The sequence below is a fragment of the Aeromicrobium halocynthiae genome, from assembly GCF_039531385.1.
Classification (GTDB): Bacteria; Actinomycetota; Actinomycetes; order Propionibacteriales; family Nocardioidaceae; genus Aeromicrobium; species Aeromicrobium halocynthiae.
Genome location: NZ_BAAAPY010000002.1, coordinates 154,344 through 210,608, shown reverse-complemented (window position 1 = coordinate 210,608; position 56,265 = coordinate 154,344). Strand labels below are relative to the sequence as shown.

Genomic DNA, 56,265 nt, shown 5'->3' with positions numbered 1-56,265 from the left:
TCGCCGTGAACACCTACGACGGAGCGCGCCCCGACTGGCTCGAGGAGGCCCTCGCAGCAGCCGACGTCGGCTCCTACCCCGACCCCACTCCCGGCGAGCACGCCCTCGCCCGTCGCCACGGACGACGACCCGCCGAGGTCCTCGCCACCGCCGGCGCCGCCGAGGCGTTCGCGCTCGTCGCCGGACTGCGACCGTGGCGCTGCCCCGTCGTCGTCCACCCGCAGTTCACCGAGCCCGACGTCGCGCTCGCCCGCGAGGGCCACCAGGTGCGCCACGTGGTGAGCAGCCCCGGCAGCGGCTTCCGCCTCGAGCCCGACCGGGTCCCCGAGGAGGCCGACCTCGTCGTCCTCGGCAACCCCACGAACCCCACCGGCGTCCTGCACCCCGCCCGCACCATCGACGAGCTCCGCCGACCCGGGCGGCTCGTCGTCGTCGACGAGGCCTTCATGGACGGCCTCGCCGGCGAGCCCCAGTCGCTCGCCGACGCCCCCCGTCCCGGCGTGCTCGTGGTGCGCAGCCTGACCAAGCTGTGGTCCATCCCCGGCGTCCGCGCCGGGTACGTGCTCGGCGACGCCGACACGGTCGCGGCCCTGCGTGCCCGCCAGACACCGTGGTCGGTGAGCGCCGCCGCCGTGGCCGCCATGATCGCGTGCTCGAGCGAACGGGCGCTGGCCGAGACCGCCGTCCGTGCCACCGCCCTCGCCCGGAACCGCGCCGTCCTGACCGACGGCCTCACCGAGCTCGGCGTCCCGCACGTCGACGGGCCCGCCCCGTTCGTCCTCGCTCGTCCCGGGCCCGGCATGCACACCCGGTTGCGGACGGCCGGCTTCGCCACGCGCCGCGCCGACACCTTCCCCGGCCTCGACGACAGCTGGCTTCGCCTGTCGGTCCGACGACCCGACGTCGCCCGCAAGCTGCTGGCGACCCTGCGGATGGAGCTCACGTGATCGGCTACGACCTGACCGGACGCACCGCCCTCGTCCTCGGCGCCGACGCGCACGCCGCCGCCGAGGTGGGTGCGCTCGTCGACGCCGGGGCGACCGTGACCGTCGCCGCGGTCCGCCGCCAGGGCCTCGGGGAGCAGCAGGACACCTGCGCCATCGTCGACGACCTCGCCGCACGAGGGCTCGTCCGCGTCGTCGACGTCTCCGACGCCGACCCCTCGGCGTTCGACGTCGTCGTGCGTCCCCGTGGTCGCCGCGACGCACCCCTGCGCAGCGGCCCCGGTCGCGTCACGCTCGTCGGCGGCGGTCCGGGCGACCCCGGCCTGCTGACGCTCGCCGGTCGCGCCGCGATCGAGACCGCGGACGTCGTCGTCGCCGACCGACTGGCCCCCCTCGCCGCGCTCCGCTGGGCTCCGGAGCACGCCGAGGTCATCGACGTCGGCAAGATCCCCGGCGGACGCAGCACCGGACAGGACGAGATCAACCGCCTGCTCGTCGACCACGCCAAGGCCGGCAAGCACGTCGTCCGCTTCAAGGGCGGCGACTCCTTCGTCTTCGGCCGCGGCGGCGAGGAGGCCATCGCGTGCGCCGGCGCCGGCGTGGAGGTGACGGTCGTGCCGGGCGTCTCGTCCTCGATCGCCGGACCCGCCCTCGCCGGCGTCCCCGTCACCCACCGTGGGCTCGTGCAGGGGTTCACCGTCGTGTCCGGGCACGTGCCGCCGGGCCACGAGTCCTCGACGCTCGACTACGCCGCCCTCGCCCGCCTCGGCACCACGATCGTCGTGCTCATGGGCGTGCGGACGCTGCCGGCCATCTGCGCCGAGCTCGTGCGTCACGGCCTCACCCCCACCACCCCCGTCACCGTGGTGGCCGACGCGAGCCTGCCCAGCCAGGTGCGGGTCCGCGGCACCCTCGAGACGATCGACGAGCGCCTCCGCACCGCCCAGGTCGGGCCCCCGGCCATCGCCGTGATCGGCGCCGTCGCCGACCTCGGCGGCCTGCCGTGATCGTCCTGATGCGGCACGGCGAGTCCACCTGGAACGCCGCCGGACGGATGCAGTACCAGAACCCACAGCCGCCGCTGACCCCGCGCGGACGCGACCAGGTCACCGCGGCGGCCGCCGTCCTGGCCGGTCTGGTCGGCTCCGTGATCACGTCGCCTGCGACCCGCGCGCGGCAGAGCGCGCAGATCATCGCCGACGTCCTCGCCCTGCCGCTCGTCGAGGACCCCCGTCTCGTCGAGCTCGGCCGCGGTGAGAGCCTCGACACGCTCTCCCGGAGGGTCCTCGCGGTCGTCGACGACGTCCGCGCCACCGGCCCGGAGCGCCCCGTCCTGCTCGTCACGCACGGCGACGTCATCGCCCACGCGGCACGACTGCTGGCCGACGTCCCACTCCCCCTGCCGACCAACGCGTCGGCCGTTCGGCTCGTTCCTCGAGAAGGCACTCCTGCGTGGGCCCTCGATGCCCTATGCTGACACTCGTCCGCGCAGGAGGAAGCCGGTGAGAGTCCGGCACAGTCGCGCTACTGTGACACCCGCTCGTCGGGTGGAGTCAGACCCTCTCGTGGACAGCCCATCCATCTCAGGGACGCAGGAATCCCGCAGGAGGCACCCATGAGCCAGCTCAACCCCGTCGCGTCACCCGGCATCGACGCCGACCTCGACGCGATCACCGTCCCCATCGCAGAGCTCGCCCCGTGGGCGATCTTCGCGGTGCTCCTCGCCACCGTGGCGTTGTACTTCATCGGCACCGAGCAGGGCGCACTGACGCTGCTGTCCGGCGACGTCGTGCACGAGTGGGTCCACGACGGACGCCACCTGCTCGGCTTCCCCTGCCACTGACGCTCGCTCTGGCGTCCGCGGTCTCGCGGTTCGGGCGAGCAGCGGGAGCTAGGCAGTGGTCTCGGTGCGCCGTCGAGTGGCCCGGTCCACACCGGCCGAGCAGCCCGGACCTACGACCACCACCCCACCCCACGCCGGTCGGGTAGGCCGGACCGCGACGCAGGAGCCGGTCCGGACGTATCGAGACCACCACGCAAGGAACTCCACATGACCGCACGCACCTACCTCGTCAACGGCCTGGTGGCCGGCCTCGTGGCCGGGCTGCTGGCCTTCGCCGTCGCCTTCGCCGTCGGTGAGCCGCCCATCGACGAGGCCATCGCCGTCGAGGAGGCCGCCTCCGCCGGCGTCGTCGAGGACGAGCCCGCCACCGAGGAGGGGCACAACACCGAGGTCACCCGCGGCCAGCAGGCCGGACCGGGGCTCGCCACCGCGCTGGTCATCTTCGGTGTCGTGCTCGGCGGCATCACTGGGATCGGTGCCGCCTTCGCGGCCGGGCGGCTCGGGCGACTGCGGCCGGTGGGGGCCGTGGCCCTCGTCGCCGGCGCCGGGTTCGTCTCCTACACGCTGGTGCCGTGGGTGAAGTACCCGCCGAACCCGCCCGCCGTCGGCAGCGAGGAGACCCTCGGTGAGCGGACGGCCCTCTTCTTCTCCTTCGTCAGCCTGTCGGTGCTGGTGGCGTTGTTCGTCGTCATGCTCGCCGCGCGGCTCATCGCGCGGATCGGGGCGACGAACGCCGTCGCGGTCACCGTGCTGGTCTACGTCGCGGTGATGGTCGTCGGTGGGGTGGCCCTGCCGCCGATCGAGGAGGTGCCGGCCGACTTCCCGGCGACGACGCTCTACGACTTCCGCGTGAGCGCGCTGCTCACCCAGGGCACGCTGTGGCTCGGCATCGGCCTGCTGCTGTCGGTGCTGACCGCGCGCTCGGAGGAGCGGACGCTCGCCGAGGCGCGTCGCCGTGCGGAGGTGGCGGCGCTGTGAAGGTCACCGTGAGCGCCCCCGACGCCGCTGCCCGCGCTGCTGCCGAGGAGCGCCTGGCCGCGCTCGCGACGCCGGCCGGTGCGCTCGGACGCCTCGGCGATCTAGGGGTCTGGCTGGCGGCGGTGCAGGGTGTCGTGCCGCCACGGCCTCCCGCCGCCGTCCGCGCGGTGGTCTTCGCCGGCGACCACGGCGTCGCCGCGCACGGGGTCTCCGCCTACCCTGCCGCCGTCACGCCGGCGATGGTCCGCTCCTTCGCCGCCGGCACGGCAGGGGTGTGCGCTCTGGCACGTCAGCACGACGTCCACCTGCGCGTGCTCGACCTCGGCGTCGACGACGACCTCGACGGCATCGACCCGGCGGTCAGGGCCCACAAGGTGCGCCGGGGCAGCGGCGCGATCCACGTCGAGGACGCGCTCGAACGAGCCGAGACCGAGCAGGCGCTGGCGACGGGCGCCGCGGTCGCGGACGAGGAGATCGCCGCCGGCGCCGACCTGCTGATCGGCGGCGACATGGGCATCGGCAACACCACGCCGACAGCCGCCCTCGTGGCGGCGGCACTGGGGCTGCCTGCCGAGGACGTCGTGGGACGCGGCACGGGCGTCGACGACGAGGGGCTCGACCGCAAGACCGACGTCGTCCGAGCGGCGCTGCAGCGCGCCGGCGACCGCGTGGACGACCCGGTGGAGCGGCTCACCGCCCTGGGCTCGGCCGACCTCGCCGCCACCGTCGGCTTCCTCGCTCGCGCCGCGGAGCGCGGGGTGCCGGTGGTGCTGGACGGGCTGATCTCCGTCGCCTGCGCGCTCACGGCCGAGGACCTCGCCCCCGGAGCCACGCAATGGTTCGTCGCGGGCCACCGCTCCACGGAGCCGGCGCAGTCGCTGGCCCTCGAGAAGCTCGGCCTCGAGCCGCTCGTCGATGCACGCATGCGCCTCGGCGAGGGGTCCGGCGCCGTCGCCGCCGTCCCGCTGCTGCGCTCGGCCGCCCTGCTCCTCGCCGAGACCGCCCTGCTGTCCGACCTGCTGTGACCCGCCCCGCCGAGGGCGACCCCGCCACCGGGACCCCTGATCGGTCTCCAGTGCCCGGACGACGCGGAGCAGCCCGCGCGGCGGGACTCGTCGTCGGCTTCGTCCTCGACCGCCGGCTCGGCGACCCCGCACGCTTCCACCCGGTCGCGGGGTTCGGCCGGCTGGCCGGCGCCCTCGAGAAGCTCACCTACGCCGACCGACGGGCGAACGGCGTCATCCACGTCGCCGTCCTCGTCGGCGGCTCGGCCCTGCTCGGCCTGGCAGCCGATCGCGCGGCCCGCCGACTCGGCCCCCTCGGTGAGTCCGCCGCCGTCGCCGCCGTGACGTGGACCGTGCTGGGTGGCCGGTCGCTGGAGCGTGAGGCCCTCGCCGTCGCGGCCCTGCTCGAGGCGGGCGACCTGCCGGCGGCTCGGCAGCGCGTCACCCACCTCGTGGGCCGCGACCCCGACCGCCTCGACGAGTCCGCCGTCGTCCGGGCCACCGTCGAGTCCGTCGCGGAGAACACCTCCGACGCCGTCGTCGCCCCCCTGCTGGCCGGTGGACTCGCCGGTGTGCCCGGGTTGCTCGCCTACCGCGCCGCGAACACCCTCGACGCGATGGTCGGGCACCGCACGCCGCGGCTGCGGAGCTTCGGCTGGGCGGCCGCCCGGTTCGACGACGTCCTCAACCTCGTGCCCGCGCGGGTGGCGGCGGCCTCGGCGGCCGCGTGCGCGCCGCTCGTCGGCGGCTCCCCCGTCCGGTCGGTGCGCACCTGGCGTCGCGACGCGGCCGCCCACCCGAGCCCGAACGCCGGGCCGGTCGAGGCGGCGTTCGCCGGCGCCCTCGACGTGCGGCTCGGTGGCGTGAACGTCTACGAGGGACGCACCGAGGACCGCCACACCCTCGGCGACGGCCCCACCCCCGCCCTCGCCGACGTCGAGCGGTCGACCCGGCTGGCGCATGCCGTCGACCTCACCGCCCTCGGCGTCGCGGCGGCCGTCGCGACCGGCTGCGGCCGACGCCGGAGAACGCACGCCTCTCGACCGACGACCCGGTAGGACCGATCAGTCAGCCGTCGATCGACCGCACCCACGTCAGCGCGGCCTCGGCGTCCCCGACGGTCTCGACCCCGGCCGGACTCGCCGGCCGGCGCACGACCACGACCGGCAGTCCCAGTTCGGCGGCGACGTCGAGCTTGGCGACGGTGTGCGCGCCGCCGGAGTCCTTGGTGACGACGACGTCGACGCCGTGCTCCGCAACGAGGGCGCGCTCGGCGTCGTGGTCGTAGGGGCCGCGGCTCAGGCGCACGGTCCATGTCGCAGGCAGGTCCTGCTCCGGCGGGTCCACGACACGCACGAGCGCGGCACGGTCGGCGAGCGGCCCGGTGAAGCGGTGCAGGCTCTGCCGGCCGATGGTGAGGAACGGACGACGACCGAGGTCGGCGGTGGTCCGGGCGGCGGTGTCGTGGTCGTCGACCCAGTGCCACCGGTCCGCGTCCGGGTGGGTCGACCAGCCGGGACGCTCCAGGCGCAGGAGCGGGACCCCGGCCGCCGCACACGCCTGTGCGGCGTTCACCGAGATGGTGGCCGCGAAGGGGTGCGTCGCGTCGACGACGGCGACCGTCCCACTCGCCCGCAGGTGGTCGCGCAGTCCCTCGACGCCACCGAATCCGCCGACGCGCACCTCCCCGACCGGTAGGCGCGGCCGGGCCACCCGGCCGGCGAGCGACGTCGTGAAGGCGAGGCCGTCGGCGTCGAGCAGCCGCGCCAGGGCACGCGCCTCCCCGGTGCCGCCGAGGACGAGGATCATGCTCCTCCTCCGGCCGGGGGGAGCACCGGGAGACTGCCGGGGCCGTCGTGGGCCAGGGCCAGCAGGGCGTCGACGTCGAGGTGCTCCTCGACGAGGTCGCCCAGCCGCTCGAGCCTCGCCTCGCGCCGCTGGGCGAACGAGACGTCGGACTCGGGCAGCGTCACTCCCGACGCCTGCGCGACGCGCGCGAGCAGTGCTCGGCGGAACGCGTCGGACTCCAGCGACCCGTGCCACATCGTGCCGTGCACGAGGCCTCGGGCGGCACCGCCGAGGAACGGCTCGTCACCCCCGGTGGTGATGCGGCCGTGGTGGATCTCGTACCCGCCGACCGGGTGGCCCCACGCCTCGCCGGACGGCAGGCGCAGCACCTTGTCGGCGTCGAACCGGGTGACGACGTCGAGCAGCCCGAGCCCGTCCACCTCCGCCGGCTCTCCGCTCTCGACGCCGGCGGGATCGAGAACCTGCCGTCCGAGCATCTGGAACCCGCCACAGATGCCCAGGACGGCGCGGCCCGCCCGGGCGTGGGCGACGACCGCCGCGTCGAGCCCGCGCGAGCGCAACCACGCGAGGTCGTCGACGGTGGCGCGGGTGCCCGGCAGGACGACGAGGTCGGCGCCGGCGAGGTCGCGGGGCTCGGAGACGAACGTGACGTCGACGCCCGGCTCGAGCCCGAGGGCGTCGACGTCGGTGAAGTTGCTGATGCGCGGCAGCCGCACCACCGCGACCCGCAGCCCGGACCCGGCACTGCGGCGGCCCTCGAGGTCGAGCGCGTCCTCGGAGTCGAGCCACAGGGTCGGGTCCCACGGCAGCGTGCCGAACACGCGCCGTCCGGTGAGCCGCTCCAGCTGGCGAAGGCCGGGCGCCAGGAGGCTCGGGTCGCCGCGGAACTTGTTGACGACGAAGCCCGCGACGAGCGCCTGGTCGGCGACGTCGAGCAGCGCGACGGTCCCGAACATCGACGCGAACACCCCGCCGCGGTCGATGTCGCCGACCACCACGACCGGCATGCCGGCGTGCTGGGCCAGGCCCATGTTGACGTAGTCCGACGACCGCAGGTTGATCTCCGCGGGGCTCCCCGCGCCCTCGGCGACCACGACGTCGTACCGGCTCGACAGGTCGTCGAACGCCTCGTGCGCGGCGCGGGCCAGGTGACGGCGACCATCGACGAAGTCGCTCGCGGTGACCTCCCCTGCGGGTCGGCCCATCACCACGACGTGGCTGCGACGGTCCCCGCCGGGCTTGAGCAGCACCGGGTTCATGGCGACCTCGGGCGCTGCCCGTGCGGCGAGCGCCTGCACCCACTGGGCCCGTCCGATCTCGCCGGTGGCCGTGCCAGTACCGACCACCATGGAGTTGTTCGACATGTTCTGCGCCTTGTACGGCGCGACCGCCAGACCCCGTCGGGAGAGGGCACGGCACAGTCCCGTCGTGACGACGCTCTTGCCGGCGTCGGAGGTCGTGCCGGCCACGAGCAGGGAGCCGGGCATGGGCTCAAGACTAGGGCCAGGGGACCCGGGCGGATGGTGCCGGGACCGGTGGGGACGCCCCGGGTCCGAGCCCGGCCGAGCATCGGGCACGATGTCCTCGGCCACGTCCCCGACCCAGCCGGAAGGAGCCCCTCGTGCACGTCCTGATCGCCACCGACGGTTCACGCCAGTCCCTCGCCTCGGCGACCTACCTGCGCGCCATCGTCGATCCCTCCACCGTGACCTCGGTGGGTGTGGTCGCGGTCCTCAGCCCGCTCGCCGCGGTCCCGTTCGCCAAGGACGACGCGGAGCCCGCCCCCAAGGCGCAGCGGTCCTTCCGCCGGGCGGCGGAGGAGGCGACGGCGGAGGTCGCGGCCGGCCTCGAGGGATGGGGCCCGCCGGTGACGAGGCACGTCTACTCCGGCACGCCCGCGACGGAGATCCTCCAGGCGGCCGAGCGGTTCGGCTCCGGGCTCATCGTCATCGCCTCGCGCAGCTCACGACGTCAGGCCGTGCTCATGGGCTCGGTGACCCACAAGGTCATGAACCAGGCCACGTGCCCGGTGCTGGTGCACCGTGCCACCGGCCATCCGCGCCGCGCGAAGAAGCGCACCGCCAAGAAGACCGCGACCGACTGAGCCTCAGCGCCGGTCGACGGGCTGCTTGTTCAACCACGGCGCGAGCAGCTGGGTGATCCACGGCAGCAGCAGGTAGGTCATCGTCGGGGTCATCACCAGCACGGTCACCGTGACCCGCAACGGGAGCCACACGTCCGGCGCCCACTGGGACGCGGCCAGGTTGAGCACGAGGCTCAGCGGCCAGAAGACGATGAAGATGGCCACCATCTGCTTCCAGCGGGGCGGGGGCACCGGTGCCGGTCGCAGGTCCTCGACGTCGACGTCGCTCGGGTCGTCGAACCAGCCCTCGATGCCGGTGCGGCGCTCGACGCGCGTCTCGGCGACGAACCCCTGCGCCGACTCCAGCCACCAGCGGCGCTGCTCGGACTCGACCCATCCCGCGAGGCTGGCGTCGTCGGCGAAGCGGAAGAGCATGTGCCACTCCTGCGAGCCGGGCGCCGGTCGGACCCACCCGGCGCCGAGGAACCCGTCGAAGCGCTCCGAGAGCTGGGTCCCGGCCCGCAGCCAGGCCAGCATCTGGTCCTCGTGGTCGGGGTCGACGTGCCGCGTGATGGAGACGGTGACGGGTCCGGACATGCCCTCAGGGTAGGGAAGGCACGACGACCGGCGGCGACGGGTGGAGCGAGGCTCAGAGCGCGCGGGCGAGCACCGCGATGAACGACAGCATCGCGACGACGACCGAGACGGGGACGAGCCACAGCGCGGCGATCGTGACCGTGACGGTGGTGCCGATCTTGGGCGGCAGGAAGTAGCGCGCGCGGGGGAGGTCGCCGACGCCGTCGATCCACCGACCGGTCATCCTCACGCCGCTCCACATGCCCTTCATGCGGGAGAAGATTCGGGCTCCTCCGCCGCCGCCGATCGCGGTCAGCACGCCGCGGGTCTCGTCGACCCGTTCGCTCATGGAGACGGCGATGCCGAGCTCGGTGGCGAGCACGTCCGGCTCCTCGACGGCCTGGAGGATGCGGTGACGCCGCGCCCCGAACGCGAAGGAGACCAGCCCCATGAGCACGGCGATCACCAGCAGGACGACCCGGTCGACGCCGGAGGCCGCGAGGGCGAGACCGACGGTGGCGAGGATGAACGGGATCGGCAGCACGAGCAGCGCCAGTGTCGGGATCCGCAGCAACCGGACGGCCGGCACCAGCACGCGCGTCGCTCGCTCCGCGGCCACGACGGTCTGGCCGTCGACACGACCGGCGATGTTGCCGACCGTCTCGTTCGTCCGCTCGCTCCAGGACCGTCTCTTCTCCATGGATCCAGCCTAGTCAGCAGGTCCTCGCCGGGCGGGGGTCGTCGCGGCCCGCATCGCCAGTAGTCTGCGCCGGTGGCCATCGTCCTGTCGCTGATCTCCGCGCTGTCCTACGGCGTCTCGGACTTCCTCGGCGGCATCGTCAGCAAGCGCGCCGGACCGTGGCAGGTCGCCGTGGTGGGTCAGACCTCCTCGACCCTCTGCATCGCCGTCGCCGCCGTGATCATCGGCGGCACGCCTGACTCGTCCGACTGGTGGTGGGGAGCCGCCGCCGGAGCGGGCACAGGGGTGGGGGCCGCGTTCCTGTACCGCGGGCTCGCCGGGTCGCGGATGGGTGTCGTGGCACCGCTGTCGGCCGTCACGTGCGCCCTGCTCCCGGTCCTCGTCGGGCTCGGCCTCGGCGAACGTCCCGGGCTGTACGCCGGCCTCGGCATCGCGCTCGCGTTCCCCGCGATCGCGCTCGTCGCCCGCATGGTCGACGGCGACCTCACCCACCGCGGTGGTGTCATCGACGGGACCGTCGCCGGGCTCGGCTTCGGCGTCCTCTTCGTCGCGATCGGTCAGGTCGGCGACGACGCGGGCCTCTACCCCCTGATCCTGACGCAGGCCGCGTCGGTCGTGAGCGTCGTGCTGACGGCCGTCATCATGCGTCAGGTGTGGGTGCCGCGCGTGCCCGCGGCGTGGTGGGCCCTCGTCATGGGGCCGCTCGGTGCCCTCGCGACCGGTTCCTTCCTGCTCGCCACGAGCTTCGGGCTGCTGTCGGTCGTCGCGGTCATCTCCTCGCTCTACCCGGCCGCGACGGTCGTGCTGGCGGCCGTCGTGCTGCGCGAACGCATCCTCGGCCCGCAGGCGGTCGGGCTCCTGCTCGCAGCGCTCGCGGTCTCGCTCGTCGCGCTCGGGTAGCGCCCCTACTTGAGGAACTTGCTCGTGGAGCGGTCCTTGAGCCGCTGGCCACCGGTCTGGCACGTCGGGCAGTACTGCAGCGAGGAGTCGCTGAACGTCACCTCGGCGACCGTGTCACCGCAGACCGGGCACGTCTGCCCCGTGCGGCCGTGGACCCGCATGCGGGTGCGCTTGTCGTCCTTGAGGTCGGCGGCCGGTCGGCCCGTGGCCTCCTCGAGGGCCTCGGTCAGAACGCTGCGGACCGCCGCGTCGAGCCGCTCGACCGCGTCGTCGTCGAGGTCGGCAGCGATCGCGAAGGGCGACAGCCGGGCGGTGTGCAGGATCTCGTCGCTGTAGGCGTTGCCGATGCCGGACAGGATCGTCTGGTCGCGCAGGAACCGCTTGACCTGCATGCGACGTCCCGCGAGCAGGCTCGCCAGGTCGAGGTCGGGGTCGAGGGCGTCCGGCCCCAGCGCCGCGATGCCCGGCACGTCGCCCGGGTCGCGGACGACGTACATCGCCAGGCCCTTGCGTGTCCCGGCCTCGGTGAGGTCGAAGCCGACGCTCGGTCCGTCACCGGCGTCGAGGCGCACCCGTGCCGTCAGCGGGCCGTTGCCCATCTTCAGGCGCTTGTCGCCGAAGGAGTCCGACCACCGCAGCCACCCCGCCTTGGCGAGGTGGACCACGAGGTGCAGGCCGTCGACGTCGAGGTCGAGGAACTTGCCGTGGCGCGTGACGCCGGTGACCTGCAGACCCGCGAGGGCGGTCACCGGCGGGTCGAAGGTCTTCAGGACCGAGAACGACGCCAGCTCGACGTCGGCCATCGTCAGCCCCACGGCCCTGTCCCGCAGGAAGGCCGCGAGCGCGTCCACCTCGGGCAGCTCGGGCATGCGGCCAGCGTAGTCCGGTCTCGCAGACACGGCCCGGGATGCGGGCCGGGCCCTACGGGGATCGGGGCGGGCAGCCACGAACCGACGAGATCCGGTCCATCTCGGCGCACCCACCGAGTGCTCGAGCCCGGCTCACCCGTCGTGGCGCGAGTAGAAGCCCTCCATCGCCGGCCAGGCGGTGCGCCGGGCGCTGCGTCCGGTCAGCACGCCCAGGTGACCGCCGGGAGCGGGCGTCAGCTGGGTGTCGAGGGCGTTCGGCACCAGCTCCAGCAGGTGCTCGACCGCCGGCTGCGGAGCGAGGGTGTCCTCGGTGCCGGCGACGACGTGCACGGGCTGGTGGACGTCGGACAGGGACACCGTGCGGCCGCCCAGCTCCATCGTGCCTCCGGCGAACTCGTTGCTGCGCATGACGACGTGGTACAGCTGCCCGAACGTGCGGCCGGGGTAGGCGTACATGTTGTCCATGAACCGGTCGACGGCCTCCAGCTGGGCGAGGAAGTCGCGGTCGTCGGCGTTCGCGAGGATCGCCAGCGGCTTGGTGAGGTACTTGTCGAGGGCGGAGATCTGGAAGCCCAGACGGGTGAGCGTCGCCGGGACCCCGCCGATGCTGCGGTAGGCCACCCCGACGAACGGTCCCAGCACCGTGTTGACTGGTCGCGCGAGTGCGAGCAGCGGCACCTGTCGCAGGTCGAACGGGCTGCCCACGGCCGTCGCCGACGCGATGGGCAGGCTCGGGTCGGCCGCCGTCGTCAGGACCGTGAAGATGCCACCGAGGCTCCACCCGGTGAGGTGCACGGCGGGCGCATCGGCGTCGTCGACGACGTGGGCGATCGCGGTGGGGATGACGGTGTCGGTCCAGTGCTCGATGCCGAGGTGCTTGTGCTCGAAGCTCACCGGGCCGTAGTCGACGAGGTAGACCGGACGGCCCTGGCCGACGAAGTACTCCACGACGCTGTTGCCGCGGCGCAGGTCGAAGGCGATCGCGGGCGCCGCGAGCGGGGGCACGAACAGCACCGGCAGCCCCCGCTGCTCCACGCCGGGCACCGGGTCGTAGCGGAACAGCGACGCGTGCGGCGTGACCTTCACGAGGGTGCGCGGGGTGGCGCGCAGGTCGGCGAGCCGGCGACGCCGGACCTTGTCGTTCAGGTTGTCGACGGCAGCGCCGAGATCACGCGGCACGCGAGGGGCGAGGAGGGACACGAAGCCCGATTGTGGCACGTCCGGCGCCCTGAGCCCCAGGGAGCGCAGCTCCACGGCCGCGAGCGCGCGCACCGTCTCGGGGTCGCCGCGACGCCAGGCGTCGCCGACGCCGCGACCGACCTGGGCCAGCTCGGGCAGGCAGCGGCGGGCGACGGCGCGCGCCGCGAAGAGGTCGAGGTCCGTCGAGTCGGCGAGCAGACGACGAGCCGCGGTCGCCTCCCGCACGAAGCCCACCCGCCCGGGGAGCGGGCAGAGGAGTAGCGGTCCTGCGCCGTCGGTCGCACACTGGTCCTGCCGAGCTCCCGAGCAGAAGGGCCACGACGTGCCCACCCACGACCACGGCGACCTGAGCGCCGTCTACGTCAACTGCACGCTCAAGCCGTCGCCGCAGACGTCGAACACCGCAGGGCTGATGCAGGTCAGTGCCGACGTCCTTCGCGGCGAGGGGGTGAGCGTCGACGAGATCCGCCTCGTCGACCACCCGGTCGCCTTCGGCGTGCAGCCCGACATGCGCGAGCTCGGCTTCCCCGACGACGCCTGGCCCGACCTGTACCCGCGCATCCTGGCAGCCGACATCCTCGTCATCGGCACGCCGCTGTGGCTGGGCGAGAAGTCGAGCGTGTGCAGCCTGCTCGTCGAGCGCCTCTACGCGCTGTCCGGCGAGCTGAACGACAAGGGCCAGTCGATCTACTACGGCAAGGTCGGGGGGATCGTCGTCACCGGCAACGAGGACGGCATCAAGCACGCCGGCATGAACCTGACCTACTCGCTGCAGCACCTCGGCTACACGGTGGGACCGCAGGTCGACGCCGGCTGGATCGGCGAGGTGGGGCCGGGACCGTCCTACCTCGACGCGGGCTCGGGCGGTCCGGAGAACGACTTCACGCAGCGGAACACGCGCATCATGTCGTGGAACCTCATGCACGTGGCCAGGCTGTTGAAGGACGCAGGTGGTCTGCCCGCCCAGGGCAACACCCGCTGAACGTCAGGACGCTGTCGAGTCAGCGTGCGGCGACCTGGCCGCGGCCTCCGGAGCGGGACCGGTTGCGGCGCCGGCCGCCACTGGAGCGCTGTCCGCCACCCTGACCGTTCTGGCCACGCGGACCGCCGCCCTGGTTCTGCGGACGACCCTGGCCGCGCGAACCGCCGGAGCGGCTCTGGCCGCCACCGCCGCCGCGGCGAGGCTCGGGCATCGTGCCGCTGGTGGCCAGCGCCTCCAGCGTCAGGGGGTCGGGCATGGAGCCCTGACGGTGCTGACGCGCAGTGACGCCGGCCTTGGCCTGCAGCTGGACGACGTCGCGCAGGTCCTCGGGGGTCGTCATCGTGACGACGGTGCCGGACTCCCCGGCGCGGGCCGTGCGGCCCGAGCGGTGCGTGTACGCCTTGTGCTCCGCGGGGGCGTCGTAGTGCACGACCAGACCGACGTCGTCGACGTGGATGCCGCGCGCGGCGATGTCGGTGGCCACGATGACCGCGGCGTCGCCGGAGCTGAACCGAGCGAGGTTGCGCTCGCGCTTGCGCTGGTCGAGGTCACCGTGCAGGTCGACGGCGTCGATGCCTCCGGTCGTGAGCTGGCGCGCGAGCCGGCTCGCACCGCGACGGGTACGGGCGAAGACGATCGTGCGCGGGTTCTGCTCGAGCAGTCGCTTGGCGGTGGCGAGCTTCTCCGGACGGTCGCTGACGATGACGTGGTGCTCCATCGTGCCCTCGTCGGTGACGACCGGCGCGATCTCGTGGAGGTCGTGCTGCGGCAGGTGCCGGCGCACGAGCTTGTCGACCTCGCCGTCCAGTGTCGCCGAGAGCAGCAGACGCTGTCCGGTGGACGGCGTCTTGGCCAGCAGGGCGTCGACCGGCTTGTAGAAGCCGAGGTCGCACAGGTGGTCGGCCTCGTCGAGGACGGCGATCTCGACCTTGTCGAGCACGCAGGCGCGACGCTCCACGAGGTCGCCGAGGCGTCCGGGGGTGGCGATCAGCAGGTCGATGCCGGCCTTGAGCGCGTTGATCTGACGGTTGATGGGCATGCCGCCGAGCACGGTGCCGACCTTCAGGCCGAGGACCGCGGCGAGCGGCGCCAGGGCCCGCTCCACCTGGGTGGCGAGCTCGCGCGTGGGCACGAGGATGAGGCCGCGCGGCGACCGCGGCACGGCGCGGCCCCCGGCGAGCTGGTCGAGGACCGGGATGCCGAACGACAGCGTCTTGCCCGAGCCGGTCTTGGCCTTGCCGAGCACGTTGCGGCCGGCGAGCGCCGACGGCAGGACGGCCTGCTGGATGGGCGTGGGCTCGGTGATGCCCTCACGGGCGAGCGCCTTCACGAGCGGCTTCGGCAGGCCCAGGTCGGCGAAGCCGGAGACGGCCTGCTCGTCGCCCGCAGTGGGACGGGGACGGGACTGGTTCGGACGGGACTGGGCGGACGGCACACGGCCGTCGACGGGGTGATTCACGTGACTCTCAGACGATTGGGGGCACCGGGGCCGCTGCAGGCGCGAGACGCGCGACATCGCGAGCGGAAGTCCGGGCCGATGATCTGCACACGCGGCGCGGTGCAGCGTCGCCAGCGTACCAGTGACGGCCCCCGCGGCCCGCATCCTCGCGCGGTGCCGCGGGTCACAGGCCGCTCAGTCGGCCAGCAGGTCCGCGTACTCGGGATGCTTCTCGACGAACGACGCGACGTACGGACACTCGGCGACGATGCGGTGGCCGGCCTCTCGCTCGGCGTCGAGCGCGGCGCCGACGAGGGTCGCGGCGTAGCCCTTGCCCTCGTGTCCCGGATCGATCTTCGTGTGGGTGTAGCGGTGCACGCCGTCACCGTCGTCGACGTACTGCGCCGAGCCCACGACCTCGCCGTCGACGACGATGTCGTACTCCGGCTTGCTGGCGTCCTGCACGACCGTGACCACGGCCTCCGACTCGCTCATGTCTTCTCCTCGGGCGTTCATGTCCACCCCAACACTCGCGCACGCCCCCCGATTCCGCGAGTGGCGCACAGTGGGGATTCCGAGACGGCGTGTCGCGCCAGGTTGCGCCACTCGCGACGCGGAATCCGCCACTCGACGACTGCCTCACGCCACTCGACGGGCGGCGTCGGGCCTCCGTGAGCGCTCCGTCAGCGCTCGAGGGAGCGCCGGAACCGCTGCATGCCGGCCAGCCACCCGTCATGGTCAGCCGCCTTGCGGGCGTGCATCGTGGCGACCTCCGGGTGCGGCAGCGCGAGGAACCGCCCGGCGGAGACCGCCTCGAGGGCGACGTCGGCGACGTCGGACGGCGCGAGGGCGGCACCGGCCGTGGTGACGGCGCGCATGCCGAGCGTCGCCTCGGCGTCCTCACTCGTGCGACCGGTCTCGAGCATCTGCGTCTGCACGCCCATCGGACAGACGCAGCAGACCTGCACGCCACGGTCGCCGTACGTGGCCGCGAGCCACTCGGCGAACCCGACGGCCGCGTGCTTGGTGGCCGAGTACGTCGGCGAGCCGAGCTGGGTGAGCAGACCGGCGGCCGATGCGACGCTGACGAAGCAGCCGCCGGGCGCCTCGGGTCCGGCGGCCTCGAGCCAGCCGGGGACCAGTGCCCGGGCGGCGGCGACGTGGGCGAGGACGTTGACGTCCCACGACGTCGACCAGTCCTCGAGGGAGGCCTCCAGGCCGAAGCCCGCGAAGACCCCCGCGTTCGCGACGTAGAGGTCGACCGGGCGGGCAGCGGCGGTCAGCACGGCAGCGACGCCCTCGTCGGTGGTGACGTCGCCGGCGACGTGTCGCACCCGCTCGCCGAACTCCTGCTTCAGCGACCCCACTGTCTCGGCCAACCGGCCGGCGTCGAGGTCGGCCAGGACGACGTCGGCACCGCGCTCGAGCAGCCGGCGCGCGAAGGCTGCCCCGATCCCGCCGGCGGCCCCGGTGACGACCGCGCTCGCACCCTCGATCCTCATCGGCCCTCCTCAGCCGGCGAGAAATGCTTCTCCGACCGTGTCGTCGAGTGGCGCAGAGTGTGCGCCGAGTGGCGGATATCCGGTCGCGAGTGGCGCGAACCGGGGCGACACGCCGTCTCGAAATCCCCTGTTCGCGCCACTCGCGCAACCCCGGGGGCGGTCATCGGGCGGCGTGCTTCTTCAGCTCGGCGCGGGCCAGCGACGCCTTGTGGACCTCGTCGGGGCCGTCGGCGAAGCGCAGGGTGCGGATGCCGGCGAACATCTCCGCGAGCGGGAAGTCCTGGCTCAGGCCGCCGGCGCCGTGCACCTGGATGGCCTTGTCGAGGATCCACTCGACCGTCGCCGGGGTCGCGATCTTGATGGCCTGGATCTCCTTGTGCGCCCCGCGGTTGCCGACGGTGTCCATCAGCCAGGCGGTCTTGAGCGTCAGCAGGCGCAGCTGCTCGAGCTTGACGCGGGACTCGGCGATCCAGTCCTGCACGACGCCCTGCTGGGCGATGGGCTTGCCGAACGTCGTCCGTCCGAGGGCACGCTGGCACATCATCTCCACGGCTCGCTCGGCGATGCCGATGGAGCGCATGCAGTGGTGGATGCGGCCGGGCCCGAGCCGCGCCTGAGCGATCGCGAAGCCCTCCCCCTCGCCGCCGATCAGGTTCGATGCCGGCACGCGGACGTCGGTGAACCGCAGCTCGGCGTGGCCGCCGTGGTCACGGTCGTGGAAGCCGAGGACGTGCATGCCGCGCACGACCTCCAGGCCCGGGGTGTCGCGCGGCACGAGGATCATCGACTGCTGGCGGTGCCGCTCGGCCGACGGATCGGTCTTGCCCATGACGATGAAGACCCGGCAGTTCGGGTTCATCGCGCCGGTGATCCACCACTTGCGACCGTTGATGACGTACTCGTCGCCGTCGCGCACGATGGAGAGCTCGATGTTCGTGGCGTCCGACGACGCGACGTCCGGCTCCGTCATGGCGAACGCCGAGCGGATCTCGCCGTCGAGCAGCGGGCGCAGCCACTGCTCCTTCTGCTCGTCGGTGCCGAACATCGTCAGCACCTCCATGTTGCCGGTGTCCGGCGCGGCGCAGTTGATGGCCGACGGCGCGAGCTGGATGCTGCGACCGGTGATCTCCGCGAGCGGCGCGTACTGCAGGTTCGTCAGACCGCCCTCCTCCGGGTGACCGGCGAGGAAGAAGTTCCACAGTCCCCGCTCGCGGGCCTTCTCCTTGAGCGGTTCGAGCACGGCCGGCGGGTCCCAGCGGTCCTCGTCGTAGAGCGCCTGGATCTGCGCGTGCGCCTCTGCCTCGGCGGGGTAGACCTCGTCGTCCATGAAGGACTCGAGGCGGGCGATGAGATCGGTGGTGGTCTCGTCGAAGGCGAAGTGCATGTCAGGCACCGGCCATGACGTAGATGACCTCGGCGATGCAGACGGGCTTGTCGCCGCCCTCGCGCTCGACCACGACCTTGACGACGCCCTGCGTGCCGATCGGGATGTCGTGGGTCTCCACGAGCGTGGCCGTCGCCCGCAGCCGCGAGTCGACCGGGACCGGGCTCGGGAACCGCACCTTGTTGGCTCCGTAGTTCATGCCGAAGGCCAGTCCCTCGATCGTGTAGATCTGCTCGACGAAGACCGGCAGGAGCGACAACGTCAGGTACCCGTGCGCGATGGTGCCGCCGAAGGGGCCGTCCTTGGCGCGCTCGGGGTCGACGTGGATCCACTGGTGGTCACCGGTGGCATCGGCGAACGTGTCGATCTGCTGCTGCGTGACCGTCACCCAGTCGCTGGTGCCGAGCTCCTGCCCGGCGGCTGCCTTGAAGTCGTCGAGACTGTCGAACACACGGGCCATGGGAACCTCCGGAGGGGACTAAGCGCTTGCTTAGTTCGGAGCCTAGCCGCCACCGAGGTCATTGGCTAGGGTGAGCAGTCCAGACGTGCTCGGGGGCGCCGACCGTCCCCGCGGCACCGGAACGGATCGCACCAGGGGGACGTCCGTGGCCACCGGCACCATCGGCGACGCGCCGCCGTTCCCCCTGCCGCTCTACGCCGGGGACGCCGGCGAGGCCGACCGCTGTTCCACCGAGCTCAGGCGCCAGCACACCGCCCTCGACGCCGTGGGCGAGGGCGTCGACTCCCACGCCCGCGTCGCGGCGGGAAGCGTCGACGGCGTGCTCACGGCACCCACCGTTGAGGCCGGCAGGGTGCCTGGCCGGCGCGCAGCCCGCCTCGCCGGCGCGAGCCTGCTCGCCGCGGGAGTCACGACGGCCTTCGCCGATGCCATCCGCACCTACGACACCGAGGTCGAGCGGCTCAACCAGGTCTATCTCGAGGCCCGCGCCCGCCGTTTCGGGGTGTCGGTGCCGGCCGGCACCGCCTCGGCAGGGGCGCTCTCCGACCGTGAACGTGCCGACGAGCTCGCCGCCGCGGTCGACGCCGCCGACCGCGAGCTGCGCCGACAGCTCGGGGCCGAGGAGCGGCGGGCGCGACGACCTCGCCACGGCTGCGGACGTCGTGGCCGCGGTCGCCGCCGGGGACGTCCCGGCGGCTCGAGCGGTGCGGGAGGCCGGTCGTGCCATCGGTGGCGTGCTGGCGACGTGCGTCAACCTCTTCAACCCCTCGGTCGTCGTCCTGGGCGGCACCCTCTCCGGCGCCGGGGACCACCTCGTCGCCGGTGTCCGGGAGGTCGTCTACCAGCGCTCGCTGCCGCTGGCCACCAAGGAGCTGCGGATCGTCACGGCCGCCGGGGGCGACCGCGTCGGGCTGCTCGGTGCCGCGGCGCTCGTGCTCGACGCCGTCCTGGCGGCCGCGTCGGTCGACGCGCTCGTCGCGGCGTCATCGGTCGACGCCGCCGGCTGAGCGGCGCGGTCCGCGGACGGGACCTCAGCCCGGGAGCCGGTCGCGGAGTCGACGCGCCGCGGCCTGCGGATCGTCGGCCTCGGTGATCGCGCGCACGACGACGACCCGGCTCGCGCCCGCGTCGACGACCCGTCCCAACCGGTCGAGGTCGATGCCGCCGATCGCGAACCACGGTGTCGTCGGAGCCTGCCGCCGCACGTCGGCGACGGCCTCCAGCCCGACGGCCGCGCGGCCGGCCTTGGTCGGCGTCTCCCACACCGGTCCCACGCAGAAGTAGTCGACGTCCGGGTCGGAGTCGGCGTCGCGTGCCTGACGGCCACCCGGGCTCGATCGACCGATGACGACGTCCGGTCCCAGCAGCGCACGGCTGACGTGTGGCGGGAGGTCGTCCTGACCGGCGTGGAACACGTCGGCGGCGAGGGCCCGTGCGACGTCGGCCCGGTCGTTGACGGCGAACAGGGCTCCCTCGGTGCGGCACACGTCGCGCACCACCTCTCCGAGGCGCAGCTCCTCGAGCGTCGAGAGGCTCTTGTCGCGCAGCTGCACGACGTCGACCCCGCCGGCGATCGCCGCGCGCACGAGGTCGGCGAGGTCGCCACGACCGCGCCGGGCGTCGGTGCACAGGTACAGCCGCGCCGAGGCGAGGCGCTCGCGAGGGGTCACAGCGCGAGGTCCAGGTCGACGCGGCCGTCCGGGCTGGACGAGGCGAGGGCGTGGTCGCGGCGGGGGATGCGCCCGGCGCCCGCGGCAACGTGCCCGGCCTCGACCGCCAGCCGCATGGCGTGGGCCATCCGCTCGGGGTCGGCGGCCCGGGTCACGGCGGTGGCCAGCAGCACCGCGTCGCAGCCGAGCTCCATCGCCAGGGCGGCGTCGGAGGCGGTGCCGATGCCGGCGTCGAGCACCACCGGCACGCTCGCCCGGGCCGCGATGGCCTCGATGTTGCGCGGGTTCAGGACGCCGAGCCCCGATCCGATGGGCGCTCCCAGCGGCATCACTGCCGCACATCCCAGGTCCTCCAGCCGGCGCGCCAGGACGGGGTCGTCGTTGGTGTACGCGAGCACGACGAACCCGTCCGCGACCAGCTGCTCGGCGGCCGCGACCAGCTCGATCGGGTCGGGCAGCAGCGTCGTGTCGTCGGCGACGACCTCGAGCTTGACCCAGTCGGTGCCGCACGCCTCCCGGGCCAGCTGCGCGGTCAGCACCGCCTCGCGCGCGGTGAAGCAGCCGGCGGTGTTCGGCAGCGGGTGGATGCCGAGCCGCTCCAGCAGCGCCCACACGCCCTGTTCTCCGCCGGTCTGCACGCGCCGCATCGCGACGGTCGTGAGCTCGGTGCCGGAGGCGATGAGCGCACGCTCGAGTCCCAGCAGGCTCGGGGCACCACCGGTGCCCATGACGAGCCGCGAGCCCAGCTCGCGGTCGGCGATCCGCAGGGGTGCGGTCTCGGTCGTGGTCGTCATCGTCCTCCTCGTTCCCGTCTCGTCCTCAGGGCCTGTCCATCGGGCTCACCCACCGGGGGTCGCGCTGACGATCTCGACGACCGCTCCGTCGTCGAGGATCGTGCTGTCCCACTGCGGGCGGGGCACGACGTGCTCGTCCACCGCCACGGCCACGCCGCGCGGTCGCCCGGCGTCGTCGACCGCGGCCGGCAGCACGGCAGCGACGACGTCGGTGACCGTGGCGCCGGGCTCGAGGCTCCGGTCGACGCCGTTGACCTTGACGCCGATGGTGGTGCTGGTGCGGTGCGTGCTCATGCGCTCTCCTGGACGGTCGCAGGGCGGGTGGTCGTGAAGCGGGACGGATCCGCCGGGCGCCAGTGACCGGCCGGTTCGCGGCCGGCCCACAGGTCGTCGAACGCCTCGCTCGTGGCCGCGAGCTGGAGGATCCCGTGCCGGTGGTGACCGGCCGCGAGCACCAACCCGTCTCGCGCCGTGGGTCCGAGCAGGGGCAGGTGGTCGGGCGTCGCCGGTCGCAGGCGGGCGGTCTGCTCCACGAGTGGCGCCTCGTCGATGCCGGGGACCAGGGCCCTGGCGTCGCGCAGCAACGCGAAGACACCGCCGGCGGTGACGACGGCGTCGGAGCGTTCCTCGGTGGTGGCGCCGACGACCACCTCGCCGTCGGCACGCCCCACGACGTAGATGCGGCGGCCCTGCACGATCCCGCGGACGATCCGCTCGCCGGCCAGCCACGGCAGGTCGGTGGCGTCGAGTCGCAGGATCTGTCCCTTGACGGGACGGATCGGTGCGACGACGTCGGGGAGGTCGGTCAGCAGCGCGGGGGTGGCGGTGCCGGCTGCGACGACGACGGTCCCGGCACGGTGCTCGTGGCCGTCGTCGTCGAGCAGGCCGGCGACCCGACCCGCGGCTTCGACGGTCAGCCGCCGGAGGCCACGACGCAGCACCGTGACGCCCTCGGCGGCGAGCGCGGCCAGCAGGGCCTCGACGACGCGACGCGGGTCGACCTGGTGGTCCGACGGGCTGTGCGCGGCGGCGGCCACCCGCGGGCCGAGGAGAGGCTCGGCGCGTCGGGCTCCGGCGGCGTCGAGCATCGTGACGTCGAGGCCGTGCGAGCGCTGCAGCGCCACGACCCGGTCGAGCTCGCGGGCGTCGTCGGCGTCGAAGGCCACCTGCAGCGACCCGGTCCGGGCGAAGGCGACGTCGCGGTGGCTCGCCTGCTCGAGGTCGGCGGCGAACGTCGGCCATGCTCGCGCTGACGCGAGGTTGATCGCGAGGACGTCGTCCTCGCCGAACTCGGTCTCGCTGACCGGTGCCAGCATCCCGGCGGCGGCGTGGGTGGCGCCGGTGCCGGCGGCCGGGTCGAGCACGGTGACCGTCCGGCCGGAGCGCGCCGCCCGCCAGGCCGCGACGAGGCCGACGACCCCGAGCCCGACGACGACGACGTCGGAGCTGGTCCCCCCGGCTGCGGAGATGGCCACGATGGTGCTCCCTTCGCCGGCATGACCCGGAGCAGGTTCGACGGTCGGCGTGCTGCCCTCTCAGCCCGCGCTCGCCGCGGGCTCCCGTGCCCTCCCAGCCTACGGGGTGGGAGGCAGGTCCCGGCCCGTCGCGACCCAGTACCGGTCCTCGCCCTCGTCGTCGGTCGGCCGGCGGCGCAGGACGAGGCTGCCGAGGTAGAACTCATCGGCGACCCACCAGAAGACCTCCGACGGCACGCCCCAACGCTCGCGGATCCCTCGACGGACGGCGACGTAGGTGCCGAAGTCGCGGCTCGCCTCCGCCAGCCAGGAGGCGTCCGAGCCCCGCGCGCGCATGTCCGCCTGCTCGCCGACGAGGTAGGACGTGCGTACGTCGGTCGTGGGCGGGACGAGTCGGGGCGGTCCCGGCAGCTCGACCACCGTTCGACCGCACGCTGGCCGACTCGCCGGGTCAGCCCACGGCCCACATCACGACGGGCACGGCGGCCAGGGCCAGGCCCCCGGCGACGACGGCGACGTCGAGCCGGGTCCAGGGTGCCGGCTCGGCCCACGTTCGAGCGCGGTCGGCCACGGCGAAGCCCCGGGCGTCGAGGGCGACGGAGCGGCGGGACGCCGATCGCAGGGATGCGACCAGCAGCGCGAACGCCATCGAGGCGCCGTGCCGGATCCGCGGCAGGATGCCTCGGTCGGGGGCGACGCCGCGGGCCCGACGGGTGCGGCCGAGGTCGCGCCACGTGCCGAGCAGCTCGCTGACCTGCTGCAACGACGCCGTCACCGCCACCACCGGACGCGGCGGGAGGCGCAGGTTCTGCCCGAGGTGGTCGCCGAGTCGGGCGGGATCCATGAGCACGGCGACGAGCGAACCTGGCCAGGCGAGGACGACGATGCGCAGCCCCGCCGTCGCCGCGACCACTTCGTCTCGTCCACCCAGGCGCCACGTCGAGTACGCGACGGTGAGCCCGGCGAACAGCGCGAACCCGAGGCAGAGCAGGATGTAGCGCCAGGACGGCACCAGGGCGAGGGCGACGACCGCGTAGAGACCGACGGTGACCAGTGCGATCGTCAGGCTCCGCACCGCCAGCGACGCCGGCACCGAGGCCACGCCCACGACGAGCAGGGCGAGCGGGTTCGCCCGCGGCAGCCACCCCCTCATCGCCTCACCACCGCCGAGTGGCGCACACCCGACATCGAGTGGCGCACGGTCTCCCGCGAGTGGCGCAAACTGGGGCGACACGCCGTCTCACTTTCCCCACCGTGCGCCACTCGCGGGTCAGTGTGCGCCATTCGGGGGACCGAATCCGCCACTCGCGAGACTGTCATCACGGCCCCCCTTCTCTCGACACCGGGGCGAGGGGGAGGACGTCGTCGGCGAGGGCGACGAGGTCGGCGTCGTGGGTGGCGGTCGCGACGAGGGCGCCGGCTTCGGCCGCGGAGACCGCCCAGCCGGCGACCGCCGCCCACGTGGTGCGGTCCTGACCGACGGTCGGCTCGTCGAGCAGCACCGTGCCCGGCCGGTGCGCGAGCGCCGACGCGAGCGCGAGCCGGCGCTGCTCGCCGCCGGAGAGCCGGTACGGGTGGGAGCCGGCCAGCGCCGTCAGTCCGAGGTGGTCGAGCACCGCCTCGACGTCCACGGCACGCCCTGTCGCCGTAGCGGTCAGGGCCACCTCCTCGGCCACCGTCCGGGAGAGGATCCCGTGCTCGGGCTGCTGCGGAACCCACGCCGAGCACCTCGCGAGCGCCGCCGACGTCAGCTCGTGCCGACCTCCGGCCGTTCCCCGGGTCGGCTCCTGCAACCCCGCGAGCACGGAGACCAGTGTCGACTTGCCGGCACCGGAGGGTCCGGTGACGGCGTGCAACCGGCCCGGGGCAAGGTCGGCGTCGAGACCCTGGAGGGCCGTGGTGCGCACCGAGCCCTGCACCGAGCGCCGCACCAGGGTCACCGCGAGATCGCGCACGGCGATCGGCTCGGCCGGCTCGGCCGGGCGCACGAGGTCGTCCGGGAGGACCTGCGGCGCGGGGGCGGGCAGGCCCGGCATCCACACGCCCAGGTCGCCGAGGGCGTCGCGCCACTCCCGGACGAACGCCTGCGGGTCGGTGTCGGCGCGCACCGACCCGTCACGGCCCAGCACGACCACCCGGTCGACGACCTCGAGCCACGGCTCGATCCGGTGCTCGACCACCAGGAGGGTGGCTCCTGTGGCCTCGACGACGTCGGTCACGGCCGCGCGCACCGATGCGGCGTTGACGGCGTCGAGCATCGACGTCGGCTCGTCGAGCAGCAGGAGTCCGGGCCGCATCGCCAGGGCTCCGGCGAGCGCGAGGCGCTGCAGCTCACCGCCGGAGAGGGCGTCGGTCGGGTGCCGACGCCCCTGGGTCAGGCGGACGGCGGCGAGGCTGTCGTCGACACGCCGCCAGATCTCCTCGCGCGGCAGCCCGAGGTTCTCCGGGCCGAACGCGACGTCGCGACCCATCCGCCCGGCCACCACGGCGTCACCGGGGTTCTGGCCGACCAGACCCAGCACGCCGTCGGCGGACGCCCGACCGGTCACGTCACCGGCGAACGTCTCCCCCAGGGCGCCGACGAGCGCGTTGAGCAGCGTCGTCTTGCCGGCGCCGCTGGGCCCGGCGAGCAGCACGCGCTCGCCAGGCTCGATCGTCAGGTCGAGGTCGCGGACGACGGGCTCGCGGCGACCGATCGGGCGCCAGCCGAACCCCTCGAACCGCACCTCGACCGGTGCGACCTGCACGGCTCAGTTGCTGACGGCGTCGCGGTCGTGCGCCTCGCGTCCGGCCGGGAACGCGTCGAGCGCCCCCGTCGCGGCGAGGGACCGGACGAGCACCCAGCCGAGGGCACCGGCGACGAGTGCGCCGGAGATCGCGAACAGCACGCCGTAGACGACGCGGTACCCCACCGACCAGTCCGCGTAGTAGAAGAACGCCTCGTAGACGGCGCCGAAGACCCCCGACATCGCCCCCGCGAGGACGGCGACGGGCAGCGTCCACACCCGGTAGGCGAAGGCCAGCAGGATCAGCTCCGCGCCGAGACCCTGCACCACCCCCGAGAGCAGGACGGTGAAGCCCCACTCGGTGCCGCCGAGGACGAACATCGAAACGATGGCCGCCGTCAGCTCGGTGGCGAACGCGGCGCCGGCCTTGCGGACGACCAGTCCCCCGACGACGCCGGCGACGAGCCACGGCCCGGCGAGCAGGCCTGAGGCGGGCGGGTAGCCGACGACCGTCGCGAGGTCGATGATCCCGTAGAGCTTGCCCCACGCCCAGAACACGACGCCGAAGGCGACGCCGAGCGAGGCGATGGTGACGAGGTCGATGGTGCGGTAGGAGGTGACCGATCGTGTGCGGCCACCGGTAGGTGCAGAACTCATGATGACTCCCTTCGCCGGTGCTAACCGGAGCAGGTTCAAGGGTCTGCGGCTTCTCCGCACTCTCAGCGCCCTCTGCGGGTGGCGCTCCCCTGTCGTGTGGGGTCAGCGTAGCGAATGCGGACCGCGGTCACGTGACGCGGTTTTGAATCCGAGTTCATGTTTGGTTAGTTTGCGGGTTCACGCGGCGTGGACGACGCCGCAGACAGGAGGCGCCAGTCATGACGCGCACGTCCCAAGAGGTTCGACTCCTCAACCGCCCCATCGGGCGTCCCGACAGCTCGACGTGGGAGATCACCGAGAGCGCGATACCCCCGCTCGGTGACGGGCAAGTCCTGATCGGCGTGCAGCACGTCTCGATCGATCCTGCGATGCGCGGATGGCTCAACGACGTCCGATCGTACGTTCCTCCAGTCCAGGTAGGCGAGGTGATGCGCGCCCAAGGAGTCGGGACCGTACTGGAGTCGCGGACCGACGACCTGGGCGTCGGCGAGAGCGTGACCGGGATGTTCGGCGTCACCGACCTTGCGGTCACCGACCCCTCGACCGTGACCCGCATCGACACCTCGATCGCCGACGGGCCGACGTGGCTCGGCGCCCTGGGCATGCCGGGGATGACGGCCTACTTCGGCCTCCTCGACGTCGGCCGCCTGACGCCGGGCGACACCGTCGTCGTCTCCGCTGCAGCCGGCGCCGTCGGCAGCATGGTCGGCCAGATCGCGAAGGCGCACGGGGCGCGGACCATCGGCATCGCCGGGGGACCCGAGAAGTGCGCCTGGCTCGTCGACGAGCTCGGCTTCGACGCCGCCGTCGACTACAAGAACGAGCGCGTGCTCGCCAGCTTGCGCAAGCTCGCGCCGGAAGGTGTCGACATCTACTTCGACAACGTCGGCGGGGAGACGCTCGACGCGGCTCTCGCCAATCTCCGCCGCGGAGCGAGGGTCGTCGTCTGCGGTGCGATCTCGACGTACAACGAGACCTCCCTGCCACCCGGACCGTCCCGCTACATGTCACTGCTGGTCTTCCGGGCGTCCATGACGGGCTTCGTCGTCTTCGACTACGAGGACCGTTACGACGAGGCACAGCGAGCGATCGCGACGTGGCTGGAAGAGGGAGCGGTGTCGGCTCGCACGCACGTGGCAGAGGGCGGCGTTGCGGGCTTCCCACAGGCCCTCGACATGCTCTTCGACGGGCGCAACACGGGGAAGCTGGTCCTCGAGATCGCACGCCGACCCTATTGAATCCGAATTCATCTTCATTTAGAGTCGATGAAACCGGCATTCGGCCGCAATCGCTCGAGGAGACCCATGACCACACCGACCACACCCATCCGACCGACGACCGTCGACGAGCTCAAGGACCTCGTGGGACGTGAACTCGGCCCGACCGAGTGGCACGAGATCACCCAGGAGCGCATCCAGTGCTTTGCCGATCTGACGGGGGACCACCAGTGGATCCACGTCGACCCCGCTCGCGCAGAGGCGAGCGACTTCGGCTCCACCATCGCGCACGGCTTGTACAGCCTTTCCCTGGGCCCGGCGTTCATGGAGTCCCTCATGGCGTTCGACGGGTTCGCCCACAGCCTCAACTACGGGTACAACAAGGTGCGCTTTCCCTCACCGAACCCCGTGGGCTCGCGCATTCGCATGCGAGCGACCATCACCGCCGTGGACGAGGTCTCCGGCGGCGCCCAGGTCACGACGACGCAGACGTTCGAGCGCGAGGGCTCCGACAAGCCGATACTCGTCGCGGAGTCCGTGGGCCGCTTCTCGGAGTAAGCCGCACGCAGGAGGGGCGGTGACCGATCCGGTCACCGCCCCTCCTGCGTCCCTCAGCCCTCGGTTCGGATGGTCCTGAGGTCGATCGTCCGATACTCGGTCTGGAAGGTCAGACCGTTGGCGAAGTAGTCCGCGACCGGCCACAGCAACGGCTTGAGGTCGGTGCGCTCCAGCAGTGCGGCCTCGGCCTCGCCCCAGAGACGGCATCGCTCGTCCCCGGTGGCACCCGGCGCCTGATCGGCCAGCCGGTCGAAGTCGGGATTCCTCACGCGACCGAAGTTGTAGGCGCCGCCTTCGCCGAGGTTCGAGCTCATCTTCGTCACCAACGGGTAGGGGTGCGGGGCCGCGCTGAGGAACGGGAAGACCACCAGGTCCCACGGTTCCTGGTCCCCGTAGACGATTCCGGCGGCCTGGGCCTGCGTGCCGTTCGTGACCTCCACCTCGATACCGAGCTTGCGCAGTGCATCGGCGATGTAGTCCGGACCGGAGTTCTGCACGTCGTACCCGACGAGACGCAGGGTCAGCTGCTCACCACCTGGGCCGTATCCCGCCTCCTCGAGCGCTGCGGCTGCAGCGGCCGGGTCGTGCTTCAGCCCGATCTCGGCGTTCTCGGGGGTGTAGCAGTCCATGTTGGACGTGATCACCGTGTCGGCGGGCTCACCGACCCCGAACGACGCCGCTTGCGTGTACTCCTGGGCGTCCACGGCCAAGGCGATGGCTCGTCGCAGGTTCTCGTCCGCCAGCGGGTAGCCGTCACGCTGGTTGAACATCAGCGAGTCGGCCTGATAGGCCTTCCCCTTGATGGGCTCCGCGTCGGAGGCGAGACGATTGGCGTCACGACCGAGGATCGCGGCGATGTCGGACGCGCCCGTCTCGTAGAGGTTCGCCCGCGTGGAGTCCGCCGTGACGACCTTCATCGTGATCTTCTCCGGCAGTTCGGCCAGGTCCTCGACCGCCGGGCTGTCCCAGCGCTCGAGGACGTAGGTGTCGCCGCGGCTCATCGAGGCGATGCGGTAGGGCCCGGTCCCCTGGGGCTCGGTCGCGAGCGCCTCGACGTCGGCCAGCCCCTCGGGACAGACGATGAAGGCGTTGCGGAAGCCGTCGAGCAGGTCCGTGTGCGGGTCCTCGACCTCGACCGAGACGGTTCGGGCCTGCTCGTCCGACTCGATCGACGCCACGCCTCCGGAACCGAAGAGCCGGCCCGTGTAGATCGAACCGGTCTCGGGGTCGGCAAGTCGCTCGATGGAGGCCGCGACGTCGTCCGCCGTCAGTTCCGTGCCGTCAGCGCACGTGAGGGTCTCCTTGAGCTGGAAGTCGACGCGAGTCGGCGTCACCTCCCAGGACTCCGCCATGGCCGGGATGTACTCCCCGCTCTCGATGTCACGACGCACGAGCGTGTCGTAGATCGCCTCGTACATCTGCACGGCTCCCTGGTCGGCCGCAGTGAGCATCGGGTCGAAGGTGTCGACGTCGTTGCGCAGATCCATGGTGATCTCCGTCGGCGCCTCGCCTGCCGCGACCCCGAAGTCCCGGTCTCCGCCGCCGGCGCAAGCGGCCATCGATCCGACGAGCAGTGTGGCCACGGCGGCTCGACCGCGCGTGACGAGGGATCGGGATCCCCTGGTGGCGACTTTCGTGCGTGAGCTCATGCGTCCGAACCTTTCGGTGTCCTCCTGCGGTCCGGCGGGTCGCCGGCCTGCTTCATTGTGACGCTCATCTCACCTCTAGTCAAACATGAACTCATATTCATTTCTCCGGGCGTGAAAGCCGCCGGGCACGGCCGGCGAGCCGGAATGACGCGAGAGGGTAGCCGGCGCACGGCTCGGTTCGGGGTCGCCCAGGCGAGCCGCCCGAAGGAGCTTCTGGCGGCCGCCCTCCCGAGGACCTACTGCAGCCGCAGGGCGTTGCACCACAGACGCGTGGAGACCTCGACGAGGTCGTCGAGCGGTGCCGACTCACCCAGCACGAAGGTGTAGTAGGCCAGACGGCTCACCATCGCCGACAGGGCGCGCGAAGCGAACAACGCGTCGAGCTCGGGGTCGACGAGACCTTGGGCCTTCAACCGCTCGATGCCGCGGGCGTTGCGCGCCGAGAACTCGCCACTGCGCTTGCGACGGAGCTCCCGGAACTCAGGGTCGATGCTGGCCACCTGCTCGAGCAGCCCCATCAGCTTGGCGTTGCGCTGGTAGGCCTCGAAGTACGCCCGGTTGCTGGCCTCGATGACCGCGCGTGGATCGTCCAGGTTGTCGATCCTCGCCATCCCCGGGTGCATCATGTCCTCCTTGGCAGCCTCCAGCACCGCCCGGAAGATCTCCTCCTTGCTGTCGAAGTACGTGTAGAAGGACCCGGTCGAGCACTGGGCCTGCGCCGTGATGTCGGTCAGCCGCGCGTCGAGGTAGCCGTCACGCTCGAAGATGAACCGAGCGGCGTGCACCAGGTTCGCTCTCGTTCGAGCCCCTCGTGTCGTGGCCGGGGGCTGACGCACCGTCTCGCCGGCTGCCGCGACGACCGAGCCGGTTCCGCGTGAGCGCTGACGTCCCCTGCTCACGATCGACGGTCTCCTTCGGCTCGATGTCCTTCCGCAGTATAGGCAGTTCGCGTCCTCATGTCCTGGCGGCGCGACCCGGCGGCCTCGGCGCTCACCACCCGCCCGCTCGCGCTTCCTCGTCCGCACGACGCAACAGGCCGTCCACCACGGCGGCATCGACGCGACCCGTGGTCGCGGTGTTCCGGGGCTCGTCGAGCGAGCGGCGCAGGACGCCCTCGGCGATGATCGCGATCTTCCACAACCCCAGGACGTGCCAGAAGTCGACACCGTCGACATCACGCCCGCTGCTGTCGGCGTAGACCTGCACCAGGTCGTCCCGACTCGGGAACCCTGGAAGAGTCGGTCCTGCGAAGCCGGGGACGACGCTGTCGTCCGCCTGCGGCCAGTAGGCGAGCAAACCTCCCAGGTCGGCGAGAGGATCACCGAGGGTGGACAGCTCCCAGTCGAGGACCGCGCGGACGGCGCCGTCACCGATGGAGGTGATCACGTTCATCAGGTGGAAGTCACCGTGCACCAGGGTGACGTCGACCTGCTCGGGGATCCGCGCCGACAACCGTGTCGCGAGGTCGTCGACCAGAGGCAGGTCACGGGTCCGGGAGTCCTCCCACTGGCGGTGCCAGCGCCGCAGCTGCCGCTCGGCGTACGGTCGCCGGCTCGCCAGGTCGGAGAGGCCGGTGGCGTCGAGGTCGACAGCATGCACGGCACCGAGCGTGCGCGCGAGCGAGTGCCCGATGGCGGATCGTCGCTGCGGGTCGATCGCCTCCACCGAGGTCATCGAGTCCACCACGACGCCGGCGACGTGCTCCATCAGCATGATCGGTGCATCAGTGATCGTCGGATCGGTGCACAGTGCGTGAGGCAGCGGGATCGGGACGCCCGTGCCGACGAGGGCTGCCATGATGCGGTGCTCACGCGCGACGTCGTGCGCCGACGCCAGCAGGGAGCCGAGCGGGGGGCGCCGCAGGACCCATCGGCGTCCGTCGGCGTCCTCCACGAGGAAGGTGAGGTTCGACTGACCTGCGCCGACACGCGTGAACGTGATCGGGGCGCGAGCCCCGATGTCGAGGCCGGCGACCCACCCACCGATCGTCTCGGTGTCGATGAGCGAGCTCATGCTCATCCGCCGGTGGACGGCGCCAGCAGCTGGCCCCCGTCGATGACCAGGGTCTCGCCGGTGATCCAGGAGGCACCGTCCCCGGCGAGGAAGCCGACCGCCGCTCCCACGTCGGCCGGCTCGCCGATGCGTCCGAGCGGCGTCACCGAGGCCACCTGCTCCTCGTGCTCCTTCCACAGGGCTTCCGCCAGCCGCGTCCGGACGACGCCGGGCGCGATCGCATTGACCCGGACGCGGGGTGCGAGCTCGAGCGCGAGCTGCTTGGTGACGTGGATGAGCCCCGCCTTGGAGACGTGGTAGACCCCCAGGTCGGGTCCGGCGGCCAAGCCACCGACGGAGGCCGTGTTGATGACCGTGCCGCCGTGTTCCTGCATCCAGGCCCGCCACACCAACCCTGTCCAGAGGACGGGCGCCCAGAGGTTGACGTCCATCGTCTTGGCGAAGCGACTGTGGTCCTGATCCACCACCGGGCCGAACGCCGGGTTCGTGCCCGCGTTGTTGACGAGGATGTCGATGCTGCCGAAGTGGTCGAGTGTCGTGTCGACACACGCCTGCGCCGCGCTCTCGTCGACGCTGTGTGCGGCCACGCCCAGTGCTGTCCCCCCGATGCTTGCCGCCGCGGCATCGGCTGCTTCCTGGTGGCGCGACGTGAGGACGACGTTGGCGCCGAGATCGGCGAGGCTCGCAGCAGCGGCGAGGCCGATGCCCCGGGACGCGCCGGTGATGATGGCCGTTCGGCCGGTCAGGTCGTAGGTCTTCATGATGTCCTCTCGTGAACGACTGGAAGGGTTGTCAGACGGCGGACCGGCGGACGTGGGTGCCGTGGGAGCGCACCGACCCACGGTCGATCTGGCGTTTGAGGATCTTGCCCGTCGCGCCCTTGGGCAGCTCCTCGACGAGCTGGTAGACCCGGGGCACCTTGTAGGCGGAGAGACGCTCCGAGGCCCACTCCCGAACCTCCGCGGCGCTGAGCTCGACTCCGGGGTGCGGCGCGACGACGGCGGCGACCTCCTCGCCCAGGTGGTCGTCGGGCAACCCGATGACGGCGACCTCCCTGATGGACGGGTGCGCGTAGAGCACCTCCTCCACCTCCCGCGGGTAGACGTTGTACCCCCCGCGGATCACGAGGTCCTTCTTGCGATCCACGATCCAGAGATATCCGTCCTCGTCCCTGCGGCCCAAGTCGCCGGACAAGAACCAGTCGCCGCGCATCACCTCGGCGGTGGCCTCGGGGCGACCCCAGTACCCCTTCATGACCACCGGGCCCCGGATGGCGACCTCACCGACAACTCCTGGCGGCAGTTCTTCACCAGACGGATCCACGACCGTGACGGAGAGTCCCGTGAGGGGTGGCCCGACACTTCCCTCCCGGCGCTCCCCCGCCGGCGCGTTGAAGGTCGCAGCTCCCGTCGTCTCGCTGAGTCCGTACCCGTCGAGGACCATGCACCCGAACCGGTCGTCGAACGCCTTCGCGACCGACAACGGCAAGGCCGCACCCCCGGAGGTCGCGAGGCGCAGGTCCGACACGTCCTCGCGGGTGACCTCCACGTCGGCGTGGAGCATGGCGTTCCACATCGTGGGGACTCCCGAGAGGATGGTCAGCCGATGGTCCGCGGCCATCTGCAGCAGCCTCGCTCCGTCGAAGGGACGCAACAAGGACAGGCTCGCGCCGACGTGGAAGGCCGCGCCCATGACGCAGACCTGGCCGAAGACGTGGAAGAGCGGGAGGGCGGTACCGATGCGGTCTGCCGACGACGAGTGAATGGTCGCCTGGACCGCCTCGGCGCAGGCCACGAGGTTCCCGTGGGTGAGCTGAGCACCCTTGGGCCGCCCCGTCGTACCGGAGGTGTACAGAAGCACGGCGTCGTCGTCGCGGGCGGGTGCCACGCGACGGGCGATCCCGCTGGTCAGCTCCAGCTCACCCGGCTCGAGGACCCAGAGGGGCACGTCGAGACTCTCGGCGGCCGCTCGCGCCGCCCTGGCGTCCTCGTGCCAGGCCACCACGAGCGAGCATCCGGCGTCGGAGACGAAGTACTCGATCTCGGAGGTCGTCGACATGGCGTTCACCGTCACGGCCACCGCCCCGGCGCACAACAGGCCGTGGTAGGCGATCACGAACTCCGGCCCCGTCGGCGCCACGAGGAGGACGCGGTCGCCGGGCACCACCCCGGCTTCCTCGAGGCGCGCGGCGTACTCGACGACTTGGTCCCGGAGCGCGGCATAGGTCCACGCACGGTCTTCGAAGCGCAGGGCCACGTGGTCGGGGGTGTGCTCGGCATGATGGAAGATCCGGTCCACGGCGTTGTTCATCGGGTTCCTCTCGGGACTGGGGTGGGGGCCTCGACACTGTCGGCTGGTGGGGTGACGGGCGCGGCGCGTTCGGCCTCCTCCGACAGGGGCGGGACCGACGCGTGCTCGCGCCTCGATCGCCACCGGTTGCCGCCCATGGTCGGCACGGCCGCGAGCAGCGTCCGGGTGTACTCGTGCTGCGGCGAGCCGAAGACGACGTCGGAGGAGCCCTCCTCGACGATCTCGCCGTGACGCATGACGTAGAGGTGGTCGGTCAGGTACCGCACCACCGAGAGGTCGTGGGAGATGTAGAGCATGGAGATGTCGAGATCGCGCTGCAGCTCACGCAGCAGGTTCAGGATGCGCGCCTGGACGGAGACGTCGAGTGACGCGGTGACCTCGTCGAGGATGAGCATGGTCGCCTCCGTCGCGAGGGCGCGCGCGATGGACACACGCTGGAGCTGCCCACCCGACAGCTGGTGCGGGTAACGAATCATCGCTGCCCTCGGCACGCCCGTGCGGTCCAGAAGCTCTGTTGCCCTGCGGACGCAGTGGGCCGAGCCGATCCGCTCGCCGGACGCCACGCTGACCGCCTCCTGGACCGCCATGGCGATCTCCATGCGGGGATTCAGTGATGCGTAGGGGTCCTGGAACACAAGCTGCGCCGTTCGACGGAGCTCACGCAAGGTCCGCCCCCGCGGGTTGGTCACGTCCTTGCCGTCGAGGGTGACCGTCCCGCTCGTCACCGGAGTGAGTCCGATCGCGGCTCGTGCGATCGTCGACTTCCCGGATCCGGACTCCCCGACCAAGCCGACCGTCGTGCCGGACGCGACGGTCAAGTCGACGTGGCGGACGGCCGTGAAGGGCGGCGGTCCCGGATAGGTGACGTCGATGGCCTTGAGCTCAAGCACGGGCCGGCTCCTCCAGGTCGAATTCGGTATCGGCGATCGTCTCGAGCGCCTTCGTGCGGTCGGTCGCGAGGTCGGGGACGGCACGCATCAGAGCCTGCGTGTACGGGTGGTCGGGCCCCGCGAGCAGCTTCGAGGTGGTCAGGTCCTCCACGATCCGACCGCGGAACATCACGATGATCCGGTCGCAGACCTCGGAGAGGAGCGAGATGTTGTGGGAGATGAGCAGCACGGCGCTGCCGCTGCGGTCGTTCAGGTCGCACAGCAGCTGCATCACTTGCGCCTGGACGGTGACGTCGAGTGCCGTCGTCGGTTCGTCCGCCACGATGAGGCTGGGCTCGCTCATCAGGCCCATTGCGATCATGACGCGCTGGCGCATGCCTCCGGAGAGCTCGTGCGGGTACTGCCAGAGGCGCTTCTCCGGCTCGGTGATGTAGACGTCCTCCAGGCTCCGGACGGCGAGCTCCCTCGCCGCCGACTTCGACAACCCGCGGTGCTCACGCACCGCCTCCACCATCTGCTTGCCGATCTTGCGTGCGGGATTCAACGAGGACATCGGGTCCTGGAAGACCATCGCCATCTGCGTCCCGAGCAGTCTGCGCAGCTCTCGGTCCGAGCCGCCGATCAGGTCGTGGCCGTCGAACTCCAGGGTCGTCGCATCGAGGCTGAGGCCGTGCGGCAGCAGGCGGGCGATCCCGAGCGAGGTCAGGGTCTTGCCACTGCCTGACTCCCCGACGATGCCGACGATCTCTCCTCGACGCACCGTGAAGTCGACACCACGGACGGGCGGCGGGTCGTCGCGCCCGCTCGTGCTGATCGTCAGGTCCTCAACGCGGAGGATCACGTCGTTCATGGCCGGTTCCCTTCGGTCTCGACGGCGGCCCCGGGGCCCATGACGTCCTTGCCGACGAGCGGGCGGCGCCCGCCCAGGCGTCCGGCGAACAGGGACGGCCGCTCGCTCCACAACACCGGGTTGACCGCCCGGGCCAGGGCGTCTCCGAAGAGTCCGACGGCGAGCCCTGTCACGAGGATCAAGGCCGCCGGGACGAGTGCGGCGTAGGGGTTGAGGTAGAAGTTCCGGACGCCGTCGGTGAGCATCTGGCCCCAGTCGAAGGTGGGTGACTGCACGCCGAGCCCGAGAAAGCTGAGGGCTGACATGGCCATGATTCCCTCGGCGATCGCCGTGAAGGTCACGATCGCCATGCTGTCGGCCACGTTGCGTCCGACGTAGCGACGAGAGATGCCGGACCGACCCACTCCGATCACCTTCGCGGCGGCCATGTAGTCCCTGACCATGACCGAGTCCACGAGGCTGTAGGTGAACCTCGCGAAGTTCGGGGTGAAGGCCACTGCGATCGCGAGGATCGCCCCCTGGGACCCGACACCCACGATGGCGATGACGACCACGGCCAGCAAGATGTCCCCGAAGCCCATCATCGTGTCGATCACGCCTCCGCCGATGCGGCGGACGCGTGGGCCTGCCGCTGCGAGCAGGCCGCCGATCAGCGCACCGGCGACCATGGCTATCAGCACGGCGAGCGTCGCGTAGAGGATGGAGGTCCGAGTCGCTGCGAGCGTCCGGGTGAGGATGTCGCGACCCAAGGCGTCGGTGCCGGCGACGAAGTCCTCCGACGGACCCTCGCTGGCTCGACCCAGGTCGCTCACCACCGCCGCACTGCCGAACCCGTTGGGCCCCATGACGACGAGGACCGCGAGGGCCGCGAGCACGAGGCCGGAGAGGATGCCGGTCGGGGAGGAGAGGAACGCTCGCACCATCTGGCGGGTGGTGCCTCGACGCCGCTGATCGCCTCGGACGTCGGTGCCGTCGTGATCGGGGTGCACGTCGGTCATCGGCCTGCCTCCATGGTTCTCGGGTCGACGACGCCCAGCAGGATGTCGACGAGAGCGTTGACGAGGACGACCGAGAACCCGAGCAGGAGGACGATGCCCTGCACCACGGGGTAGTCACCGAGCAGCACACCGTTGACCAGTGCCGTGCCGAGGCCGGGTCGGGCGAAGACCTGCTCGACGATGACGGCTCCCCCGATGAGGCTCGCGAACAGCACCCCACCCATGGCGAGCATGGTCGTGATCGCATTGGGAAAGACGTGCCAGCCGTACAGCTTCCACGCGGGCAACCTCTTGCTGCGCGCGGTCCGCACGTAGGGGGTCTCCAGGACCTCCAGCGTGCGAACCCGCACGAGCCTGGCGATCGCCGCGGCCGGGCGCACGGCGATGGCCACAGCCGGCAAGATGGCGGCACTGATGGCACCCGCGCCGGCGACCGGGAAGATCTGCCAGGTCACCGCGAACAGGAACGCCAAGAAGGTCGCCACGAGGTACTGGGGAATGGCTGCCATCGCCCCGGTCCCGCTGCTGAAGAGCACCTCGAAGGTCCGGCCGCCCTTGCGGGTGCTCACCGCCCCGAGCAGGCCGAGAGGTATGCCGACGAGCAGGATCAGCACCATGCCGATGAGCGCGAGCTCCATCGTGGGTCCGATCTTCTGGGCGATCTCCGCCGTGACCGGCTGCCGGGTCGCGAAGGAGGTCCCGAGATCGCCGCGGAACAGACCCCCCACGTAGGAGACGAACTGCGCCGGGAGCGACCGGTCGAGGCCGAGGTTCTGACGAGCGACCTCCACGGCGTTGTCGTCGGCGTCCATCCCCGCCACCAGCCGGGCCGGGTCACCGGGGGCCAGGTGGACCATGAGAAAGGTGAGGACCGTGATCGCCGTCAACACGTACGCCAGTCGGGCCAGCCGAGCGCGCAAGAACATTCGCCACTTCATGGATTCGGTTCCTCCCGAGCGCTTCTACTCGCCCGTCGTCCGGATGGATCGGAGGTCGACCGTCCGGTACTCGGCTTCAAACTCCAGCCCGTCGCCGTAGTAGGAGGCGATCGACCACATGAGGGGGACGAGATCCACCCGCTCCAGCAGCGACGCCTCGGCAGCGCTCCAGAGCTCGCACCGCTCGTCGCCGGTCGCTCCCGGAGCACGACTGGTGAGATCGTCGTACTCGTCGTTGCGCACGCGCCCGAAGTTGTAGGAGCCACCCTCGCCCAGGTTCGAGCTCATCTTGGTGACGAGGGGGTAGGGGTTCGGGGCGGCGGAGATCAACGGGAAGACGAAGATGTCCCACGGCTCCGACTCGCCGTAGATGATGCCGGCCGCCTGGGCGAGCGTGCCGTTGCGCACCTCGACCTCGATCCCGAGCTGACGCAGCGTGTCGGCAACGTAGTCCGGTCCGGAGTTCTGGTTGTCGTAGCCCACCAGTCGCAGCCTCAGGGTCTCGCCCCCGGGCCCGTAGCCCGCGTCCTCCAATGCCGCTCGCGCCGCATCCATGTCGAACTGCGGCTTCAGTGCCCCGTTGTCGGCGTCGTAGCAGTCGAGGTTCGGGGTGTACGCGGTGTCGATCGGTTCGCCCACACCGAAGGAGGCGGCGTTCGTGTAGGCCTCGGAGTCGAGGGCGTGAGCGATTGCGCGGCGGACGTTCTCGTCCTCGGCGGCGAAGCCCGGCCGCTGGTTGAACACCAGCGCGTCGGACTGCGCGGCCTCACCACGGATCGGTGTGCCGCCGCTCTCCTCGAGGCGACGGGCGTCCCGGCCGACCACGGAGACGAGGTCTGCCTGGCCGGTCTCGAAGAGGTTCGCGCGGGTCGCGTCTGCGGTGACGACGCGCATGGTGATCCGCTCAGGCAGGTCGGTCAGGTCCTCGACGGCAGGGGAGTCCCAGCGTTCGAGCGTGTAGGAGGTCCCCCGGTTGCTCTCGACAAGTCGGTAGGGCCCCGATCCCTGGGGCTCGGTGGCGAGCGCCTCGGTGTCGGCCAAGCCTGCGGGGCACACGATGAACGCACTGCGCATCCCGTCGAGGAGGTCCGAGTGCGGGTCGTTGACCTCGACGGAGAGGGTGTCGGCCTCATCATCGGCCACGATCTCGCTCACGCCGCCTGCACCGAAGACGCGACCCGTGTAGACCGAACCGGTGTCCGGGTCGGCGAGCCGCTCGATCGAGGCGGCGATGTCGCTCGGCTGCAAGGGGGTGCCATCGCTGCACGTGAGGTCCGCCTTGAGCTGGAAGTCGATCCTGTCGATCGAGACGTCCCAGCTGTCGGCCATCCCCGACGTGTACTCGCCGGTCGACAGGTCCCGACGGACGAGAGTGTCGTAGATGGCCTCGTACATCTGCGTCGCGCCGTTCTCTGCCGCCGTGAGCATGGGGTCGAAGGTATCGACGTCGTTGCGAACGACCATGGTGAGCTCCGGGGGGGCCTCCCCGACCGCCACGCCATAGTCGCCGGCTCCGCCACCGTCCCCACAGGCTGCCAGCACCGAGCCGGCGAGTGCGACGGCGGCTGTCGCGCCGAGAACTCTTCTCACGCCGCCAGCGGCGTGATGCGTCGACCTCGTGGCCTTGCCCGATCGCAGCTTCATCTGCTCACCCTTCGTCCTCGATGGACTCGATTCGTCCTGGCCTCATTCTGCGTGGCCCAGATCACAAAGTCAAACATGAATTCAGATTCATAAGCAGCAACTGGAATGCCCCCAGAACCCGCGAACCGGGCACACGGAGAATTCCGTGCACCCGGTCCGCCCAGCCCCTCAGACTCCCGAGCGCACCGTCTCCCGCATGCGCTTCAGCTCGACCCGCGCGATCGTCCGCTTGTGAACCTCGTCGGGGCCGTCGGCCAGGCGCAAGGTCCTCTGGTGGGCGTAGAAGCTCGCCAGCGGGAAGTCGTCCGTCACTCCACCGCCGCCGTGCACCTGGATCGCCCGATCGATCACCTCGAGCGCCACCTCGGGCGCGGCGACCTTGATCGCCGCGATCTCCGTGCGCGCCTTCTGGTTGCCGACCGTGTCCATGAGCCAGGCCGTCTTCAGGGTCAGCAGCCGGATCATCTCGATGTCGATGCGGGCCTCCGCGATCCAGTCCTGGATGTTCGACCGGTTGGCGACCGGCTCACCGAAGGTCACCCGATCCTGCGCGCGGCTGATCATGAGGTCGAGCGCTCGCTCTGCCATGCCGATGGACCGCATGCAGTGATGGATGCGGCCCGGCCCGAGTCGCGCCTGGCTGATCATGAACCCGTCGCCCTCCCCCGCGAGGAGTGCGCTCTTCGGCACGCGGACGTTCTCGAAGAGGATCTCCGCGTGACCCTCGCGGTCCATGTAGCCGAACACCGGGAGCCCCCGGACGATCGTGACGCCGGGCGTGTCCAGAGGCACCACCATCATCGACTGCTGGCGATGCTTCTCGGCGTCCACGTTCGTCTTGCCCATGACGATCAGGACCTTGCAGTTCGCATGGAGCGCGTTGGAGGCGAACCACTTCCGTCCGTTCAGCACGTACTCGTCACCGTCGGCGTCCATCCGCAGCTGCACGTTGGTCGCGTCGGAGCTGGCGACCGCCGGCTCCGTCATCGCGAAGGCCGACGCGATCTCACCGGCCAGCAGTGGCTTGAGCCACTTCTCTTGATGCTCCTCGGTGCCGAAGAGCTGCAGCACCTCCATGTTGCCCGTGTCCGGTGCGTTGCAGTTCGTGGCCTCGGGCGCCAGGTAGGGACTGCGGCCCATGATCTCGGCGAGGGGCGCGTAGTCGAGGTTGCTCAGGCCGGGGGAGCCCCACTCCTCGCTCTCGTGAGGATGGAAGAGGTTCCACAGCCCGCGCTTCCGAGCCTCGTTCTTCAGCTCCTCGAGGATCGGCGGGTGGAAGTTCGCATCCCCGGACTCCGCCATCTGGGCGGCGTAGATCCCCTCGGCCGGGTAGATGTGCTCGTCCATGAAGGAGACGAGCTTCTCCTGGTACTCCTTGCATCGGTCAGACAGTTCGAACTGCATCTCTAGCTCCTTGTGTGGTGGTCCTGGATCGGCGGCGACAAGAGGTCCTCGAGGCCGCGTCGTGTTCGGGTGGCATCGGTGTGGAGGATCCCGGCGATGCCGATGCGGGCTGCTCCGTCGAGGTTGTGCCGAAGGTCGTCGACCATGACGGCATCCGTGGGCTCGACCTGGAGCCGCTCGCAGGCGATCTCGTAGATGCGCCGCGAGGGCTTCCTGATCCCCACCTCCGACGAGACCACGATCTCGTCGAAGAGTGCCGGGAGGTCATAGCCCGCGTAGCAGTCGCGGCCGAGGGCGTTGGACACCAGCGCGACCGGGCGTCCTTGCGCTCGCAGCTCCGCGACGAGGTCCAACATGGCGGAATCGGGACGCAGGAACGCCTGGAGCCGGTCGACGAGCCCGACCGGGGAGACGGTCACGCCGCGCTGGGCGAGGCTCGCGGCGTAGCCCTCCTCGAACTCCTCCTGCTCGATGGCGCCCTCCTCATGCTTCACGAGCAGGGCAGAGGCGCGTGGATCCGTGGCCAGCACGTGCAGCGGCAGCTCGGGCGCGGTCCCCCAGGACCGTCCCAGCTCGGCGAAGGCCTCCACCAGGCTGCTCGTCAGCACACCGCCGAAGTCGACCAGCACCACGGATCGCTGTCCGTTCATGAGAGCGAGGCCTGGTAGCGGCGCATGCTCGAGAGCCAACGGTCGTAGTCCGCGCTCTTGCGCCGCCAGAATGTCAGCACCTCAGGGTGCGGGAGCACGAGAAAGGTCTCCGACTCGATCGCGGCCATGACCGCATCGGCCACCTCGAGGGGCTCGAGGACTCCCCCGGCATCCGTGACGGCCTGGACCGCCCGCCGGGCGACGGGGTCGTCGAGATCGGCGCCCCCGGTCAGCATGTCGGTGTTGACGCCCATCGGGCACAGGCAGCTCACCAGGATGCCCTGGTCCCCGTACGTGATGGCCAACCACTCGGCGAACGCCACTGCGGCGTGCTTGGTGACCGAGTAGCTCGGCGAACCGATCTGTGTGAGCAGGCCCGCCGCCGAGGCCGTCGTGACGAACTGACCCCGACCCCGTTCCAGCCAGGTCGGGACGAGGAGCCGAGCTGCACGGACGTGCGCGAGGACGTTGACGTCGATGATGCGCTGCCATGAGTCGTCGTCGGTCTCCAGGCCGATGCCTCCCCCGATGCCAGCATTGGCGGCATAGACGTCGACCGGTCCGAAACGTCGCTCCGCGAGGTCGACGAGAGCCCGGATCCCGTCAGTCTCGGAGACGTCGACGGCGAGCCCGACGGCCGAGCCCGGGACGAGATCGCAGAGCTCGTGCGCCGTCGACTCGACCTTGTCCGCATGGAGGTCTGCGACGACGACGCGCGCACCGTTCTCCACGAGGCGCCGGCCCAGCGCTGCGCCGATGCCTCCGCCCGCCCCCGTGACGACCGCGACGGCGCCCGAGACCTTCACGCTCGCGCTCCTGCGTCGTGCCAGCCCGTCGCGAACGTGGGGGCTTCCTTGCGCACGAAGGCACGCACGGCATCGAGGTGCTCCTGCGTCGTGCCGGTCGCCTTGTGCAGGGGCACCTCGGCGTCCATGGAGGCCTCGAGGCTCTCGAACGGTGCTCGCAACAGGTTCTGCTTCATGCCGGCGAGCGCCTGGGACGGACCGGCAGCCAGCCGCCGAGCGAGGTCGTGCGTGGCGGGCAGCAGCTCGTCCTCGGCCACCAGCTGGTTGATCAGTCCGAGTGCGAGGCACTCCTGCGCTCGCGCCTTGGTCCCGAGGAAGAGCAGCTCTCGAGCCTTCGCTGGTCCCACCAGGCGCTCGAGCAGCCAGGCGACCCCGAAGTCTCCTGACAGCCCAACTGCACCGAAGGCGGTCGCCATGACGGTGCGCTCCGAGCCGATCCGCAGGTCGGCCGCCAGCGCGAGCCCGAGCCCCGCGCCGGCTGCTGCACCGGGGAGCGCGGCGACGACGGGCTTGACGCACCGATGGATCCGTCCGACCGTCTCGCGTTGGTGGAGGCGCTGCTGCTCGACGAGCGCCGGATCGACCTGATCTGCACCACCCCCCTCTCCGCCCTGCTGGTCGAAGACCTGGACGTCTCCCCCTGAGCAGAAGGCGCCGCCTGCTCCGGTGATGACGATGACGCCGACCTCGCGCGAGGCCTCCATCTCGGTCATGGCTCGGGTCACTCCCGAGATCATTGCCTGCGACAAGGCGTTGCGACGCTCCGGCCGGTTGAGGGTGATGGTGCCGACGCCGTCCTCGACGTGGGCGAGGACGTCCTCGTGCACCGCTTCGCTCACGACGCCACCTCGAAGAGACCGGCAGCTCCCATGCCGCCGCCGACGCACATGGAGATCACCACGAAGCGGACACCGCGTCGACGGCCCTCGATGAGCGCGTGGCCCACGAGACGGGCCCCGGTCATGCCGTAGGGGTGTCCGACCGAGATCGCCCCACCGTCGACGTTGAAACGGTCAGGGTCGATGCCGAGCTCGTCGCGACAGTGGACGGCCTGCGAGGCGAAGGCCTCGTTCAGCTCCCACAGACCGATGTCGTCGACGGAGAGGTCGTGCTCCTTGAGCAGGCGCGGTATCGCCAGCACGGGGCCGATGCCCATCTCGTCGGGACGGCAACCCGCGACGGCCATCCCCTTGTAGCTGCCGAGGACGTCCAGTCCGCGGTCGCGGGCGTGCTCGGCCTCCATCAGGACGCTCGCCGACGCGCCGTCGGAGAGCTGGGAGGCGTTGCCGGCCGTGACACTCGCAGCCTCGGTCACCTCGCCGTTGCCGAGAACGGTCCGCAAGCCGCTCAGGCTCTCCAACGTCGTGGAGGGGCGATTGCCCTCGTCGATCTCGAGGGTGGTCATCCGCTCGGTCCGATCGCCGGTCGACTTGTCCACCACGACCTGCGAGCTCGCGAGCGGGACGATCTCTTCGTCGAAGCGACCGGCCGCCTGGGCTGCGGCGGTTCGTTCCTGCGAGAGCAGACTGAACTCGTCCTGTCGCTTCCGGGAGATGCCGTAGCGCTCTGCGACCAGCTCGGCCGTGTGAAGCATGGGCATGTAGATGTCGGGCTGGTGCTCGACGAGCCACGGCGCCTCGGCCCGGTACCCGTTCATGTGCTCGTTCTGAGCGAGGGAGATCGACTCCACCCCGCCACCGACCGCGACCTGCATGCCGTCGTGGACGATCTGCTTCGCGGCCGTCGCGATCGCCATCAGCCCGGAGGCGCACTGCCGGTCGACGGTCATGCCGGAGACGGAGGTGGACAACCCTGCCCGCAGCGCCGCCTGTCGAGCGATGTTGAACCCGCTGGTGCCCTGCTGGATGGCGGCGCCGAGCACGACGTCCTCCACCTCCGAGCCGTCGATCCCGGCGCGGCGCACCGCGTGATCCACGACGTGTCCGGCCAGGTCCTGCGCCTGGGTGTCGTTGAAGGCACCTCGGTACGCCTTGCCGATCGGGGTACGGGCTGTCGAGACGACGGCGGCCACTCTCACGGTGATTCCTCTCGCGCGTCGAAGCGACGCTAATCTGAATCTAAATTCAGATTCAAGTTACGTCCTCTGTCGATTCGACGTCAAGACGCGACTTCAATTGAATCTGACGTCGGATTCGTTTATCGTCGCGTCACGTCCGCCGACCCCGGTGCGCGATCATCCCTGGAAGGTCGTCTCGTCGATGACAACGCCCGCAACCAGGACGCTCGACCGGGAGCGTCGTCCCAGTCGGCTGCTCGTCCCCGCCCTCGCGCTCACCGTGATGGTGACGGCCGTGCTCCAGACGGTGGTGGTCCCGATCCTCGGCGTCATCGAGCAGGAGCTCCAAGCCTCGCGGGCCGCCGTGGGGTGGGCCGTCACCGTGAACCTCCTCGCCGCCGCGGTCTTGACCCCTCTGCTCAGCCGCATCGGCGACCTCCACGGTCGACGTCGCGTCCTCATCGGCATCCTCACCACCCTCTGCCTCGGTTCGCTTCTCGCGGCGGTCACGACCTCGCTGCCACTGCTCCTCGTGGCGCGTGCCCTTCAGGGGGCGGCCTTCGGACTCTTTCCGCTGTCGATCGGGGTGCTGCGCGACACCATCCCGGCCGATCGCCTCACGACCGCCATGGCGGTCGTGAGCGGAACCATCGGATTCGGGGGCGGCATCGGGCTGGTGCTCACCGGCCTGCTGACCGGTGGGGGCGGCGACTACCACCGCGTCTTCTGGCTCTCCCTCGCCGTGTGCGCGATCGCCCTGGCTCTCGTGGTCCTCACCGTGCCGCCCGACGGACCGCGCGAGGACGGACGCGTCGACTGGGCCGGCGGCCTGCTGCTTGGGACGGCACTGGTCCTCCTGCTCCTGCCCATCTCCCAGGGCCTCGATTGGGGCTGGGCGTCGCTGCCGACGGTCTCGTGCGTCGGCGCCGCCGTCGGCGTCCTCGTGCTGTGGACCCTCGTCGAACGTCGGGTGCGCGAGCCGCTCGTGGCCTTGACCGTCTTGGCCAACCGCGTCCTCGCCACCACACACCTGGCCGGCCTCGTCATCGGCTTCTCCATGTTCGTGGCCTTCCTCGGCATCTCCGCCTTCGTCCAGGTTCCGACCTCCCAGGGGTACGGATTCTCGGCCACGGTCCTCGAGACCAGCTGCCTCTACCTCCTGCCGGCCGCCCTCATCGGGGTGGCGTCGGCACCTGTCGGCGGCCGACTCGTTCGACGATTCGACGCACGAGCGGTCCTCGCCCTGTCCTCGCTCGTCGGCGCAGGCGGGTTCCTCTTCATGGCGATCGCGCGCGACCACCCATGGCAGCTGGTGCTCGGCGGCGTTCTCACGAACGGGGCCGTCACCATGGGGTTCGCCACGCTGCCCGCCCTTGTGGTCTCCCAGGTCCGTGCGGACCAGACGAGCGTGGCCACGGGCGTCAACTCGATCGCGCGATCCTTCGGCAGCGCACTCGGCAGCGCGTTGGTCGTGGCGCTGCTGAGCACCGGCGGCTCTGGAGCGGGATCGCCCCCCGACGAGAAGATGTTCGTCATCTCCTTCCTCGTCGGAGGCGGCTTGCTGACGTTCTGCGCGCTGTTCGTCGCCGTCGGACTCCCCAGGCACGCGGAGCCCGTGGTCGACGTAGCGCAAGGAGACGAGGAAGCCGCGGTCTCCCTGGCGACGGAGTGGGCACTTCCTGCCGACCATCCCCGCTGCCGTCGACGCAGCGAGGGCACCGCGAGCCCAGGTCCAACCTGAGCCCGGCAGCCACCGCAGTGGATCAGGCTGGCAGGTCGACCAGCTCAGCGAGCCTGGCGCGATGGCGCCCTGGGACACCGAAGGCGATCTGGTCGGCCTTGGCGCGCTTGAGGTACAGATGGGCCGGGTGCTCCCACGTCATGCCCAGTCCGCCATGCAGCTGCACCGCCTCCTCCGCCACGTGCACGGCGACGTCGGAGCAGTAGGCCTCGGCCACGGCGATGGCCACCGGCAAGTCATCGCTCGACGTGGCGAGGCAGTCTGCTGCGTACCGAGCGACCGCAGCCATGTGCCCGACCTCGAGGAAGACATCCGCCATCCGGTGCTTGACTGCCTGGTAGGAGCCGATCAGTCGGCCGAACTGGCGCCGCTCCTTGAGGTAGGCCGTCGTGGTCTCGAAGCACCACCTCGCGACACCGAGCTGCTCCGAGGCGAGCAGCGCAGCGCCGGCGTCGAGCGCGCGATCGACGGCTGCGATCGCGTCACGGCCCGAGACGATCGGACGACCCGGCGCACCGTCGATCGCGATGTCGGCGACCGCGCGGCTCATGTCGAGCGAGACGACGGAATCGACCCGGACGTCGCGGGCCTCCACGAGGAACAGCGAGAGCTCTCCGTCGGGCCCCACAGCGGGCAACAGCAGGTGGTCGGCCCAGCCGGCGTCCGCGACGTTGCGCACCGATCCCCGCAGGACCCCGTCGCGCGCGACGACCTCCGAGCTCCACGACGAGGAGTCGGAGTCCAGGGGCAGCGCAAGGACGGTGACGACCTCCCCCGCCGCCATGCGCGAGACCGTGGCCTCCTCGCCGGCGGCGAGCAGACACGTCGTCGCCACCACCGAGCTCGTGAGGAACGGCACGGGCGCCACCGAGCGCCCCAGCTCCTCGAGCACCACGGCAGCCTCCCGCGCCGTGGCTCCAGCCCCGCCCAGCACCTCGGGCACCAGCAGGCCGCTCAGACCGAGACCCGAGGAGAGCGAGCGCCACAGCGGTCGGAAGTCGACGGCCTCGTCGTAGGAGCGCGCCACGTCGTGCGAGCTCAACCGAGCGGCCAGGAGATCTCGAACGCTCGAGCGCAGGGATTCCTCGACGTCGGAGTAGAGCAGGTCGGCGGTCATCGCGGGAGCTCCTTCCAAGGCACGGTGGTGTCGACACGGTGCTCGCCCGGAAGGCCCAGCACGCGTTCGGCGATGACGTTGCGGAGGATCTCGGAGGTACCGCCCTCGATCGAGTTCCCCTTCGCCCTCAGGTAGCGGTAGCCGGTGTCGCGACCTGTCATGGACACGCCCGCGGGACGGCGCATCGTCCAGTCGTCGAACCGCAGTCCGTCCCCGGCCTCGAGCTCCACGCCGAGCCCGCTGATCGCCTGCGCCTGGGTGGCGAAGGCCAGCTTGAGCGTCGCCCCCTCCGGCCCCGGCTGGCCGACCGCAAGCTGTTGACGCAGACGCTCGGCAGTCAGTCGGGTCGCCTCGGCGTCGACCCAGTGACGCAGGAGCGCATCGTGTGAGGCGGCATTCCGAAGGTGGGGTGCCTCGCGCCAGCGGTCGGCGAGCACACCGATCTGTCCGTCCTCGCGCCGGGATGCGTGGCCGCCGATCGCGACGCGCTCGTTGTTGAGCGTCACGTTGGCGACCTTCCAGCCCTCCCCCTCGACGCCAAGGCGGTCTTCGTCGGGAATCACGACGTCGGTCAGGAACACCTCGTTGAACTCGGCCTCTCCCGTGATCTGACGGAGGGGCCGCACGTCGACCCCCTGCACCCGCATGTCACACAGGAAGTAGGTGAGCCCGGCGTGCTTCGGGACGTCGGGATCGGTCCTCGCCACCAGGATCGCGAAGTCGGCGTTGTGCGCACCGGACGTCCACACCTTCTGACCGTTGACCACCCAGGAATCCCCGTCCCGGACCGCCCGGGTCGCCACTGCGGCCAGGTCCGACCCGGCCCCCGGCTCGCTGAACAGCTGACACCAGACGACGTCGCCCGTGAAGGTCGCACGGAGGAAGCGCTGCTTCTGCTCTTCGGTCCCGAACGCCGCGATCGTCGGTGCGGCCATCCCGAGCCCGATGCCGTTCGCGCCGTCGGGGTCCGGTACCGGCGCGCCGGCCGCGGCAAGTCGAGCCTCCACCACTGCTTGGTCGGCGTGCGACGCCTCCAGACCACCGCAGCCCAGCGGGAACGACACCCACGCGAGCCCAGCATCGAACCGAGCCGCCAGGAAGTCCGCCGGGTCGGTCTCGCTGGGCGGGAACTCGGCCAGCAGACGATTCACCGCCTCGTCCAGGACCTCGCGCAAGGCTTGCTCCATGACCACGCTCCTTGACATTAGCTGAACTTGGCGTCACGTTCATGTGCGCAGGCTAACGGCCCCGTCATGGCGCGTCAATCGGCTTCGCTTCCAGCCGTGTCTCCGCCGGTTCGCGCGAGTGTCGATAGGGTTCGTCGGTGACCTGGTTGCCGTTCGTGGACCGCGACGTGCGCGACATGGTCCGCGACGGCCTCTCCGGTCCGATCGGTTCCCCGGGCAGCGGGTCGCGGGAGGAGGCTGGGGTCGTCACCAGCATGCTTCGCATGGAGGCCGCGACGGTCGTGGACGGGCGGTTGCTCGCGAACGTGCTGCTGTTCGTGGCCGTGGGCGGCTTCCTGATCGGCACCGGCATCCAGTCCGGCGGCGGGCAGCCCGACATCGGCCCCCCGCTCGTCGGCGTGGGTCTGGCGCTCGTGGTGCTGATGGGCGGCCTGGGGCTGCTCGCCCTGCGGTCCAGCCGGCTCGTCCATGTCGCGATGCTGCGGTGGGCCGAGCTCGCCGGTCGACTCGAGCCGACGGGCTCGTGGCGGCTGGCCGCCCGTCACGACCCGGTGTGGGTCGTGGTCGTGCCGGCCGTCCTCCTCCTGACCGCGGTGCCGGCGTGGTTCCTGACGATCAGCTCCGTCCTCGCGGGCGAGCTCGCGCTCGTGCCGTTCTTCGTGATCGTCGCCGTCCTCACGACCGTCACGGGCGTCTCCACCAGTCGAGGAGCGCGAGCCTGCACCCGGATCCTGCGCGAGCTGGACGACGAGGACTGGTCGCGCTGATCCACCTGAGCCGGCCGGGGTGGCCCGTCGACCGACGTGGGTGAGAATGGGCTCATGGCCTCCGTGCGCACGCCCGACCCGAACCCTGGCTGGCTCTCCGACATCGCGCTGGAGGAGACCCGTTCGCGGGTGCCGATCCTCTACGTGGAGGGCATCCCGGTGCGCGTCGACGGTGCCGGCAACGTCGAGCACGTGGGCCTGCTCCTGCGCGGCTCCCCCACCACCGGCGCCATGAACCGCACGTTCGTCTCCGGCCGGGTGATGCACGGCGAGTCCGTGCGCGACGCGCTCATGCGCAACCTGGAGAAGGACCTCGGCCCCACGGCGTTTCCGCAGCTGCCCACGAGCATCACGCCGTTCACCGTCGCCGAGTACTTCCCGCTGCCGGGCGTCACGCCGCTGCACGACCCGCGCCAGCACGCCGTCGCCCTCGTCTACGTCGTCCCGGTGACGGGTGACTGCAACCCGCGCCAGGACGCGCTCGAGCTCACGTGGATGACACCCGCCGACGCCGCCTCCGACGCGGTCCTCGGCGAGCTCGAGGGTGGTCGCGGGAGCCTGCTGCGCCAGGCGTTGGCGCACCTCGGCGTCCTGGCCTGACCCCGTGCGCACCGCTGACCCCAACCGGTGGGGCCAGCTGGTCGTCGGTCGACCTGGGCATCGTCGGCGTCTGAGACAGGCCCGACGGCTCACCGTCGTCGGACGTCTCCCGGGGCGCTGCCGTAGGCCGTCTTGAACGCGGCGTTGAAGGCGCTGATGGAGCCGAAGCCGGAGGCGTACGCGACGTCGGCCACCCCGAGGTGATCGAGCGCCGGATCCTCCAGGCGCGCTCTCGCCCGCTCGAGTCGCGCCTCGCGGATCATGGCCGATGGCGTCGTCCCGGCCTTCTGGGCGACGGTCTGCACCAGGCGCAATGACCAGCCCATCCGCTCGGCGAGGCTGGCCGGGGTCAGTCCGGGATCGTCGGACTGCTCACGGACGACGTCCCCGGCGGACCGCGCCACCGGGTGCACGGGATCGGCGGAGGCGACGAAGGAGCGCACCAGCAGGTCGGCCAACGACTCCGCCGCGGCGCCGAACTCCTCCGCGGAGAGGGCGGCCCGCTTGACGGCCACCTGCCTCAGCACCGCAGCGGTCACCGAGCCCAGCCCGGCCCGCAGGTCGAGGACGTTCGGCACCCGAGGGTCGTGCGGCCAAGTCCACCGTGACACCGGGATGCTGACCACCCAGGCCCGGGCACCCCTGCCGTGGGAGATGGAGAAAGGGGCCGCCATCGACACCATCGCCGCGGCCCCGGGGGCAAGGACGACCCGCTGGTCGGCGGCCTCGACCCGGAAGCGACCCGCCCGTGGCACCAGCACCCTCAACGTGACGTCCCCGTCACGACGCGCGGCGGACGGACGACGCTCGTAGGTGATGGCGTCGGAGGTGAACTCCACCAGTTGCAGGGCTCGCGAGCGCTGCACGGTCGTGGCGCCGTGGAAGTCGTTCGGATCGTGGTCGACCAGCTCCAGCCCACCGTGGTTGTCGCGGACGTGCTCGCGCCACCGGTCGAAGCGCTCGCGCACCGCGAGCCGGGACGTGTCGACGCCCGCGACCTGGCTGCCATCCATGGGCCACCACTCCTCACAGCCGGGCCGGCGTGCGCGTCGGCGGCACCGTCGTGCGCGTCCGCGGTCGCCTCGGGGGCGGCGGTCGGCCTACGTTCCAGACCATAACGTGTCGCCCGTCACACCTCGGGCCCGAACCTGGAGGAAATCATGTCCCACGACCTCGCCACCGCGGATGTCCGCGGCACCACTCTCGCGTTCACCGACCAAGGCCCCCGCGACGGCGTTGCCGTCGTCCTGAGCCACTCCCTGTTCTTCGACCACACGATGTTCGAGCCCCTGACCGAGCGGCTCGTCGAGGCCGGGTACCGGGTGGTTGCCTACGACCACCGCGGCCAGGGTGGCAGCGCGGCGGCGAGCCGCGATCAGGTCAGCATGGACGAGCTCACCGAGGACGCCGCCGCACTCATCCAGCACCTCGACCTCGGCAAGGTGCACGCCGTCGGGAACTCGATGGGCGGCTTCATCTCTCTGCGACTGGCCGCCCGACGTCCCGACCTCCTGCTGTCGGCCGTCGCGCTCGGCTCCTCGGCCGAGGAGGAGCACCAGCTCGAGGCCTTCGCGCCGCTCGTCGACCTGCTCGGCGAGGTCGGCGGTGCACCCGTGGTCGACACGCTGCTGCACATCATGTTCGGCGACGCCACGCTCGCGGCCGGTGGTCCGGTCGTGGACCACTGGCGCGCCTCCATGGCCGACCTCGGTCCCGAGATCGCCGACAGCGCGTACCAGGTCATTCACCGCCGCAGCATCGTCGACGAGCTCGCCGGGTGTGCCGTGCCCGTGCTGGCCATCTCCGGATCGGAGGACCACGCCTACCCGCCACCGATCTCCGACGAGAACATCGCGCAGACGACCGGCGGCTCGTGGCACCGGGTGCAGGCCGCCGGGCACTCCGTCGCCCTCGAGCAGTCCGGCGAGGTGGCCGACCTGCTGCTCGAGCACCTCGCGGGCTGACCTGACCGACCCGGCTCCCACCAGCGTGGCGAGCGGCCGCGGTGCGAGCCCACCGGGACGGAGATCGGGGGCCCGCGCCCGAGGTCCGTCGGCCGCGGGAGCACGATGGTGCCGTGCGCACCGCCGATCCGAACCGCTGGGGCCAGCTGGTCGTCGGCATGGTCGGGCAGGGCGCTGGCACGGTGTTCGCGAACGCTGCCGCCTTCCTCATCCCCTACCTGCACCTCGTGGAGGGGGTCCCGCTCGCGCAGGCCGGGGCGCTGGCGTCGGCGCCGCTGCTGGGCACCACCGTCTCGCTCGTGCTGTGGGGGGTCGTCGTCGACCGTGTCGGTGAGCGCGCCAGCCTGACGCTGGGACTCGGCATCGTCACGGCGGCCGCCGTGGGCGCTGCATTCACCGACGGCTACATCGCCCTGGCGGCCATGTTCTTCCTCGGCGGAGTCGGCGTGGCGAGCACGAACTCCGCGAGCGGCCGCCTCGTCGTCGGGTGGTTCCCGCCGCATCGGCGCGGCACCGCGATGGGCATCCGCCAGACCGCGATGCCGCTCGGTGTGGGAGCGGCCGCGCTCGTCGTGCCGACGCTCGTCGAACGCACCGACCTGCGCACGACGATGCTCGTCGTGGCCGTCCTGTGCCTCGCCGGGACCCTGGCGTGCGCACTGGTCGTCGTCGACCCGCCGAGAGCACCGCGGGCGGAGGCCGCCGACCTCGGACAGCTCGTCAACCCGTACCGCGCGAGCACCGACCCCGAGCGTCGCCTCCTGCGCATCCACGTCTCGTCGGCGCTGCTGGTCGTGCCCCAGTTCACGGTGTGGACGTACATGCTCGTCTGGCTCGTCGACTCCCGCAGCTGGACCGCCGCGGCGGCCGGTGGCCTCGTCGCCGTCTCGCAGGTGCTCGGCGCTGCCGGGCGCATCGGGGCCGGCTGGTGGTCCGACGCCGTCGCCAGCCGGATGCGGCCGATGCGCACCATCGCCCTCGGTGCCGCGCTCTCGATGCTCGCCCTCGGTCTGCTGGAGAGCACCGTCCTCGGCATCGCGATCATGATCGTCGCGATGGTGGTCACCGTCGCCGACAACGGGCTCGCCTTCACGTCGGTGGCCGAGACCGGCGGACCGTACTGGTCCGGCAAGGCCCTCGGGGTGCAGAACACCGGTCAGTACCTCGTCAGCGCCGCGGTGCCGCCGGCCGTCGGCCTCCTCGTCGCGGCTCAGGGCTACGGCGTCGCCTTCGCCGTCGTCGGCCTCTTCCCCCTCCTCGCGGTCCCCCTCATCCCGACCCGTCCACCGACGGGCGACGGAGCAGCGCGTTACCCTACTGGTCAGTAGCCACGAGGTCCGGTGCCGTCACGCCACGCAGGTGTGGTCCGCCTTAGTACGCGACGAGATCGTCCGACGGTTACTGTCAGCCCTACTGTCACGGTTGTCGCCGAGAGATGAGGCCCCCATGCAGACCGTCGCGATCGTCGTCTCGTTGACGCTCACCGTCATCGCGATCCCCTACGTCGCCTACGCCGTCAGCAAGATGCTGAAGGTCATCCGCGTCGGCGGCCCGGCCACCGGCCGCACCGACCAGCCGGTCGCGCGCACCGTCACCATGCTCAAGGAGACGTTCCTCCACACGCGCATGCTGCAGTGGACGTACGTCGGCCTCATGCACTGGTTCGTCTACCTGGCGTTCGTCATCCTCGCCTCGGCCGTCCTGGCCGGCTACTTCCAACTGTTCGACCCGAGCTTCGTGCTCCCGATCATCGGGCACTTCTTCCTCTTCGAGTGGGTCTCCGAGGGCATCGGCCTGCTCGGCACCATCGGCATCATCGCGCTGATCATCGTCCGGCAGAAGAACCACCCCCGCGGCCTCGGTCGCCGCAGCCGCTTCTTCGGCTCGCGGTTCTGGCAGGCCTACTTCGTCGAGGCGTTCGTGCTCCTGGAGAGCGCTGCCATCCTCTTCATCCGCGGTGCCGAGTACCGCCTGCTGCTCCTCGAGGGCTCGGAGTACGGCAACCGGTTCCACTTCCCGATCGCCGGGTACGTGGGCGACCTCCTGTTCTCCGGCCTCGGCGAGCAGGGCCTGGAGAACGCGATCTTCGCGATCGCCATGATCAAGGTGAGCCTCGCGATGATCTGGCTGATGATCATCGCCTCCAACCTCACGATGGGCATCGCCTGGCACCGCTTCACCGCCTTCTTCAACATCTGGTTCAAGCGCGAGTCCGACGGCAGCACCGCACTCGGCGGCCTCGAGCCGATCCGCATCAACGGCAAGGCGCTCGACATGGAGGCGCTGGAGGACCTCGAGGAGGAGGACTTCGAGAAGCTGGGCGTCGGCAAGGTCGAGGACTTCTCCTGGAAGGGCATCCTCGACTTCACGACCTGCACCGAGTGCGGCCGCTGCCAGAGCCAGTGCCCCGCCTGGAACACCGAGAAGCCGCTGAGCCCCAAGCTGCTCGTCATGGGCCTGCGCGAGCACGCCTACGCCAAGGCCCCGCTGCTCGACGCCGACCCCGAGACCCTGACCGACGAGCAGAAGCGCGAGCTCGAGCGTCCCCTCATCGGCGACGAGGACCTCTTCGGCGTCATCGACCCCGACGTCCTGTGGTCGTGCACCAACTGCGGCGCCTGCGTCCAGCAGTGCCCCGTCGACATTGAGCACGTCGACCACATCGACGACATGCGCCGCTTCCAGGTGCTCGTCGAGTCGAACTTCCCCACCGAGCTCAACAACATCTTCAAGGGCCTGGAGCGCAAGGGGAACCCGTGGGGCATGAACCCCAAGCACCGCATGGACTGGGCCAAGGACCTCGACTTCGAGGTCAAGCAGGTCGGTGTCGACGTCGAGAGCCTCGACGAGGTCGAGTGGCTGTTCTGGGTCGGCTGCGCCGGCGCCTTCGAGGACCGCGCCAAGAAGACCACCCAGGCCGTCGCGGAGCTGCTGAACACCGCCGGCGTCGACTTCGCCGTCCTCGGTGACGGCGAGACCTGCACCGGCGACCCCGCCCGTCGCGCCGGCAACGAGATCGTGTTCATGCAGCTGGCCATGGAGAACGCCGAGGTGCTCAAGGAGACCAAGGCCAAGAAGGTCGTCTCCACCTGCGCCCACTGCTTCAACACCCTCAAGAACGAGTACGCCGAGTTCGGCATCGAGCTCGAGGTCGTGCACCACACGCAGCTGCTGAACCGCCTCGTGCGCGAGAAGAAGCTGACCCCCGTGGCTCCCGGCGCAGGGGCGGCGGAGACCGGCAAGACCATCACCTACCACGACCCGTGCTTCCTCGGCCGTCACAACAAGGTCTACGAGGCGCCCCGCGAGCTGCTCGAGGTCATCCCCGGCGCGACGTTCGCCGAGATGCCGCGCAACTCCGAGAAGTCCTTCTGCTGCGGCGCCGGCGGGGCGCGCATGTGGATGGAGGAGAACCTCGGGTCACGCATCAACGTCAACCGCACCGAGGAAGCCATCGCCACCGGTGCCGACCAGATCGCGGTCGGCTGCCCGTTCTGCCGAGTCATGCTGTCCGACGGCCTGACCGCCAAGCAGGACTCCGGCGAGGCACGAGAGGAGGTCGAGGTGCTCGACGTCGCCCAGATGTTGCTCGCCGCGGTCAAGCGTGATCCGTCCGAGGCCGCGGCCGACGTGGTCAAGGAGGCCGAGGCCGCCACCGCATCGGCCGTCGAGGCCGAGCCGAACGCGGCCGATCGCGCCAACCCGGACTCGATCTCCGACACCGCCGACGCCGGCCCGCCGGCCGACACCCACACCAAGCCGGAGGAGGTCACCGGCACGTCGGAGGAGGTCCCGAAGGACGACCCTGCCCCCACGTCGCAGGAGGCCGACGAGAAGGCCGCCGCCGAGCACGACGTGCCGCTGGCCGACTCCGGTGCCGCCAAGGAGGCCGTCGACGGCGGCGGGGCGAGCACCCAGGCGTCCCGTGAGGAGCTGGCGCCGGAGGCCGAGACCACCGATGCGGCCCCGGACGAGCCGGCCTCGGAGAAGGAGTCGTCGGCCTGGGACAACGTCGGTGCGGTCAACACCGACCTGCTGCCGGACTCGCCCGCGTCGAGTGCCGGTGACGGCGCCCCGACCCCCGATCCCGAGCCGGAGGAGGGCGACGTCACCGAGTCCGAGACCGAGGCCGTTCCCGCCTCCGACGACGGTCCGGGCTCCGGCGACGACGCCGACCCCCAGGAGGCGAGCCCCGCCGAGGAGCCCGCCCCCGCGCCGGCGCCCGCCCCCGAGACCGAGCCGGTCGAGGAGGACGCGCGCGAGGAGGAGTCCGGTGAGCAGCCGACGGCCTCGGCGACCCCCGTCGCCGGTGACGGCGAGATCGTCGCCGTCGAGGACGCGCCGACGACGGAGCCGACGTCGCCGGACTCCGCACCGCTGAGCGAAGCCAACCCGAGCGGCGCCGACGTCAGTGAGGCCGCGACCTCCCTCGGTCGCGACGACGAGACGGACACCGACGGGGGCTCGGCCAGGAGCTGAGTGGCACGAGTGAACGGACCCCGCCCGGCTGCTGCCGGGCGGGGTCCGTCGTCCTGGGCGTCCTGAGCGTGCGCTCGAGCCCTCGACCATGGCTTTCCGTGCGCTCCTCGGTGTCGTCACCCAGGTGGCGTGAGTGGCTCGCGGACGGATGCAGGATTCCCAGGACCTCCTGGGAACCCGACCTCGCGCGTCACGACGCCGGACCAGACCACGGCTCCCTGGCGCAGGACCTGGATTGCTTCCCTGGCGAAGCGTCAAAGAACCGGGCGCGGGTGACCGATTCCCAAGACCTCCTGGGAATCCTGCATCGTGCGCCACGACGCTGAACCAGACCACGGCTCTCTGGCGCAGGACCTGGATTGCTTCCCTGGCGAAGCGTCAAAGAACCGGGCGCGGGTGACCGATTCCCAAGACCTCCTGGGAATCCTGCATCGTGCGCCACGACGCTGAACCAGACCACGGCTCTCTGGCG

Annotated in this window: 56 protein-coding genes and 2 riboswitches (1 of these 58 cut by a window edge); of the genes, 19 read left to right on the top strand and 37 right to left on the bottom strand. The window is 71.4% G+C overall.

Translation table 11 applies throughout. The annotated features are described in order from the left end of the window. The 7 genes from cobBC to ABD213_RS05030 all read left to right on the top strand — a co-directional run. Nucleotides 1-947: the end of a bifunctional hydrogenobyrinic acid a,c-diamide synthase/histidinol phosphate aminotransferase CobBC gene (gene cobBC, locus ABD213_RS05060; protein WP_344325297.1), read on the top strand. The gene continues 1,540 nt to the left of window position 1, outside the view; only the last 947 of its 2,487 coding nucleotides appear in the window; its start codon lies beyond the left edge, outside the window; the stop codon is at nt 945-947. A 263-nt stretch (nt 948-1,210) separates the two neighbouring features. Continuing rightward, nucleotides 1,211-1,951, top strand: coding sequence for a uroporphyrinogen-III C-methyltransferase (gene cobA / locus ABD213_RS05055; RefSeq protein WP_344325575.1), 741 nt, complete (start codon nt 1,211-1,213; stop codon nt 1,949-1,951). Beyond that, on the top strand, nt 1,948-2,421 hold the full coding sequence (locus tag ABD213_RS05050) for a histidine phosphatase family protein (protein WP_344325294.1): 474 nt from the start codon (nt 1,948-1,950) through the stop codon (nt 2,419-2,421). The genes cobA and ABD213_RS05050 overlap by 4 nt, the downstream gene beginning before the upstream one ends. After that, nucleotides 2,391-2,527, top strand: a riboswitch (cobalamin riboswitch). It overlaps the preceding gene by 31 nt. Nucleotides 2,528-2,559: 32 nt before the next feature. Continuing rightward, nucleotides 2,560-2,787, top strand: a complete 228-nt coding sequence (locus tag ABD213_RS05045; RefSeq protein ID WP_344325291.1) for a CbtB domain-containing protein — start codon at nt 2,560-2,562, stop codon at nt 2,785-2,787. 207 nt (nt 2,788-2,994) lie between these two features. Continuing rightward, complete coding sequence (locus tag ABD213_RS05040; protein WP_344325288.1) at nt 2,995-3,765, top strand: CbtA family protein; 771 nt, start codon at nt 2,995-2,997, stop codon at nt 3,763-3,765. Then, nucleotides 3,762-4,790: a nicotinate-nucleotide--dimethylbenzimidazole phosphoribosyltransferase gene (cobT, locus tag ABD213_RS05035; RefSeq protein ID WP_344325281.1), complete on the top strand. Its 1,029-nt coding sequence runs from the start codon at nt 3,762-3,764 to the stop codon at nt 4,788-4,790. Before ABD213_RS05040 ends, cobT begins: the two co-directional genes overlap by 4 nt. A 50-nt stretch (nt 4,791-4,840) precedes the next feature. Continuing rightward, nucleotides 4,841-5,827, top strand: a complete 987-nt coding sequence (locus ABD213_RS05030; protein WP_344325278.1) for a cobalamin biosynthesis protein — start codon at nt 4,841-4,843, stop codon at nt 5,825-5,827. A 10-nt stretch (nt 5,828-5,837) separates the two neighbouring features. Here ABD213_RS05030 and ABD213_RS05025 read toward each other — a convergent pair whose 3' ends face one another. Next, on the bottom strand, nt 5,838-6,578 hold the full coding sequence (locus ABD213_RS05025) for a cobalt-precorrin-6A reductase (RefSeq protein WP_344325272.1): 741 nt from the start codon (nt 6,576-6,578) through the stop codon (nt 5,838-5,840). Beyond that, entirely contained in the window at nt 6,575-8,065 is a 1,491-nt protein-coding gene (locus ABD213_RS05020) for a cobyric acid synthase (protein WP_344325269.1), read from the bottom strand. The genes ABD213_RS05025 and ABD213_RS05020 overlap by 4 nt, the downstream gene beginning before the upstream one ends. A 134-nt stretch (nt 8,066-8,199) precedes the next feature. Here ABD213_RS05020 and ABD213_RS05015 point away from each other — a divergent pair, with 134 nt between their 5' ends. Further along, on the top strand, nt 8,200-8,682 hold the full coding sequence (locus ABD213_RS05015) for a universal stress protein (RefSeq protein WP_344325266.1): 483 nt from the start codon (nt 8,200-8,202) through the stop codon (nt 8,680-8,682). 3 nt (nt 8,683-8,685) lie between these two features. Here the strand turns inward: ABD213_RS05015 and ABD213_RS05010 are convergent, their stop codons facing one another. Then, entirely contained in the window at nt 8,686-9,258 is a 573-nt protein-coding gene (locus ABD213_RS05010; protein WP_344325263.1) for an antibiotic biosynthesis monooxygenase, read from the bottom strand. A gap of 52 nt (nt 9,259-9,310) precedes the next feature. Continuing rightward, entirely contained in the window at nt 9,311-9,937 is a 627-nt protein-coding gene (locus ABD213_RS05005; RefSeq protein ID WP_344325260.1) for a hypothetical protein, read from the bottom strand. Nucleotides 9,938-10,009: 72 nt separating this feature from the next. On the opposite strand from ABD213_RS05005, the gene ABD213_RS05000 reads away from it, so the two are divergent. Further along, nucleotides 10,010-10,837 carry an EamA family transporter gene (locus ABD213_RS05000; RefSeq protein ID WP_344325258.1) on the top strand — a complete coding sequence of 276 codons (828 nt, stop codon included), beginning with the start codon at nt 10,010-10,012 and terminating at the stop codon, nt 10,835-10,837. Nucleotides 10,838-10,842: 5 nt separating this feature from the next. On the opposite strand, the gene ABD213_RS04995 is transcribed toward ABD213_RS05000, so the two are convergent. Together ABD213_RS04995 and ABD213_RS04990 are read right to left on the bottom strand one after the other, a co-directional pair. Then, complete coding sequence (locus tag ABD213_RS04995) at nt 10,843-11,706, bottom strand: DNA-formamidopyrimidine glycosylase family protein (RefSeq protein WP_344325256.1); 864 nt, start codon at nt 11,704-11,706, stop codon at nt 10,843-10,845. Nucleotides 11,707-11,838: 132 nt separating this feature from the next. Then, a complete protein-coding gene (locus tag ABD213_RS04990) occupies nt 11,839-13,131 on the bottom strand; it encodes an alpha/beta hydrolase (RefSeq protein WP_344325253.1) in 1,293 nt (430 codons plus the stop codon). A 97-nt stretch (nt 13,132-13,228) separates the two neighbouring features. Here ABD213_RS04990 and ABD213_RS04985 point away from each other — a divergent pair, with 97 nt between their 5' ends. Further along, a complete protein-coding gene (locus ABD213_RS04985; RefSeq protein WP_344325250.1) occupies nt 13,229-13,888 on the top strand; it encodes a flavodoxin family protein in 660 nt (219 codons plus the stop codon). A gap of 19 nt (nt 13,889-13,907) precedes the next feature. On the opposite strand, the gene ABD213_RS04980 is transcribed toward ABD213_RS04985, so the two are convergent. The 5 genes from ABD213_RS04980 to ABD213_RS04960 form a co-directional block, all read right to left on the bottom strand. Further along, the gene (locus ABD213_RS04980; protein WP_344325247.1) at nt 13,908-15,347 is read right to left on the bottom strand and encodes a DEAD/DEAH box helicase; all 1,440 of its coding nucleotides are present in this window, start codon (nt 15,345-15,347) and stop codon (nt 13,908-13,910) included. Nucleotides 15,348-15,521: 174 nt separating this feature from the next. Then, nucleotides 15,522-15,821 (bottom strand): GNAT family N-acetyltransferase, encoded by a 300-nt coding sequence (locus ABD213_RS04975; protein ID WP_344325244.1) that lies wholly within the window; start codon nt 15,819-15,821, stop codon nt 15,522-15,524. A gap of 188 nt (nt 15,822-16,009) precedes the next feature. Next, nucleotides 16,010-16,828, bottom strand: a complete 819-nt coding sequence (locus ABD213_RS04970) for an SDR family oxidoreductase (protein WP_344325241.1) — start codon at nt 16,826-16,828, stop codon at nt 16,010-16,012. 160 nt (nt 16,829-16,988) lie between these two features. Further along, entirely contained in the window at nt 16,989-18,212 is a 1,224-nt protein-coding gene (locus ABD213_RS04965) for an acyl-CoA dehydrogenase family protein (protein ID WP_344325572.1), read from the bottom strand. A 1-nt stretch (nt 18,213) separates the two neighbouring features. Next, the gene (locus ABD213_RS04960) at nt 18,214-18,672 is read right to left on the bottom strand and encodes a MaoC family dehydratase (RefSeq protein ID WP_344325238.1); all 459 of its coding nucleotides are present in this window, start codon (nt 18,670-18,672) and stop codon (nt 18,214-18,216) included. Nucleotides 18,673-19,220: 548 nt separating this feature from the next. On the opposite strand from ABD213_RS04960, the gene ABD213_RS04955 reads away from it, so the two are divergent. Then, the gene (locus ABD213_RS04955; RefSeq protein ID WP_344325235.1) at nt 19,221-19,679 is read left to right on the top strand and encodes an ROK family protein; all 459 of its coding nucleotides are present in this window, start codon (nt 19,221-19,223) and stop codon (nt 19,677-19,679) included. Nucleotides 19,680-19,703: 24 nt separating this feature from the next. Here the strand turns inward: ABD213_RS04955 and thiE are convergent, their stop codons facing one another. The 8 genes from thiE to ABD213_RS04915 form a co-directional block, all read right to left on the bottom strand. Further along, nucleotides 19,704-20,342, bottom strand: coding sequence for a thiamine phosphate synthase (thiE, locus tag ABD213_RS04950; protein ID WP_344325232.1), 639 nt, complete (start codon nt 20,340-20,342; stop codon nt 19,704-19,706). Further along, on the bottom strand, nt 20,339-21,136 hold the full coding sequence (locus tag ABD213_RS04945) for a thiazole synthase (RefSeq protein ID WP_344325229.1): 798 nt from the start codon (nt 21,134-21,136) through the stop codon (nt 20,339-20,341). The genes thiE and ABD213_RS04945 overlap by 4 nt, the downstream gene beginning before the upstream one ends. Before the next feature lie 45 nt (nt 21,137-21,181). Beyond that, nucleotides 21,182-21,430, bottom strand: coding sequence for a sulfur carrier protein ThiS (thiS, locus tag ABD213_RS04940; protein WP_344325226.1), 249 nt, complete (start codon nt 21,428-21,430; stop codon nt 21,182-21,184). Then, nucleotides 21,427-22,611, bottom strand: coding sequence for a glycine oxidase ThiO (gene thiO, locus ABD213_RS04935; RefSeq protein WP_344325223.1), 1,185 nt, complete (start codon nt 22,609-22,611; stop codon nt 21,427-21,429). The genes thiS and thiO overlap by 4 nt, the downstream gene beginning before the upstream one ends. 99 nt (nt 22,612-22,710) lie before the next feature. Further along, nucleotides 22,711-23,031 carry a hypothetical protein gene (locus ABD213_RS04930; RefSeq protein ID WP_344325220.1) on the bottom strand — a complete coding sequence of 107 codons (321 nt, stop codon included), beginning with the start codon at nt 23,029-23,031 and terminating at the stop codon, nt 22,711-22,713. 31 nt (nt 23,032-23,062) lie between these two features. Continuing rightward, complete coding sequence (locus tag ABD213_RS04925; RefSeq protein WP_344325217.1) at nt 23,063-23,764, bottom strand: energy-coupling factor transporter transmembrane component T family protein; 702 nt, start codon at nt 23,762-23,764, stop codon at nt 23,063-23,065. Between the two features lie 166 nt (nt 23,765-23,930). Further along, nucleotides 23,931-25,358 (bottom strand): ABC transporter ATP-binding protein, encoded by a 1,428-nt coding sequence (locus ABD213_RS04920; protein ID WP_344325213.1) that lies wholly within the window; start codon nt 25,356-25,358, stop codon nt 23,931-23,933. 3 nt (nt 25,359-25,361) lie between these two features. Then, nucleotides 25,362-25,994, bottom strand: a complete 633-nt coding sequence (locus tag ABD213_RS04915; RefSeq protein ID WP_344325210.1) for an ECF transporter S component — start codon at nt 25,992-25,994, stop codon at nt 25,362-25,364. After that, nucleotides 25,984-26,095: riboswitch (TPP riboswitch) on the bottom strand. Its footprint overlaps the gene before it by 11 nt. A 117-nt stretch (nt 26,096-26,212) precedes the next feature. On the opposite strand from ABD213_RS04915, the gene ABD213_RS04910 reads away from it, so the two are divergent. After that, entirely contained in the window at nt 26,213-27,232 is a 1,020-nt protein-coding gene (locus ABD213_RS04910; protein ID WP_344325207.1) for an NADP-dependent oxidoreductase, read from the top strand. Between the two features lie 66 nt (nt 27,233-27,298). Further along, the gene (locus ABD213_RS04905) at nt 27,299-27,769 is read left to right on the top strand and encodes a MaoC family dehydratase (RefSeq protein WP_344325204.1); all 471 of its coding nucleotides are present in this window, start codon (nt 27,299-27,301) and stop codon (nt 27,767-27,769) included. A gap of 53 nt (nt 27,770-27,822) precedes the next feature. On the opposite strand, the gene ABD213_RS04900 is transcribed toward ABD213_RS04905, so the two are convergent. The 15 genes from ABD213_RS04900 to ABD213_RS04830 all read right to left on the bottom strand — a co-directional run bounded on the left by ABD213_RS04900 (nt 27,823) and on the right by ABD213_RS04830 (nt 43,959). Next, nucleotides 27,823-29,418 carry an ABC transporter substrate-binding protein gene (locus tag ABD213_RS04900; RefSeq protein ID WP_344325201.1) on the bottom strand — a complete coding sequence of 532 codons (1,596 nt, stop codon included), beginning with the start codon at nt 29,416-29,418 and terminating at the stop codon, nt 27,823-27,825. A 236-nt stretch (nt 29,419-29,654) separates the two neighbouring features. Further along, the gene (locus ABD213_RS04895) at nt 29,655-30,317 is read right to left on the bottom strand and encodes a TetR/AcrR family transcriptional regulator (RefSeq protein WP_344325198.1); all 663 of its coding nucleotides are present in this window, start codon (nt 30,315-30,317) and stop codon (nt 29,655-29,657) included. Nucleotides 30,318-30,408: 91 nt separating this feature from the next. Then, entirely contained in the window at nt 30,409-31,431 is a 1,023-nt protein-coding gene (locus ABD213_RS04890; protein WP_344325195.1) for a phosphotransferase family protein, read from the bottom strand. A gap of 2 nt (nt 31,432-31,433) precedes the next feature. Next, a complete protein-coding gene (locus ABD213_RS04885; RefSeq protein ID WP_344325192.1) occupies nt 31,434-32,192 on the bottom strand; it encodes an SDR family oxidoreductase in 759 nt (252 codons plus the stop codon). Nucleotides 32,193-32,223: 31 nt separating this feature from the next. After that, nucleotides 32,224-33,741 carry a long-chain-fatty-acid--CoA ligase gene (locus tag ABD213_RS04880; protein ID WP_344325189.1) on the bottom strand — a complete coding sequence of 506 codons (1,518 nt, stop codon included), beginning with the start codon at nt 33,739-33,741 and terminating at the stop codon, nt 32,224-32,226. After that, entirely contained in the window at nt 33,738-34,631 is an 894-nt protein-coding gene (locus tag ABD213_RS04875) for an ABC transporter ATP-binding protein (protein ID WP_344325186.1), read from the bottom strand. The genes ABD213_RS04880 and ABD213_RS04875 overlap by 4 nt, the downstream gene beginning before the upstream one ends. Continuing rightward, a complete protein-coding gene (locus ABD213_RS04870) occupies nt 34,624-35,481 on the bottom strand; it encodes an ABC transporter ATP-binding protein (protein ID WP_344325183.1) in 858 nt (285 codons plus the stop codon). The genes ABD213_RS04875 and ABD213_RS04870 overlap by 8 nt, the downstream gene beginning before the upstream one ends. Continuing rightward, complete coding sequence (locus ABD213_RS04865; protein WP_344325180.1) at nt 35,478-36,479, bottom strand: ABC transporter permease; 1,002 nt, start codon at nt 36,477-36,479, stop codon at nt 35,478-35,480. The genes ABD213_RS04870 and ABD213_RS04865 overlap by 4 nt, the downstream gene beginning before the upstream one ends. Then, the gene (locus ABD213_RS04860) at nt 36,476-37,417 is read right to left on the bottom strand and encodes an ABC transporter permease (protein WP_344325177.1); all 942 of its coding nucleotides are present in this window, start codon (nt 37,415-37,417) and stop codon (nt 36,476-36,478) included. Before ABD213_RS04860 ends, ABD213_RS04865 begins: the two co-directional genes overlap by 4 nt. Nucleotides 37,418-37,441: 24 nt before the next feature. Then, entirely contained in the window at nt 37,442-38,881 is a 1,440-nt protein-coding gene (locus tag ABD213_RS04855) for an ABC transporter substrate-binding protein (protein WP_344325174.1), read from the bottom strand. A 348-nt stretch (nt 38,882-39,229) separates the two neighbouring features. After that, a complete protein-coding gene (locus ABD213_RS04850; RefSeq protein WP_344325171.1) occupies nt 39,230-40,465 on the bottom strand; it encodes an acyl-CoA dehydrogenase family protein in 1,236 nt (411 codons plus the stop codon). 2 nt (nt 40,466-40,467) lie between these two features. Beyond that, nucleotides 40,468-41,115, bottom strand: coding sequence for an HAD family hydrolase (locus ABD213_RS04845; RefSeq protein WP_344325169.1), 648 nt, complete (start codon nt 41,113-41,115; stop codon nt 40,468-40,470). Beyond that, on the bottom strand, nt 41,112-41,921 hold the full coding sequence (locus tag ABD213_RS04840) for an SDR family oxidoreductase (RefSeq protein WP_344325166.1): 810 nt from the start codon (nt 41,919-41,921) through the stop codon (nt 41,112-41,114). Before ABD213_RS04840 ends, ABD213_RS04845 begins: the two co-directional genes overlap by 4 nt. Continuing rightward, a complete protein-coding gene (locus tag ABD213_RS04835; protein WP_344325164.1) occupies nt 41,918-42,760 on the bottom strand; it encodes an enoyl-CoA hydratase-related protein in 843 nt (280 codons plus the stop codon). The genes ABD213_RS04840 and ABD213_RS04835 overlap by 4 nt, the downstream gene beginning before the upstream one ends. Continuing rightward, complete coding sequence (locus ABD213_RS04830) at nt 42,757-43,959, bottom strand: acetyl-CoA C-acyltransferase (RefSeq protein WP_344325161.1); 1,203 nt, start codon at nt 43,957-43,959, stop codon at nt 42,757-42,759. Before ABD213_RS04830 ends, ABD213_RS04835 begins: the two co-directional genes overlap by 4 nt. 181 nt (nt 43,960-44,140) lie before the next feature. Between ABD213_RS04830 and ABD213_RS04825 the strand changes: the two genes are divergently transcribed. Further along, nucleotides 44,141-45,679, top strand: a complete 1,539-nt coding sequence (locus ABD213_RS04825) for an MFS transporter (protein ID WP_344325159.1) — start codon at nt 44,141-44,143, stop codon at nt 45,677-45,679. Between the two features lie 22 nt (nt 45,680-45,701). Here the strand turns inward: ABD213_RS04825 and ABD213_RS04820 are convergent, their stop codons facing one another. Both ABD213_RS04820 and ABD213_RS04815 read right to left on the bottom strand, forming a co-directional pair. Further along, on the bottom strand, nt 45,702-46,796 hold the full coding sequence (locus ABD213_RS04820) for an acyl-CoA dehydrogenase family protein (protein WP_344325156.1): 1,095 nt from the start codon (nt 46,794-46,796) through the stop codon (nt 45,702-45,704). Next, nucleotides 46,793-47,983 (bottom strand): acyl-CoA dehydrogenase family protein, encoded by a 1,191-nt coding sequence (locus ABD213_RS04815; RefSeq protein WP_344325154.1) that lies wholly within the window; start codon nt 47,981-47,983, stop codon nt 46,793-46,795. Before ABD213_RS04815 ends, ABD213_RS04820 begins: the two co-directional genes overlap by 4 nt. A gap of 137 nt (nt 47,984-48,120) precedes the next feature. Between ABD213_RS04815 and ABD213_RS04810 the strand changes: the two genes are divergently transcribed. Further along, a complete protein-coding gene (locus ABD213_RS04810) occupies nt 48,121-48,750 on the top strand; it encodes a hypothetical protein (protein ID WP_344325152.1) in 630 nt (209 codons plus the stop codon). Between the two features lie 54 nt (nt 48,751-48,804). Continuing rightward, on the top strand, nt 48,805-49,350 hold the full coding sequence (locus tag ABD213_RS04805; RefSeq protein WP_344325150.1) for an NUDIX hydrolase family protein: 546 nt from the start codon (nt 48,805-48,807) through the stop codon (nt 49,348-49,350). Between the two features lie 89 nt (nt 49,351-49,439). Here the strand turns inward: ABD213_RS04805 and ABD213_RS04800 are convergent, their stop codons facing one another. Continuing rightward, complete coding sequence (locus tag ABD213_RS04800) at nt 49,440-50,363, bottom strand: helix-turn-helix domain-containing protein (protein ID WP_344325148.1); 924 nt, start codon at nt 50,361-50,363, stop codon at nt 49,440-49,442. Nucleotides 50,364-50,510: 147 nt separating this feature from the next. Between ABD213_RS04800 and ABD213_RS04795 the strand changes: the two genes are divergently transcribed. The 3 genes from ABD213_RS04795 to ABD213_RS04785 all read left to right on the top strand — a co-directional run bounded on the left by ABD213_RS04795 (nt 50,511) and on the right by ABD213_RS04785 (nt 55,793). Next, nucleotides 50,511-51,314, top strand: a complete 804-nt coding sequence (locus ABD213_RS04795) for an alpha/beta fold hydrolase (RefSeq protein WP_344325145.1) — start codon at nt 50,511-50,513, stop codon at nt 51,312-51,314. Nucleotides 51,315-51,427: 113 nt separating this feature from the next. Continuing rightward, nucleotides 51,428-52,642, top strand: a complete 1,215-nt coding sequence (locus tag ABD213_RS04790) for an MFS transporter (protein ID WP_344325143.1) — start codon at nt 51,428-51,430, stop codon at nt 52,640-52,642. A 118-nt stretch (nt 52,643-52,760) separates the two neighbouring features. Then, a complete protein-coding gene (locus tag ABD213_RS04785) occupies nt 52,761-55,793 on the top strand; it encodes a heterodisulfide reductase-related iron-sulfur binding cluster (protein WP_344325140.1) in 3,033 nt (1,010 codons plus the stop codon). Nucleotides 55,794-56,265: the final 472 nt, after the last annotated feature.

Excerpts from the sequence above, each read along its gene's own strand:
- ABD213_RS04825 (WP_344325159.1), top strand. The coding sequence starts at position 44,141 with ATGACAACGCCCGCAACCAGGACGCTCGACCGGGAGCGTCGTCCCAGT.
- ABD213_RS04795 (WP_344325145.1), top strand. The coding sequence starts at position 50,511 with ATGTCCCACGACCTCGCCACCGCGGATGTCCGCGGCACCACTCTCGCG.
- ABD213_RS04945 (WP_344325229.1), bottom strand. The coding sequence starts at position 21,136 with ATGACGACCACGACCGAGACCGCACCCCTGCGGATCGCCGACCGCGAG.
- ABD213_RS04800 (WP_344325148.1), bottom strand. The coding sequence starts at position 50,363 with ATGGATGGCAGCCAGGTCGCGGGCGTCGACACGTCCCGGCTCGCGGTG.
- ABD213_RS04870 (WP_344325183.1), bottom strand. The coding sequence starts at position 35,481 with ATGAACGACGTGATCCTCCGCGTTGAGGACCTGACGATCAGCACGAGC.
- ABD213_RS05020 (WP_344325269.1), bottom strand. The coding sequence starts at position 8,065 with ATGCCCGGCTCCCTGCTCGTGGCCGGCACGACCTCCGACGCCGGCAAG.
- ABD213_RS04815 (WP_344325154.1), bottom strand. The coding sequence starts at position 47,983 with ATGGAGCAAGCCTTGCGCGAGGTCCTGGACGAGGCGGTGAATCGTCTG.
- ABD213_RS04905 (WP_344325204.1), top strand. The coding sequence starts at position 27,299 with ATGACCACACCGACCACACCCATCCGACCGACGACCGTCGACGAGCTC.
- ABD213_RS04975 (WP_344325244.1), bottom strand. The coding sequence starts at position 15,821 with ATGAGCGAGTCGGAGGCCGTGGTCACGGTCGTGCAGGACGCCAGCAAG.
- ABD213_RS05040 (WP_344325288.1), top strand. The coding sequence starts at position 2,995 with ATGACCGCACGCACCTACCTCGTCAACGGCCTGGTGGCCGGCCTCGTG.
- ABD213_RS04910 (WP_344325207.1), top strand. The coding sequence starts at position 26,213 with ATGACGCGCACGTCCCAAGAGGTTCGACTCCTCAACCGCCCCATCGGG.
- ABD213_RS04820 (WP_344325156.1), bottom strand. The coding sequence starts at position 46,796 with ATGACCGCCGACCTGCTCTACTCCGACGTCGAGGAATCCCTGCGCTCG.
- ABD213_RS04995 (WP_344325256.1), bottom strand. The coding sequence starts at position 11,706 with ATGCCCGAGCTGCCCGAGGTGGACGCGCTCGCGGCCTTCCTGCGGGAC.
- ABD213_RS04915 (WP_344325210.1), bottom strand. The coding sequence starts at position 25,994 with ATGAGTTCTGCACCTACCGGTGGCCGCACACGATCGGTCACCTCCTAC.
- thiS (WP_344325226.1), bottom strand. The coding sequence starts at position 21,430 with ATGAGCACGCACCGCACCAGCACCACCATCGGCGTCAAGGTCAACGGC.
- ABD213_RS04855 (WP_344325174.1), bottom strand. The coding sequence starts at position 38,881 with ATGGTCGTTCGCAACGACGTCGATACCTTCGACCCCATGCTCACGGCG.
- ABD213_RS05025 (WP_344325272.1), bottom strand. The coding sequence starts at position 6,578 with ATGATCCTCGTCCTCGGCGGCACCGGGGAGGCGCGTGCCCTGGCGCGG.
- ABD213_RS04865 (WP_344325180.1), bottom strand. The coding sequence starts at position 36,479 with ATGACCGACGTGCACCCCGATCACGACGGCACCGACGTCCGAGGCGAT.
- ABD213_RS04880 (WP_344325189.1), bottom strand. The coding sequence starts at position 33,741 with ATGAACAACGCCGTGGACCGGATCTTCCATCATGCCGAGCACACCCCC.
- ABD213_RS04885 (WP_344325192.1), bottom strand. The coding sequence starts at position 32,192 with ATGAAGACCTACGACCTGACCGGCCGAACGGCCATCATCACCGGCGCG.
- ABD213_RS04850 (WP_344325171.1), bottom strand. The coding sequence starts at position 40,465 with ATGCAGTTCGAACTGTCTGACCGATGCAAGGAGTACCAGGAGAAGCTC.
- ABD213_RS05005 (WP_344325260.1), bottom strand. The coding sequence starts at position 9,937 with ATGGAGAAGAGACGGTCCTGGAGCGAGCGGACGAACGAGACGGTCGGC.
- ABD213_RS04925 (WP_344325217.1), bottom strand. The coding sequence starts at position 23,764 with ATGAGGGGGTGGCTGCCGCGGGCGAACCCGCTCGCCCTGCTCGTCGTG.
- ABD213_RS04890 (WP_344325195.1), bottom strand. The coding sequence starts at position 31,431 with ATGAGCTCGCTCATCGACACCGAGACGATCGGTGGGTGGGTCGCCGGC.
- ABD213_RS04785 (WP_344325140.1), top strand. The coding sequence starts at position 52,761 with ATGCAGACCGTCGCGATCGTCGTCTCGTTGACGCTCACCGTCATCGCG.
- ABD213_RS05045 (WP_344325291.1), top strand. The coding sequence starts at position 2,560 with ATGAGCCAGCTCAACCCCGTCGCGTCACCCGGCATCGACGCCGACCTC.
- ABD213_RS05010 (WP_344325263.1), bottom strand. The coding sequence starts at position 9,258 with ATGTCCGGACCCGTCACCGTCTCCATCACGCGGCACGTCGACCCCGAC.
- ABD213_RS04805 (WP_344325150.1), top strand. The coding sequence starts at position 48,805 with ATGGCCTCCGTGCGCACGCCCGACCCGAACCCTGGCTGGCTCTCCGAC.
- ABD213_RS04965 (WP_344325572.1), bottom strand. The coding sequence starts at position 18,212 with ATGCACTTCGCCTTCGACGAGACCACCACCGATCTCATCGCCCGCCTC.
- ABD213_RS04860 (WP_344325177.1), bottom strand. The coding sequence starts at position 37,417 with ATGAAGTGGCGAATGTTCTTGCGCGCTCGGCTGGCCCGACTGGCGTAC.
- ABD213_RS04970 (WP_344325241.1), bottom strand. The coding sequence starts at position 16,828 with ATGAGGATCGAGGGTGCGAGCGCGGTCGTCACCGGGGCCGCCGGCGGG.
- ABD213_RS04960 (WP_344325238.1), bottom strand. The coding sequence starts at position 18,672 with ATGGCCCGTGTGTTCGACAGTCTCGACGACTTCAAGGCAGCCGCCGGG.
- ABD213_RS04900 (WP_344325201.1), bottom strand. The coding sequence starts at position 29,418 with ATGAGCTCACGCACGAAAGTCGCCACCAGGGGATCCCGATCCCTCGTC.
- ABD213_RS04845 (WP_344325169.1), bottom strand. The coding sequence starts at position 41,115 with ATGAACGGACAGCGATCCGTGGTGCTGGTCGACTTCGGCGGTGTGCTG.